This window comes from Chryseobacterium barbadense (assembly GCF_042849955.1).
Lineage (GTDB): Bacteria > Bacteroidota > Bacteroidia > Flavobacteriales > Weeksellaceae > Chryseobacterium.
In genome coordinates this window covers 1-57,671 of the sequence record NZ_BAAFHL010000011.1, presented here as the reverse complement: position 1 = coordinate 57,671, position 57,671 = coordinate 1, and the positions used below count along the sequence as shown (strand labels likewise).

Below are 57,671 nucleotides of genomic sequence, written 5' to 3'. Positions count from 1 at the left end.
AATTTCTTATTGTCAAAAAACATTTGTGTGACAATATAATCTGCTCCTGCATCTACTTTCTCTTTCAGCCATTTCAAATCGTAATTCATGGAAGGTGCTTCTATATGTTTTTCAGGATATCCGGCAACTCCAATACAGAATTTATTGTGCTCATCACAGACCTGGTCCTCATCATGAAGATATTTTCCTCGCCCCAGATTATTGATCTGATGGACTAAATCCATCGCACTAGCATGGCCTCCCGGAGTAGGTTCGAAATATTGATGTCCTTTCATGGCGTCCCCTCTTAAAGCCATTACATTATCAATCCCCAAATACATACAGTCTACTAAAAGGTATTCGGTTTCTTCTTTGGTAAAACCTCCACAAAGCAGGTGCGGAACCGTATCTACATTATATTTATGCTGAATGGCAGCACAGATCCCTAAAGTTCCTGGCCGCATTCTCGTGATACGGCGCTCCATCAAACCGTTTCCTTTATCTATATAAATGTATTCTTCTCTGGAAGTGGTAACATCAATGAAAGGAGGCTTGAATTCCATGAGCGGGTCGATATTCCGGTACAGATCTTCAATCCCGATTCCCTTTTGTGGCGGAACTACTTCTAAAGAAAACAAAGTTTTTCCATTGGCCTTTTTTATATGTTCAGTTATCTTCATTGTATATTTAATCCTGTTTATTTTTGTTATGCTAAATTAGGCGATAACCATTTTTTAGCTTCTTCAATGCTGCATCCTCTTCTTTGTGCATAATCTACCAATTGATCTTCCGTGATTTTTCCAAGCCCGAAATATTTAGCGTGCGGACTCCCGAAATAATACCCGGAAACAGAAGCGGTTGGAAACATCGCTAAGCTCTCCGTGAGGAAAACACCTGTATTTTCTTCCACTTTCAATAGATCCCAAATGGTTTTTTTTTCTAAATGATCAGGACAAGCAGGATATCCCGGAGCCGGACGGATCCCTTTATATTTCTCTGCGATCAGCTCTTCATTGCTTAAATTTTCCTGGTTGGCGTATCCCCAATATTCCGTTCTCACTTTTTTATGTAAAAATTCGGCATAGGCTTCCGCAAATCTGTCCGCAAGAGCTTTAACCATAATCGCATTGTAATCATCGTTCGCTTTTTCATATTCTTCAGCTAGTTCATCCGTACCAAAACCTGTGGTTACACAGAAAGCTCCCACGTAATCTGTTTTTCCTGAGCTTTGAGGGGCAATAAAATCGCTTAAAGCCAGATAGTCTTTTCCTTTCGAGCGTTGAGCCTGCTGCCTTAATGTTAAAAATTTAGCTTTTTGCTGGTTATTTTCATCGAAGATCAGAATATCATCCGAGTCATTGGAATTGGCCTTAAAAATTCCGAAAATAGCTTTTGCCGTTAATAATTTTTCGTCTAAGATCCTTTTTAAAATAACCTGTGCATCTTTGAAAAGTTCTTTTGCCTGAGCTCCCACAACCTCATCTTCCAGAATATTCGGATATTTCCCGTGCAGATCCCAGCTTCTGAAAAACGGGGACCAGTCGATGAAAGGTAATAATTCCCTCAAATCCTGATTTTCAATAATGGTAACTCCTAATTGATTGGGTTCAAAGATTTCTTCATTTTCCCAGTCAATTTTAAATTTATCTTTTCTTGCCTCTTCAATAGCAATATAATCTTTATCCACCTGCCTGTTCAGAAACTTTTCCCTGAAATCAGAATAGTCGTTCTTTACATCTTCAACATATTCTTTATTTCTATCCCCTAACAATGAGCTAACCACATTTACTGCTCTGGATGCATCATTTACATGAACTACCGCATTTTTATATTTCAAATCGATTTTCACGGCGGTATGAGCTTTTGATGTTGTTGCACCGCCTATCAATAGAGGAAAATCAAGATTTTGTCTTTCTAATTCCGACGCGATGTACACCATTTCATCAAGACTTGGCGTGATCAAACCGCTCAAACCGATAACATCTACTTTTTCTTCGATGGCAGTCTGGATGATTTTTTCCGCAGGAACCATTACTCCAAGATCAACAATTTCATAATTATTACATCCTAAAACAACGCTTACAATATTTTTACCAATATCGTGAACATCACCTTTTACTGTAGCCATTAAAACTTTCCCGTTGGCTGGTTTTGAACCATCTTTTTCGGCTTCAATGAATGGCTGTAAATAAGCAACGGCCTTTTTCATCACTCTCGCCGATTTTACCACCTGTGGCAGGAACATTTTTCCGCTTCCGAATAAATCTCCTACAACGCCCATTCCGGTCATCAGATTCACTTCAATTACATGTAAGGGTTTTTCTGCCTGTTGTCTGGCTTCTTCAACATCTTCTTCAATGAAGCGATCAATGCCTTTTACCAACGCATGTGTGATTCTTTCCTGTAACGGGTGGTTTCTCCATTCTAAATCTTCAACCTTTTCTTTCTTGACGGATTTATGTTTCTCGGAATAATCTAAGAGTCTTTCTGTAGCATCTTCTCTTCTGTCAAGAATAACATCTTCCACAAGCTCAAGAAGCTCCTTATTAATTTCATCATACACCTCCAACATGGCGGGGTTTACAATCCCCATATTCATTCCCGCCTGAATGGCATGATAAAGAAATACCGAGTGCATTGCTTCCCTCACCGTATCATTTCCGCGGAAAGAAAATGAAACATTACTTACCCCACCACTTACTGATGCATAAGGAAGATTTTGGCGAACCCATCTTGTAGCTTCGATAAAATCAACGGCATTTCTTCTATGCTCATCCATTCCCGTTGCAACGGGGAAAATATTTAAATCGAAAATGATATCTTCTGCAGGAAATTTCAGTTGATTGACTAAAATGTCATAAGATCGTTTTGAAATTTCAATTCTACGGTCATAAGTATCGGCCTGTCCGACTTCATCGAAAGCCATAACGATCACAGCTGCCCCATATCTTTTAATGGCTTTTGCCTGTTTGATGAATTCTTCTTCTCCACCTTTCAAACTGATGGAATTCACTACACATTTTCCCTGCACTACCTGCAATCCTGCTTCCAGAATTTCCCATTTGGAAGAATCGACCATGATAGGAATTCTTGCGATATCCGGTTCTGAAGCAATTAAGTTCAGGAATTTGATCATGGAAGCTTTTCCATCAATTAAACCGTCATCAAAATTAACATCGAGAATTTGCGCTCCGCCTTCTACCTGATGACGGGCAATATCTAATGCTTCGGAAAATTTTTCTTCTTTGATTAATCTTAAAAATTTTTTGGAACCGGCCACATTGGTCCTTTCACCAACGTTAATGAAATTACTTTCCGGTGTTATGATAAGAGGCTCAAGCCCCGATAATCTTAAATATCTCATTCAGTTTTTTATTCTTCTAAAATATAATAGGCATTGTTTGCATTTTGCTTCAGCAAATCCACATGTTTGCCTAAAGCCGTTAAAATGGGGAATCTTTTATAAGCCAGATGGTGTTCTTTTGCAAATTTTTCGATCTCATCGGTAATTTCGTTATAGTACAGATAGCTGTAATTCGGGAATAAATGATGGGCTACGTGAAAGTTGAAATTTCCCAGCACATTTCTCACGAACCAATTATTTTCCGTCAGATCGTTCGTTACTTCAAACTGGTGATGAAGCCAGCTGAAAGGCAGTCCGTTTTTCTCATCCAGTTTAGGAAAGGCATTATCCGGAAGCGGATGTAATGGCAATAAAACAAATAATGCGAAAATACTTGCCGCAATCACTTGTAAAAACCAAGCTCCTAACGCCAATCCTAGAGACACTTTAAAAAACAGGACCGGAACTGCAATCTGGTAAAAGAAATAAAATAATTTATAGCTTACCATTTTCACTTTTTCAATAACCGGGATCGATCCCTGAGTTTTTAAGATCACTCTGTTATTATCAAAAAAGTCCCTGAAATCTCTGATAAACATCCAATTGAATAAATAAAGCGGATATACCAGAAAGAAAAATTTATGCTGATACTTTTGAATTCCTTTGGCTTTGATCCATGGAATGATTAACAATAATCCGCTCTGTTCAATGTCGGTATCCCATCCATCCACATTAGGGTACGCATGATGGCTTGCAATATGTCTTTTTTTCCAGATGTAGGAATTAGCTCCCACAAAATCGAAAATCTGCAATACCAAACCGTTCAGTTTTTTGCTTTTGTAAATATTATTATGGGCAGCTTCATGAATGAGATTCAAATAAATCAAAACCAATGAGATCCCCATTAGCACAAAGCTCACAATATACATCCATGGTTTATCGGCATTAAAAATGGCGAAGAAATATAAACCAAAATAGATCAAAGGCAGAATGATTGCTTTGATCTGAATATAAATATCCCTGTTCTCAGGAATTGCTTCTACTCTTTGGTTCACCTTCTTTCTTAGTTCATTAAACAATTTTGCATCATCTGAATCTTTTAAGTAACTCGGCTTTTCCATTATATTAAATTTTGTGGTTTATTTAAAGATAATACTTATAACCTTGTCCCCATAGCTGTTTTAATTAAAAAAATCTATCAAATCAGACAAATTCCTTCAATTTCCTAGGCTGATACTGTTTCACCAGATCTGCAATCGCTTTGATATGATCCGGTGTCGTTCCGCAACAACCGCCAATAATATTGATCAATCCTTTTTCTACATACTCTTTAATCTGTTCTGCCATGAATTCTGGTGTTTCATCATATTTACCGAAAGCATTAGGTAAACCGGCATTCGGATACGCTGAAACATAAAACTCTGAGTTATGAGCTAATGTTTCAAGGTACGGCGTCAACTGGTTTGCTCCCAGTGCACAGTTGAACCCAACACTTAAAAGGTTCAAATGGGAAATAGAAATCAGAAATGCTTCCGCAGTCTGCCCGCTCAACGTTCTTCCTGAAGCATCCGTGATCGTTCCTGAAACCATGATCGGAATTTTGATCCCCCTTTCATCCTGAATTTCATCAATAGCAAACAAAGCTGCTTTTGCATTCAAAGTATCGAAAATAGTTTCGACCAACAGAATATCTGATCCGCCATCCAAAAGTGCTTCCGCCTGCTGCTTATAGGCAATTCTCAATTCATCGAAAGTAATGGCGCGGTAACCGGGATCATTTACATCGGGACTTAAACTTGCTGTTTTGTTGGTAGGGCCGATAGATCCCGCAACAAATCTTGGCTGATTGGGATTTTTAGCGGTGAATTCATCACAGACTTTTCGGGCTATCTTTGCAGATTCATAGTTGAGTTCATATACCAAATCTTCCATGTGATAATCTGCCATTGCAATGGTAGTTCCGGAAAACGTATTGGTTTCAAGAATGTCTGCACCCGCTTCCAGATATTTTCTGTGAACTTCTTCAATCGCCTGAGGCTGGGTTAACGAAAGCAGGTCATTATTTCCTTTTACGGGATGCTCCCAATCTTTAAAACGTTCTCCGCGATAATCTTCCTCTTCAAACTTATAGCGTTGAAGCATGGTTCCCATTGCTCCGTCCAGAACCAGGATCCTTTCATTAAGCGCTTTATAAAGTGATTCTATATTTTTCATTTTTCTATTTACTTTTTTATTTCGAACCGCTATGCTTCAAGAGCTTGTTTTAAATCTGCAATGATGTCATCTATATTTTCCAGACCGGCTGAACAACGAACCAAACCTGCTGTAATTCCCACTTCATTTCTTTCCTCCTCTGTTAATTTGGAATGCGTTGTTGAAGCAGGGTGTGTTACAATTGTTCTTGTATCTCCTAAGTTGGCGGACAGAGAACACATTTTGATGTGATCTAAAAACTTTCTTCCGCCTTCAATTCCGCCCTTGATTTCAAATGCCACAATATTTCCGCCTAATTTCATCTGTTTTTTAGCGATTTCGTAGCTCGGATGAGATTTCAGGAACGGATATTTTACAAATTCCACATTGGGATGGCTCTCCAGAAACTCGGCAACCTTTACTGCATTCTCGCAATGCTTTTCAACACGTATAGCCAATGTTTCCAAACTTTTTGATAAAACCCACGCATTAAAAGGTGACATTGCCGGACCTGTATTTCTTGCAAAAAGATAGATTTCCCTTATCAGATCGGCCTTTCCTACTGCCACACCTCCTAAAACACGCCCTTGTCCGTCAATCAGCTTCGTTGCGGAATGTACAACAATATCTGCACCATACTTAATCGGCTGCTGAAGATAAGGTGTTGCAAAACAGTTATCTACAATGAATATCAGATTATATTTCTTCGCAATCTGTCCGAAAAATTCAAGGTCCAAAATTTCAATGGCCGGATTGGTTGGTGTTTCCAGATATAAGATTTTAGTATTCGGCTGGATATATTGTTCTACTTTTTCTGCATCTTCCGCTTTGAAATAGGTAGTTTCTATATTCCATTTCGGAAAGTATTTGGTGAATAATGTGTGAGTAGATCCGAAAACCGACTGACAGCTTACAATATGATCTCCTGCATTCAATAGGGTGGCGAAAGTTGAATAAATGGCGGCCATTCCCGTTGCAAAAGCATATCCTGCTTCCGCACCTTCCATTTTTGCAATCTTGTCGGTGAACTCGGTCACATTAGGATTGGAAAAACGGCTGTACAAATTCTTAGATTTTTCTTCTGCAAAACTCGCTCTCATATCTTCCGCATCCTGAAAAATAAAACTGGAGGTAAGATACAATGGTGTAGAGTGCTCATCAAACTGGCTTCTTTCAGTTTGTGTTCTTATTGCAAATGTTTCGAAATTTTCCATATAGTTTTAATTAATTTAACAATGTATCAATCTAACAGTTTAATAATGAGATTCTTCGCTCTGCTCAGAATGACAAATTCATTGCTACATTTCTACATTCTTAAATTGTTATATTATTCATATTATTTGGTTTCACTTACTCTTAAAATATCCCCGAAAACTCCTCTTGCAGTTACCTGAGCTCCTGCTCCCGCTCCCATAATAACGATCGGGTTTTCTCCGTAACTTTCCGTATAGATCTCAAAAATAGAGTCTGATCCTTTTAATTGTCCCAAAGCGGAACTTGCAGGAACGGAGATCAGTTTTACATCAAGCTCTCCTTTGTCTTTTTGCAGATCGCCATGCAAATCTCCAACGTATCTCAATACATGACCTTCTTCTTGGCTTTCCTTGATCCTCTGATATTCTTCATCAAGCTCATCCAGTCGGGAAAGGAACTCCTGTTTAGATACAGAAAGCAGGCTTTCAGGGACAAGATTTTGGATGTTGATATCATCAAATTCATTGATCAAATCTAATTCTCTTGCCAGAATCAACAGCTTTCTTGCCACGTCATTTCCTGACAGATCTTCTCTTGGGTCCGGTTCCGTATAGCCTTTTTCCAACGCTTCGTTGATGATGGTTGAAAACTTATCGTCTCTCAATGAAAAATTATTAAAGACATAGCTCAATGTTCCTGAAAATACTCCTTTGATTCTGGTAATATTTTCACCGGAAAGGTGTAATAATTTAATGGTATCGATTAAAGGTAAACCTGCTCCTACATTGGTTTCGTATAAATAGCGCCTGTTGTTTTTGTTCAACGTATATCTTAGTTTACGGTATTCATCAATAGGTAAAGTGTTGAAGATTTTATTGGAAGAAACCAGGTCAAATCCGTTTTCAGCTAAAGTGTGATAGTTTTTAACAAAATCTTTGCTTGCCGTATTATCAACCACGATCAGGTTTTCCAATTGGTTTTCCTTGGAAAAATTAATAAGGGTTTCAACGCTTGAAGGGTTTTCTGCAACCAAAACCTCATCGCTCCAATTATTGTCAAAACCTTTTTTATTGAAGGCAATTTTTCTGGAATTGGCTACAGCAACCACTTTTAGATCTATTTTTTTACGTCTCTTGATCTCATCCGAGGATTCCAGTACCTGATCGATCAGGGTTTTCCCAACATTTCCGTGTCCGATAATTGCCAGATGAACGGTTTTAGGCTTTTTGAAAATCTCAGATTCAATGATATTTTTTGCTTTCTCATCCTGCGAAGACGTCACTACGATATTAACTCTGTTTTCGCTTGCAATCTGGTTTAAAAGCAATGGAAAAACATTGTTTCTGGCCAGTTCAACAAGTACTTTATTATAATCCTCGGAAACAAAGCCCAGTACAGAAACATTATTGATGCTGTAAATCTGGGAAACTTTTCCGGATTTTCTTTCGGCTTCAAATTCTTCAATCAGGCAGCTTACCGCATTTTCGGCATCATTTTCCTGAACAAGGATAGAAATTCCATTTTCAATAGCCTGCTGTGAGATAACCCCTACACTAATTCTTGCCAGTGTAAGTGCTTTAAAAATTCGTCCGTCCACTCCTATTTCTCCAAGGAAATCTTCGCCTTCGAACTTGATGATTGATCTGTTTTTTAAGAATCTTATTTCGTTAGCATTTTTCATTCTACAAAATATTTTTTATGATATTATTTAATTGTTCGTATTCCATTAAGAAGGCATCGTGCCCATGTATTGATTGGATCTCGTGATAGAAAACATTTTCTCTTTTTTCTTTCAGCTTTTCGAAACACATTCGAATTTCCGAAGCAGGAAAGAATAAGTCTGAATCTACAGAGATCAAATGCATTCGTGCCTTTATTTTCTCCAGCATTTTTTCTTCCGTATTAATGTTCATCAGCAGATGGTTCATCAATTTATATGCATTTAAACTAAATCTTTCGTTTAAAGCATTTCCATGGTATATCAACCAGTCTTCTGATTTCAGGCGCTTCTTATCCTGAATATATTGAGTTTGAAATCTATCGTTTAAAGATTGCGGGGTTCTGTAACACAGCATCGCATGGATTCTTGCCTTCTGTAAAGGCTCATCATGACTGTTCAGCAAAAATTTTTGAACAAGACATTGAGCATGAAGCCAGTCGTGCGTTTTAAAATCGCATGCGATCGGAATAAAAATCTCAGCTAATTGTGGACGTTTAGCCAACATCTCCCAACCGATCCCGCCTCCGAGAGAACCTCCTATAATGGCATGTAAATTTTGTATGTTTAGAGTTTCAAGTCCCTTTAAAAAGATATTTGCAATATCCGAAGGAGTGAAGTTTTCATATTCATCAATTAAAAAATCATCATAACCGTTTCCGGGAATATTGAAACACAGAACGGTGTATTTGTTGGTATCGATAACATGATTTTCCCCGATCAGCTGCTTCCACCAGCCTTTCTCTCCGGAAACATTCGAATTTCCGGTTAATGCGTGGTTTATCAAAACGATGGGTGCTGTAAACAGGTCTTTCCCAAAAAGCTGATAGCTTAATGAGATATAATGTTCCCTTCGGGAATTGGTTTGATACGAAAAATGAATATAGGTTAGTTCTGTTTTCAATTCTATTATATTTTATAACACAATTGAAAATGCCATGAGAAATGGCTGAAAGAACTTCAGTAAGTTATCTGTCCAAAATAATTTTGGTAGAACGTAGCACCTTCTTTACTTGCGCAAAGGGTTGCTAAGGTTTCACAGGGTCTATTCCCTCAACCTTTCTTGATAACATTTTCAATATTTGAATGAACGATGGTGCAAAGATAGTTTTTTTCTTTTAAATATTTAAGAAAATTTAATTTATTCTATAAAAACCCCATAAACAAAAGATTTTCAAGGCTATGTTAAGAATTGTTCAGCGATCGAAAATTGGAATTATTTCTCAAAAAAGCTACCTTCGTACTAGAAAATGATGAGATATGATTGCTGAAAAACAAAGACTACAAGATATAAACTGGAAAAACTGGGGACCCTATGTAAGCAACAGGCAATGGGGAAATGTTCGTGAAGATTACAGCCCGAACGGGAATGCATGGGGATATGCGAACCACGACAATGCTGAAAGTTACACATACAGATGGGGAGAGGAAGGTATTGCCGGGATTTCGGATACGAAACAACTTTTGTGTTTTGCTCTTTCTTTCTGGAATAAAAAGGATAAGATCGTTAAGGAACGTTTTTTCGGGTTGAGTAATCCTCAGGGAAATCATGGGGAAGATATTAAAGAACTTTTCTATTATCTGGACAACACGCCTACTCATAGCTATATGAAAATGGTATACAAATATCCCATCAATGCATTTCCTTATGAGGATCTTGTTGCGGAAAACGGAAGACGGAGCAAAAGAGAACCTGAATATGAAATTTTCGACACGGGAATTTTCGACAACGACGAATACTTTGATATTTTTATTGAATACTGCAAAGCAGATGCTGATGATATTTTAGTGAGAGTCAGTATCCATAACAGAAGCCAAAAGGAAGCTCCAATTGTGGTTGCTCCCACGCTATGGTTCAGAAACAACTGGAAATGGGGTTATAATACATATCAACCTTTTTTAAATGCTTCTCGTGAAGATTGCATTGACATTAATCATGATAGTATTTCCATCAAAAAGCTGTATTCGAGAAACACCAATGCCAGAAGTGTGTTTTGTGATAATGAAACAAATAATCCCAAACTGCACGGAACCTTGTATTTCGGGAACACCTATTATAAGGATGGAATTAATGATCATATTGTATACGGAAGTAATACGATAAACCCTGAAAGAAGAGGAACCAAGGCTTCTTTTTTAATTGATGAAACCATTGAAGGCGGACAATTCAAAACATTTGAATTCAGATTATCGCCTCAGGATACAGATGAACCATTCGACCAGTTTGATGAAATTTTCAATGCGAGAATAGCTGAAGCCAATGAATTTTATCAGGAGGTTCAGCATGATGTAACGGATGACGATGAAAGAAATGTGCAAAGACAGGCTTTTGCCGGATTACTCTGGAATAAACAGTTTTATCACTATAATGTAGGAAAATGGCTGAAAGGTGACCCGAATTTTGAAGCGCCGAGAAATTTCAATGAGTACGTAAGAAATACGGAATGGAACCATATGCATAACAAGGACATTATTTCCATGCCGGATAAGTGGGAATATCCCTGGTACGCAACATGGGATCTGGCGTTCCACTGTGTACCATTTGCTATTATTGATGCGGAATTTGCGAAAGGACAGCTTCTTTTGCTAACGAAGGAATGGTATATGCATCCGAACGGACAGCTTCCTGCTTATGAATGGAACCTGAGTGACGTTAATCCTCCTGTTCACGCATGGTCCTGCTTCAGGGTTTTCAAAATTGATGAAAAGCATAACGGAAAACCGGATCTATTATTCCTTGAAAAGGTTTTTCAAAAGCTGCTTCTTAATTTCACCTGGTGGGTGAACCGAAAGGATAAAAACGGTAAGAATATTTTCGGGGGAGGTTTCCTCGGATTGGATAATATCGGTGCTTTTGACCGGAATATGATCCTGAAAGACGGACAGCATCTCGAACAGGCGGATGGAACAAGCTGGATGGCAATGTATGCTTTGAATATGATGAGAATTTCCATGGAGCTTGCCCAATATTATCAGGTGTATGAGGATATGGCAATCAAGTTCTTCGAACATTATCTTTACATTGCTGAAGCGATGGAGAATTTAGGGGAAGGAACAAAAGGCTTATGGAATGAGGAGGATGGCTTCTTCTATGATGTTCTTCAGCTTGGAAACGGCGACAGTGTTTCTTTACGATTAAGGAGTATTGTTGGATTAATCCCGATGTTTGCGGTTGAAATTATTGATCACCATTTATTGGAAAAGATGCCTAATTTCAGGGAAAGAATGGATTGGGTATTGAAGAATAAGCCTGAATTAACAAAATTAGTCTCTCATTGGGAAGAAGAAGGACAGGGAAGAAAGCACTTGATGAGTATTTTACGTAAAACAAGACTTACCAAAGTATTGAAAAGAATGCTTGATGAAAATGAGTTTCTGAGTTCTTACGGAATTCGCGCAATGTCCAAAGTATATGAAGAAAACCCGTTTATTTTTTCTGTTCACGGCAATGAAAATGCGGTGTATTATACGCCTGCGGAAAGTGACAGCAGGATGTTCGGTGGTAACAGTAACTGGAGAGGACCTATCTGGTTCCCTATCAATTTCCTGATTGTTGAAAGTTTACAGCGCTTCCACTTTTATTACGGCAACAGTATGAAAGTGGAGTTTCCAACGGGAAGCGGAGAGAAGAAGAACCTGGATGAAGTAGCCCAAAATATCAGCAACAGGCTTTGTTCTATTTTCTTAAAGGATGAAAACGGAGAAAGGGCATTCAATGGTGGAAACGGAAAGTTCAATTATGACGAGTATTTCAAGGATTATATTACTTTTTATGAATATTTCCATGGAGATAACGGACGGGGTGTGGGAGCCTCGCATCAGACAGGATGGACAGCTACTGTAGCCAAGCTAATGAAACCGAGAATGACATTATAATTAAAGCCTCTTCAAAAAAGAGGCTTTTCGTTTACCTTTATTACAATAATACAATCACTATAATTAACATTATTTTATTAATATTTGATAAAAATGATCGAATAGTATTGAATTTCTTTCAATGCATTATATAAATTGGTCCGATAAACTAATTTTACTGTATGATTATGAAACAAAAACTATTACCTACTTTATGCCTGGTTTTATCAGGCTTATTTACAAACCAAATCAGCGCCCAGGAGTTTCAGCCGATCCCTATTTCAAGCGGGTATTCAGCTGATGTAATTGCTAATGGTGTCGGATCATCCAGCACATCTACCAATAATGATGTTGATGGTGTAAGTTACGCCTTTGTTTCTAAGGATTTCCAGCTGACGACTACCAGCCCAGCACTTTCTTATGGCTTACCTGTCAATGGAATTATTGCTTCAGCAGTAGCTTCTACTTCAGGATTGAATTATCAGCTGGCCTCTTATAGTGGCAATAACTCATTAAGATTGCTGAACACTAATGATAACGGAACGCTTGTGTTTACTACGCCTACTGCTGCTTTAAATTTATACATGCTGGCAACAGGGGGAAGCGGAGCATGTACTGTGGATATAGATGTTAATTTCCTGGATAATACCTCCCAGACCTTTACAGGAATCAGTATTTCCGACTGGTATGGAGGAAGCAATTATGCGATCCAGGGAATTGGAAGAATCAATATTACTAATGATGGTTTGGAATCGGGAGGCGGAACTAATCCCAGATTATATCAAATTCCTTTAGCAATCAGCACCAGCAATCAATCTAAACCTATTAAAAGTGTAACGGTAACCAAAACGGGTACCGGTGGAATTCCAAATATTTTTGCATTTTCTGCAGATGTATATTCTTCGTGCCCGGCTCCTACCAATATCACTTACACTTCCAATGTAGATGGCGCAACATTGAACTGGACTGCTCCTGCCACTGCTCCTTCTGCAGGTTATGATTATTATTACAATGCTTCTCCTACTCCTCCTACCGCAACCACCACCCCTACCGGAAACGTTTCCGGAACTACTGTGACAATCGGTGGTCTACCTACAGGGCAGTCATATTATTTCTGGGTAAGATCAAACTGCGGTTCTTCACAAGGTTTCTGGAAAATGAAAGAATTCACAACGGGACAAGTTTCTGCTACATATACTTCTGGAGATATCAATACCATGTACAGCAGTGGAGCTCCTGATGTAACGTCTACAACGAATTGCCCGGCAACTCTTTCCATAAATGTTCCCGCAGGATATAAAATAAAATCAACAACGGTTTCTTATAATATGAGCACTGTAGCGGACGGATGGATGTCTGAGCAAAACAGCTTACTGATCTGCTCTACTTCCGGTACCAGTGAAAACGCTGTTTCTACAGGCTCCGGAAATACCAGTGGAACTTATTCCTATAACAGATCCGGGCTTACTATTGCCAATACATTATCCGGAACTGTAAATTTTGAATTAAGAGCCTGGAGAACTTACGGAGGCTCTGGCTGTAGTGCGGATTACAACAAGGTAGATAATAATACATGGAAGGTAACTGTGACGCTGGAACCATTAGCCTTGGCTGTTAACGAAGTAAGCAAAGAGAAGGAGAGATTGGCTTATCCAAATCCGTTCCATGAAGCCATCAATATCGAAAACTCCGGCAGTGTAAAACGTATTTCCATTACTGATTTCTCAGGCATCACTGTAAAAACGGTTGATAATCCTACTTCACAGCTTCACCTTGGAGATATCAAATCCGGAATATACATTCTGACTCTGATTCTGAAAGATGGTTCTATGAAGAGCACAAAAATTATTAAAAGATAAACAATATGTAACCATAAAAAAGCCGGATAAATTATCCGGCTTTTTTAGTATTTTATTTTAATCAACTTTTTCTCCGTTTACAAAAACTTCGTAGCCGATCTCTACAGTAGGTTCCAACGTTTTGGAAACCGAACAATATTTTTCAAATGAGAGCTGGGCAGCTTTCAATGCTTTTTTAGGATCTATAGTCCCTTCCAAAAGAAATTTAACGTTAACAGATTTAAATGGTTTGGCATCCTCTACAGGAATTCTTTCCCCTTCTACCTCCGCTTTAAAATCTGTAATTTCCTGTCTCTGCTTTTTTAAAATAGAAACAACGTCTATTCCGCTGCATCCGGCTACTGCCATCAAAACACTTTCCATTGGTGATACTCCCTTTGCTCCGGGTTGTGAAGTGTTATCCAGAAGAATGGAATTTCCCTGGGAATTGGTGCATTCAAATAAAAAATCGTCGTTGATTCTGTTAAGTGTTATTTTCATTGTTGCTTGTTGCTTGTTGCTTGTTGCTTGTTGCAAAATTATAAAATTCCCCTTGCTTTTATCTCTAAATATTTATTGATAACATCGATATTTAAATTTTCCGGAAGCGTATACACAGTATAAATTCCATATTTACGGAGTTCCTGAATGATGAGTTTCTTTTCGAATTCAAATTTCTCTGCGATGATCTCATCATAGATTTCCTGCATACTTTCCGGATTTTTATGAATCAGCGTATGGAGTTCTGCATTTTTGAAAAACACCACGACCAATAAATGGTTTTTGGCAATTCCACGCAGGTATTTCAACTGACGGTTTAATCCGTCCAGTGTCTCAAAATTGGTAAAAAGTAAAATTAAACTTCTTTGATTGATCGAATATTTCACATCCTGATACAAGCGATTAAAATCACTTTCAAAGAAATTGGTTTTGATATTATAAAGAGCTTCTGAAATTTTCTTCAGCTGTCCTGATTTATTTTCAGCCGCAATTTTATTTTCCGTTTTTTTCGAAAAAGTCATCATTCCTGCTCTATCACCTTTTTTCAAAATAATATGAGATAAAGCCATGGTGGCATTGATCGAATAATCGAGAAGGCTTAACCCGTTAAAAGGCATTTTCATGGTTCGTCCCGTGTCAATAAGCATAAAAATGCGCTGGGATCTTTCATCCTGGAACTGATTGACCATTAGACGATTCACTTTCGAAGTTGCTTTCCAGTTGATCGTTCTGATATCATCTCCGGGAACATAATCCTTGATTTGCTCAAATTCCATGGTATGTCCAAGCTTTCTTATTTTTTTAATCCCACCCAATAAAAATTCGCTTTGAAGCGCCATTAGTTCGTATTTTCTGAGATGAATAAAAGACGGATAAGAAGGCAATATGATGTCTTTCTGGAAATTAAATCTCTTCGAAACAAGCCCTATAGGTGATGATACATAGAGATTCAGGCTTCCAAAATGATATTCGCCTCTTTCTTTAGGCTCCAAAATATATTGAAAATAACTGTTCCTCCCAGGTTCAATATGTTTTTTTATAAAAAAATCTCTTTTCTGAAACTGGAAAGGGATTTCATCCATGACTTTCACATCAATGGTAAATTGATAATTGTTTTTGATGTCTATTTTCACCGGATTTTCATCTCCATTGGATAATTTTTCAGGCAAGATTCTTTGTGCTAATATTCCATCTTTTTGGTTAAAAACCAATAGGTAATCTACCATTGTTGCCAGAAAAGCAAGCAACAGAATACCATGAGCCACCCACATCAGAAACGGAAAGAAAAATGCAAAAACATACAAGATCCCTACTCCGATGAGCGTGAAGAAAAAGCGGTTATTAATGTATAGGTTTTTCATTCTTTAAAGGTTGCAGATTTTAGGGGTCAGGTTGCAGCAGGCCACGTAAAGGTAACTATGTGCTACCTAACTACTTACTACTACCTGTTTATCTATCTTGGTATTTCTATTCCTTCTAAAATCTGGCGTATAATTTCATCGGCTGTTAAGCCTTCCATTTCCCTTTCCGGCGAAACGATTACCCTGTGTCTCAACACGGCATAGCTCGCTTCTTTAATATCTTCAGGTGTTACAAAATCTCTTCCTCTTAATGCCGCAAAAGCTTTTGAGGCTGTTAATAATGCTAAGCTTGCTCTTGGAGATGCTCCCAAGTACAAGAACTGGTTTTCTCTGGTATTGATAATAATCTTAGCAATATATTCCATCAGTTGAGACTCAACAATGATTTCTTTAACGAGATGTTGATAATTTTTCAGCTGCTGAGCTGTGACCACACGGTTCACTACTTCTGTTTTATCTTCTACCTTGCTTTCATGTTGATTTTTAATGATCGCTATTTCCTGTTCAAGATTAGGATAGCTGACATTGATCTTAAATAAAAAACGGTCCAGCTGTGCCTCCGGAAGCCTGTAAGTTCCTTCATGCTCAATCGGGTTTTGTGTTGCCACTACCAAAAATGGTTCCTCCATCTGATAGCGGGTACCATCCATGGTGATCTGTCTTTCTTCCATTACCTCAAACAAAGCAGCCTGGGTTTTGGCTGGAGACCGGTTGATCTCATCAATTAAAATAAAATTGGAGAAGATAGGTCCTTTTTTAAATTCAAACTCTGAATTTTTAACACTGAAAACTGAAGTTCCTAAAATATCCGACGGCATCAGATCCGGCGTAAACTGAATCCTGCTGAATCCTACATCAATTGTTTTGGCCAGTAATTTAGCTGTAATGGTTTTGGCAACACCGGGAACTCCTTCAATCAGAACATGCCCGTTCGACAATAAAGCGGCCAAAAGATGTTCCACCATATTTTCCTGTCCTACGATTACTTTGGCAATTTCTGACTTTACTTTTTCCAGGCTTGCCCGAAGTTCAATTAAATCTATTCTGGATTCAAAATCGTTTTCTTTTTTATCAAAAGGTATAGAACTTTGATTTTCTAAATTCTCAAAATTTTCAAGGTTTTCCATCAATTAATAATTTATCAATTTAGTAATATTAAATGTAACAAGATTCTTATTCAGAATGATGATTCATTATCATTCTTTTGCAGATTCATAACAACATTCTTATTCTTTTATTTTAAAATGTCATCCAACAGATGATTCATTCTTATTAGGTCTTCTTTCATAACAGCTGCATACGGATCCTGACCTTTTTTAATCAGATTTACCGCCTCGCTGATCATTTCGACCGGTTTTCCTGTTTTCAGGTGAAGCTTATTGGCAAATTCTTCATTCAGATGCTGAGTATCAATCAGCAGGTCCATTCTTACTTTATTTAAGAAATATTGAGCTTTTTTAGCCATCATATCATGGAAATCCCCTTCCTGGAGATATAAATTCCCAATGCTTTTCACGAAATCTACAGACGTATTCTTCAGCGGTTCAATGACAGGGACAACACGCTGTTTCCTCTTGGCATTAAAAAAAACAAACAGCACCAATCCTCCTAAAAATACCCACCAGGCATATTTTAAAGCCGGTTTTGAGAGGATAAACCTCATAAAAAAGTTTGAAGCTTTAGTATTACTTTCCACAAACCACAATGTTTCCCTGTCCTCAAGATACGAAAAAACATCCTGGGTATATTTTACATTTCCGGTTGTAAGCAGATAGTAATTGGTAAGAAAAAGAGGTTCATTATGTACATATATATTGCCTTTTCCAATTTTTGCTTTAATGAAATTGGCATAAACAACGCTGTCTTTTTCTATTGCTTTCCCAAGGATTTCAACTTCAGGTTTCACAAACTCAAATCCTTTTCCAGAAGGGAATTTATCAAGTCTGATAAAATCGTTCTGATATTTTTTATCTGTCAGTTTTAAAACATTTTGTTCTCCATAGGACACCTGTGCATTAAAAAAGCCTATACTGTCCGAAATGGCTTTGGGGAAATAACTTGTAATCACCATTGCGTCAGAACCTTTGGCCACCTCATTCAGGATTTTATTCCACGATTCTTCATCCATATCACGCTCCACCACTAAAATATTATGCAGGCCTTTCTTATGTTGATTATAATAATCATAAGGGTTCTGATCTATCTTTTTAAGATTGTTTTTAAACAAATATTTTACTTCTTCATTGAAAACAAATAGCCCGAAAGGAGACTTTTCATTGACATCGAAATTTTTCCGCCAATCCACCACCTCTTTCTTGTTAACCTCAAACAATGCCATAATCACCATAATCATGATGAAAATAACAGCATATATTTTGAAATTTTTGTTCATAGTAATTTATGGTTTGAATGACTGGTATTGATTTTTAAATTTCAGATAGGTCTGCTCTTCAATATTGAACTCTCCATACCAAACATAATCGAATATATAAGACAAATTAAAAAATTCATCCTTTAAAGTCCCTTGCTTTAATTCTGCAATATAATCTTTATTGGTTTTTTCAGGATTCCAGTTGATCCGTTTTTTATCGCTCAACTTTTTGAGAATAAAAAGAAACTGATAACGGATTGCCGAACGATAGTCTCCTGACCTCTCGAACCGGGCAATACTTTCCGGAAAATTAATTTCATGAATATTTTCGTGAAGTTCTTCTTCACGGATATCCACTTTTTTATTCTTTCTGCCAAAAATAAAACTGCCGTCTTTTCCGAGGAGATATCTCACAATAAAGTAAAGTAAAAACCCGACAAGAAGAATAGCAAAAATGCGAATAAGGGTTTCTGTTGCTTTTGTTGATTTGGTGAAAACCGTATCTCCAAAAATACGTTCAAGTATTTGAGCTATTTTCCGCCGGAGCTTTTGCCCGAAAGATTCTCTTGGTTTAGAGGTAGAATAGTCAAATTCTTTTGATTTATATCTTGCCGGAAGATTTTCCCTGAATTTTTTAGGATGTACAGTATTTTCTGAAACCGGATTTTGTCTGAGTATAGAATCTGCAGGATACATGTTTTTATAATATCCCTCACTCAGTGAATCCACTATATATTCTTCCACCTCCGGTTCAGGGTCATCTTGAGCGTTTACTGATCCAAAGGAGATTATACACAACGAAAAAGCAAACAACAGTTTATTCATTACTTCCTATAGTTTCTATTTCGGCAAGCTCTACTTTTTGATGAAGATCTGTTCTGCTATCATAATACATCAACCCAGCATTGACATACATTAAATTGTACATGAAAAGACTAACAAGTATTGAAATTCCATACATCACGAAGAAAAATATTCCGGTTGTCCCAGTGAACGGATTTTGCTCAAAATTGCCATCCTGTGGAGTGGTAAGTAAGGAACCATAGACAAAAAACATGGGAATAGAGGTAAAAATACTGGAAATAATATACAGGATGATAAAAATAATGATGGTTGCCCCCCAATATTTCCAAAATGGAGATCTTTCTCTTCCATTGGTATAGGAAAACTGAGCCCTTAAGGAATAGCTCAGGCTTTCGAAAAATCCTCTGCTGGTATTGAAAAAATCATACATCAGGAAGGTAGTAACATTAATGACCACCGGATAAAGGAGAAGGATCAGAAAGAATCCTATAACAATCATCATTAATGCAGCAGAAATTCCAAATATTAAAATGGTCAACGGTGTTACAATAAACATCATTCCCATACAAAGAATGGCAATTCTGCCTATATTACTCTTAAAATCATTGAGGATATCATCTGTTCTTATTTTTTCCTGGCCCTGAGCAAGTCTTTTCAAATAAAAGACCGGGTATAGATAATTAACAATCATCAGAATGATAAAAAGGAAAAAAGTCAGTATTCCGATACCGATAAACATTCCCATATTTTCTTCGAAGTATTGTTCGAAATAACCGCTCTCTCCACTCAGATTGGATCTGAAAACCTGTGAAAAAAGTTCTCTATATCCAAATATACAGACCACTACCATCAGAATAAGCAACAAGCCGTTGATCAATATATAATTCTTAAAATAATTTTTTCCATATAATTTGAAAAAATTAAAGCTGTCACTAATGAAAGTGCCAAAGTCTCTTTTCTTATAAAGCTGCATTGCTGATCTGGTTATTTAGTTTTTTATGCACAATGGAAGGATATATAAAATAATAAAACCCGATAATAGCCAATGAACCAAGGATAATAATCAGGTTCAGAACCAAAGGCATTTTTAAGGCATGTCTTGTTACATATCCTTCAATAATTCCTGCGCAGATTGTAAAAGGAATTGTACTTAAAAATATTTTGAAAGAATCTTTAAATCCATTTTTAAAAGAATTGAGACGAGAAAATGTTTTTGGAAACAGGATGGATGTCCCCAAGATCAATCCGCACATGGCTTCCACCACCATGGAAAAGATTTCAAAAACACCATGAAGCCAGATTCCTCTTGCGCTATCTTTCAGCGCCCCGTAATCATAAAAGAAATATTGAAACGAACCCAGCATCACACTGTTTGAAAGTAAGACGTACAATGTACCCACTCCCGCAAAAATTCCATAGATATACAGTTTCGCTCCGACACCAATGTTATTAAAAATAATTCCGATTGTGCTTCCCCATGTTGACCCTTTCTGATAAACCCCGACAGCATTTCCTTTCTTGATGTTTTCGATGGTTTCATTCACATAGCCCTCACCTAAAATAATAGTAGCAAATTCTTTATCATAGATGGCAGAAAGCACCCCGATCAAAGTAAATAAAATAAAAAACAGAAAAGCATACAGCAAATATCTCCTGTACTGATACACCAGTAAAGGAACTTCAGTTTTGAAGAAATACATGATTCTGTTTTCCTCAACTCTTCTGGTCTTATAAATTTTCTGAAAGATCTGTGATGAAAGGTGATTCAGATAAACTGTCGTATTACTTTTAGGATAGTAAGTCTGGGCAAATGAAAGATCATTGATGAGATTAATATACAGTGAAGACAGGTCATCCGGATTTTTTTTAATTTTCCCTTGAATAACCTGCTCTATTCCCAGCCATTTTTCTTTATTTTGTTTTATGAAATAAACTTCTCTCATAATCTGTAAGGCTAAAATAATAAAAATTATGTCTCAAATTGCGATTAATACTTCACAAAATGTAAATATTAATTTCAACATTGCCAGTGTTGGAGAAAGAATGCTTGCTTTCATCATAGATCTCCTGATTAAGGTGGCTTATGTAATTCTAACGTTTTATCTGTTCTTCAATGTTTTTGACCTCGGCTATATCATATCCGGAATGGATCAGTGGTCTGTTATTGCCATTTATATTGCTATTACATTCCCCGTTTATATTTATCCTGTAGTATTGGAGAGCTTAATGGAAGGGCAGACTCCCGGTAAAAAAGTGATGAAAATCCGTGTTGTAAAAATCGATGGATATCAGGCGAGTTTCGGGGATTATATGATACGTTGGATTTTCAGGATCATTGACACATCTTTTGCCGGACTGATCGGTTTAATTTCCATGATCGTATCCAAGAACAATCAGCGTCTGGGAGATATTGCTTCCGGAACAGCAGTCATCTCATTAAAGAACAGCATCAATATTTCGCATACTATTTTAGAGAATATTCATGAAGATTATATCCCGTCCTTTCCGCAGGTTATTGCTTTAAGCGATAACGACATGAGAATTATTAAAGATAATTATACCAAAGCATTACGAGTGGACGACAGAGAGATCATCAGCAGACTCTCCGATAAGATCAAGGGAATCCTAAAGCTTGAAATAGATCCTACGAAAATGACGGAAAGACAATTCATCAACATCATCATTAAAGATTACAATTACTACACAGGAAAAGATTGAGTTTGAAACGGGGAGCAAGGGTTCGGTGATAGCACTTCCTTTTTTCAAACTTTTTTTGTATCTTTATTCATAATGCTTTGATTATGAAATTTGAAAACAACAAATCCGGAAATGGTGGGGTTCTTACTTTAAACAATGAAATTAAAGAAGTCGGAAGGCTGACTTATACTATTTTTCCGGAGGAAAACAGATTTATTATTTCTTTTGTCCTGGTACATCCGGAGTTTGAAGGAAGAGGAATGGGAAAATTTCTGGTAGAAGAAGCCATCAGGTTTGCCCGGGAAAACAAGTGGAAAGTTTATCCACATTGTTCTTATGCAAGATCTGTGATGATGAGGATGAGTGATGTAGATGACGTTTTTATCAGAAATTAATCATAAAAAAAAGTTCTCTTTACAGAGAACTTTCTATACTATTGTGGGCAAACCACATCCGGACAATAAATTCCCGGACATCTTGGTCTTCCATCCGTAGGACAACATTGTTTTGAACATCCGATAATAATCCCACCCGCAATTTCTTTCAATTCATTTCTGGAAAGTGGTTTTTGAAGCATTTTTAAATTTTTCATATTAAAGATTTTATAGGTTAGTTCTTTAATAACTTAAAGTATGCTTATTTTATTATGTAAGGGGGGCTTTTTATATTTTTAAAACCTCTTCAATAAGAATTTTCTCAATATCATCAGGATAGTCTACCCGTAGATGATGATCAGAAGCCACCCAGCCTTCTATTTCTTTTAATTCCAGTATTTTAGAATTCGGAATTCCTATTTTATCCAATGCACAGGCATTACACTCCTGCTCATACTGGTTGTGTATAGGAATAACAAATAATTTTTTATCCATAAAAAGAGCTTCCGCAGGAGTTTCAAAACCTGCATTGCAAAGAATTCCTTCACAGCTTTCAAAATATTTCAGGTATTGGGTTTCATCTATCGGAAATATTTCTACATTACCTTCTCTGAATTGCAGGTTGCTGTATTTAGAGAACACTTTCCATTCAACAGGGATCTGTTTTAAGATCCTGATGATATTTTCGTCAGAAAAACTGGGCAGATATACCACATAAAACCCTTTTTTATCCGGGGTAAGATTTCTGATTTTCCTCCGGATAACCGGTTTTTTGATCTGCGGATGATAATTTTCAAAATGAAAGCCTATTTTTCTTTCGCTGGGAACATAATATTTTAAAACCATTTCTCCAAAGAAATCTTTTTTTTCCGGCTTTGGAGTTTCTTTAAAGCTCATCGATGCCTGATGGCTCAATTCGATCATGGGTAATTGCTTCAATTTGCAAGCCCAGCCTGTTAGCGGTTCGAAATCATTAATAATCAGATCATAATCAGATAACTTGAGATTTTTAATATCTTTTGCTGCCTCTATGAATTTATTCTCTGTAAATGTTTTTCGGTAGGATAAACCGCCGGTTTTATTATAAAGAAGGGAAATCCCTTTAAATTGAAAATTGATGTCAAAATCAGCCTTTAATTGAGATTGGTGGCCACTAATTAAAGTATCGACGGACACATACTTTTTCAGAAGAGGAATTATTTCCTGAGCCCTTGCTATGTGCCCATTTCCGGTACCTTGAAATGCGTAAAGGATTTTCATTGAGAAAAATTGGTTACTATTTTTAAAAGTTCGGAAGTATCCATCTCCTTAATTTCTTCAGCTTCATCATCTTTAAGCAAGTGCTTATGATCATCATAATAAAAAATCTTCCATTCATTGTTATGATACTCCAAAGCTGACAGGTTCTCAATCCAGTCTCCTGAATTGAGGTAGGTACAGGATCCTTTTTTATTAACCACTTCGCGGATCTGCGGCTGATGAATATGTCCGCAGATGACGTAATCGTAATGATTATCAATAGCAAGCTCGGAAGCCGTCATTTCAAAATCGCCAATATATTTTACGGCTTTTTTTACATTATTTTTGATCTTCTTTGAAAATGAATATTTTTCCTTACCCATTTTTTCTAAAAACCAATTGACGACATTATTGATTATAATCAGCAAATCATATCCTTTGCCCCCTAATTTAGCAATCCATTTTGAATGCTGTACTGAGGCATCAAAAACATCTCCGTGAAAAATCCAGGTCTTTTTGTGATTAATATCCAGACAGATTTTGTTGCATACTTTTAATTTACCCAATTCGAAGTCGGTAAACTTCCGGAACATTTCATCATGGTTTCCGGTAATGTAATAAACGTCTGTATTTTTAGTGGCAAATGAAAGGATTTTTTTAATCACTTTCAGGTGGGGTTTAGGAAAGTAAGACTTTTTGAACTGCCAGATATCAATAATATCCCCATTCAAAACTAAGGTCTTAGGTTGAATTGAATTCAGATATCTCAGTAATTCTTTAGCCTTACATCCATAAGTTCCCAAATGCACATCCGATATAACTACTAATTCAACGTTTCTTTTCATAGTTTTATGCAAAGAAACTAATTGAAAATTAACTATATATGAATGTTATATTAATTTTATAAAGAGTTCATCAACTCTTCTGTAATTTCCATATTATGATACACGTTTTGCACGTCATCGTCTTCTTCGAAACGTTCAAGCATTTTCATATTAGCTTTGAACTGTTCTTCTGTTACTTCTTTTGTATTATTAGGAATTCTTTGAAGCTCAGCACTTTTGGCTTCAATTCCTAATTCATCCAACTTATGGGATAATGAACCAAAATCTTCAAAAGCCGTAGTGATCATTACTTCATCTTCATCTTTATCTATTTCTTCTGCACCTCCATCAATCATCTCCATTTCAAAATCATCCCAATCCATTTTGATCTGTGATAAATCCAGATTGAAAATTCCTTTTCTATCAAAAATAAAAGCTAATTCTCCATTTTTCCCAAGATTTCCGTCAAACTTATTGAAAACAGCTCTTACGTTAGCAACGGTTCTTGTCGTATTATTGGTTGTGCATTCCACAAAAAACGCTACTCCGCCCTGACCGTATCCTTCATAGGTAATTTCTTCATAATTTTCAGCATCTGCTCCGCTTGCCTTTTTAATTGCTCTTTCTACATTGTCTTTTGGCATATTGGCTCCTTTTGCATTTTGGATGCATCTTCTTAATGCCGGATTTGATTCAGGGTCAGGCCCACCTGCTTTTACCGCTAACGCAATATCTTTACCTATTTTAGAGAATGTTTTGGCCATTTTATCCCAACGGGCCATTTTAGAAGCTTTTCTATATTCAAATGCTCTTCCCATTTTATTTTTAAATTTTCAACAAAATTAGTTAAAAGTCGACGAAAAAAAAATACCTCCAAAAACTTGGAGGTATTTATTATTTAGAAAAATTAATTATTTTCTTTTTTTAGTAGTTTTCTTTTTAGCAGGAGCTTTTTTCACTGGAGCATCTTCGTAATCTTTTTTCTTGATTGCGTTCCACTCGTCAGCGTTCTCGATAGCTTTTACAACTACTTTTCTGTCAACTTGTCTTTCAGCGTCAGAAGCTTTTTCAGAAACTGTAGCCTTAGATTCACCAACACCTACAGATTTAAGAGCGTTAGGATCTACACCTCTAGCATCTAAAGCAGCAACTACTGCAGCAGCTCTTTCTCTAGAAAGTTTCAAGTTATAAGCTTCAGAACCTTTAGCATCAGTTCTACCTTCTAATAGATAGTTACCTCCATCTTTCTTAATGATGTCAGCAGCAGCATCTAATGCAGGAGTAGATTCAGGCTTGATAGTAGCTTTGTTAAAGTCGAAATAAACACTTCCTAATTTTGTCTCAACATCAATAGCTGTCTGAGTCTTAGGCTTAGGACATCCGTTGTATTCTGGCAAACCAGGGACTGTAGGACAAGCATCATCTTTATCTAAGATACCGTCTCCGTCTGTATCTGGCCAAGGACAACCGTTGTTTTCAGCAGGACCTGCTACTGTAGGACAAGCATCATCTTTATCGATAACACCATCACCGTCTGTATCTGGCCAAGGACAACCGTTGTTTTCAACTGGACCAGCTACGTCTGGACATTGATCGTCTTTATCTGGAACTCCGTCACCGTCTGTATCAGGACATCCTTGGAATTCAGGTAAACCTGGAGTATCTGGACAAAGATCGTCTTTATCTAGGATTCCATCTTTATCTCTATCTCTGTTACCAAATCTAAAGTTCAAAGATGCAGAAGCTTGCCAGAAGTTAGCTACATTAGCTTTGTCACCAGGAGTTGAAACGTAATCTCCCTGGATACCAAGACCGAAGTTTTTAGTTAACCAGAAGTTTGCTCCAGCACCTGTAGCAACTGTAAAGAAGTTAGCTTTTCCATTTTCATTCCCGTTTTCACCGTTCGAGATTATATCGCCATTAGCGTCAACTCTTGGAAAAGTAAGTGCTGTGTAATCATGTCTTAAGTAGTTAGCACCTACTCTTAAATATGGATCAAACCAAGACTCTTCATTCCATAAAAGACCTGCAGCTTTAGCTTGGAAACCAAGACCTGTCATAAGGAAAAATTCTTTCCCCATGTTAAATCTTTTGTTATCAACGTTTCCTACAGTAGTCTGCCAGTCAATTACTAAACCTTTACCGATATTTCTAGCAACCGTTAGTTTAGACAATGGAGGTGTAATAGAGAAGTTGTTCATATTGAACATTGTCTTCGTCAAATTCTTAGCAGAGAACGTATTACTGAAATTACTTCTCTGTGCCATATGGTTTTCCGCATGAGCACCAACTCCGATCATCCACGGATTATTGGTAGTCTGAGCGAATACAGTAGAAGCAACAGTAAGTGCCAATGCTGAAATTCCTAATTTTAGATTTTTCATAGAATTAAATGATTAAATAATTGATAATGCAAAATAAATATAATTTTTCTTTATATACAAAGTTTTTTAAATGATTTTTAACTTTTCTTTAATATTCTGTCCAGGCTTCGTTTATTTTCTCTATCTTTTATGCTCTCCCTTTTATCGAAAAGCTTTTTTCCTCTTCCTAACGCTATTAAAATCTTAGCCTTTCCCCTATCATTTATATATAACTTTAAAGGTATAATTGTATTTCCTACATCCTTTAGTTTCTTTTCCAGTCTTTGCAATTCTTTTTTGTGCAACAGCAATTTCCGTTCCCTTTTTGTTTTGTGGTTATAAAATGTTCCCAATTTATACTCATCAATCATCATATTAATAATGTATAACTCCCCATCAATAAACTGACAGAAGGATTCTGCAATAGATGCCTTGGAAGACCTTAAAGATTTTATTTCTGTCCCCGTTAAAACCATTCCTGCTTCTACTTCTTCAAGAATTTCATATTCAAAACGGGCTCGTCTATTCAGTATATTTACTGTTTTCTCAATCTTCATCTTTTAAAATTTCGTTATTGAAATATATATAAAATACTTCTTATTTAAAAACTTGACTATTATAATATTACGCAATACCCAAATTCTTTTCGTATTTTTGCGCCAAATTTACAAAACAATATGTTAACAGTATCTAACTTATCTTTACAATTCGGGAAAAGAGTTCTTTTTGACGAGGTAAATATTATGTTTACCAAAGGAAACTGCTACGGAATTATCGGAGCAAATGGAGCAGGAAAGTCTACATTCCTTAAAATATTAACAGGAAAGCAAGATCCAACTACAGGAAATGTATCTTTAGAGCCAGGAAAAAGAATGTCTGTTTTGGAGCAGGATCACTTTGCTTATGATCAATATACTGTTCTTGAAGCTGTTTTGAGAGGAAACAAAAAATTATTCGAGATAAAAGAGGAAATGGATGCATTATATGCAAAAGAAGATTTCTCTGACGAAGATGGTATTAAAGCTGGTGAACTGGGTGTAATCTATGATGAAATGGGAGGATGGACAGCTGAATCTGACGCTCAGACTATGCTTTCCAATGTGGGTATCTCAGACGACATGCACTGGCAAATGATGAGTGAACTTGAGAATAAAGACAAAGTAAAAGTTCTTTTAGCTCAGGCTCTGTTTGGTAATCCGGATGTGCTTATTTTGGATGAGCCTACGAACGATCTTGATATTGAAACCATTTCCTGGTTAGAAGATTTCCTTGCTGATTACGAAAATACGGTAATTGTGGTTTCTCACGACCGTCACTTCCTGGATACGGTTTGTACACATATCGGAGATTTAGATTATGCTAAACTTAACCTTTATACGGGTAATTATTCTTTCTGGTATCAGGCTTCTCAGCTAGCAACAAGACAAAGAGCCCAAGCTAACAAGAAAGCGGAAGAAAAGAAGAAAGAACTTCAGGACTTCATTGCAAGATTTAGTTCAAACGTTGCAAAGGCAAAACAAGCCACTGCAAGAAAGAAAATGATCGACAAATTGAATATTGATGATATTAAACCGTCTTCCAGAAGGTATCCAGCCATTATTTTCGAAATGGAAAGAGAAGCCGGAGATCAGATTTTAGATGTAAAAGGTCTTGAAAAAACTAAAGACGGAGAATTGCTTTTCTCTAATATCGATCTTAATCTTAAAAAAGGCGATAAGGTTGCCGTACTTTCTAAAAACTCTTTGGCAATCACAGAATTTTTCGAAATTTTAGCAGGAAATGCTAAAGCTGATAAAGGAACATTTGCCTGGGGGGTTACTACCAACCAGTCTCACATGCCATTAGATAATACAAGTTTCTTCCAGGAAGATATCAATCTTGTTGACTGGTTAAGACAATTCACGAAAAATGATGAAGAACGTCACGAAGAATTTGTAAGAGGATTCTTAGGTAGAATGCTTTTCTCCGGAGACGAAGCACTGAAATCTTGTAAAGTTCTTTCAGGAGGTGAAAAAATGAGATGTATGTTCAGCAGAATGATGCTTCAGAAAGCTAATGTTCTTTTATTAGATGAACCTACGAATCACTTGGATCTTGAAAGTATCACTACTTTAAACAACTCTTTATCCAATTTCAAAGGAAACATCTTATTGGCATCTCATGACCACGAAATGCTTCAGACTGTCTGTAACAGAATCATTGAGTTAACTCCTAACGGAATTATCGACAGAGAGATGACTTATGATGAGTACCTTGCTGATAAGAAGGTAAAAGAATTGAGAGAGAAAATGTATTCTTAAATAAACAGACCGTTCAAAATTTGAACGGTTTTTTTATTTAATACTTACTTACTTTTTAAAATATAATTCCCTATTTTTGTGAAATGAGTCAAAAATGGATTTATAAGCCCGAACCTGATGAGGAAATTGTGGACAGATTAAGTTCGTCACTTGGTTTTGGAACTTTCGAATCTAAACTTCTCGTTCTTAGAGGAATTGACAATTATCAGAAAGCCCGGGAGTTTTTCAAGCCAAACCTCAACGATATACATAGCCCTTTTTTAATGGCCGATATGCAAAAGGCTGTTGAACGTATTGCCACTGCCATTGAAAACGGAGAAAAAATATTAGTATATGGTGATTATGACGTAGATGGGACTACCGCAGTTGCCTTAATGTATCTCTACCTCAGCAAAATTGTTGAGAAAAAATATCTGGATTATTATATCCCGGACAGGAATTCCGAAGGATACGGGATTTCAACTGAAGGAATTGATTTTGCCAAAGATCATGGTTTTTCTTTAATCATTGCCCTGGACTGTGGAATTAAAGCGATTGATATGGTTAATTATGCAGAAAATCTGGGTATTGACTTTATTATTTGTGATCATCACCTTCCCGGGGAGGAAATTCCTAATGCAGCAGCTGTGCTGGATCCAAAAAGAAGCGATTGCAGATATCCCTTTAAAGAATTATCCGGATGTGGAGTCGGATTCAAATTGTGTCAGGGATTGAACACCATTTATAAAATTCCGGAAGCTGAATTATTTGAATTAACAGATCTTCTAGCTATCTCTATTGCTGCCGATATCGTATCCATGACCGGAGAAAACAGGGTATTAGCAAAAATGGGGCTTAAAACCTTGAGAAAAACAAGAAATTTAGGATTAAGATTATTAATCCCTGAAGATAAGCTCTCACATTTTGAGATTTCAAATATTGTTTTTGAAATTGCTCCTAAAATTAATGCTGCAGGAAGAATTTCCCATGGAAAAGCCGCTGTGGAATTAATGGTTTCTGACAATTTGAAGCATGCTCACCAGATTGTTGACGATATTATGAATCTCAATGATGAAAGACGTGAGCTGGACATGAACTCTACTCTTTCTGCACTGAACCAGATCATTGAGTCCCAACAGGAAACCAAACATACTACTATTGTTTATCATCCTGAATGGAATAAAGGTGTTATTGGGATTGTAGCCTCAAGGCTTATTGAAACCTATTATAAACCTACCTTGGTTTTTACAGACGGGAATAATGGTGAAATGGTAGCTTCTGCAAGATCAGTTTCCGATTTTGACGTTCATGAGGCATTAGATCTTTGTTCAGAATATTTTCTGAAATTCGGGGGTCACCATGCCGCTGCAGGACTTTCCATGGAAAAAGATAAGTTTGAAGCTTTCAAAGAGAAATTTGAAAGAATTGTTTCTGAAAAAATCAAAGAACATCAGAAAGAACCTTCTATAACGATAGATTCTGAAATTCAGATTGATGAAATCAACAGGGAATTTATTAATTTCCACAGGAAGCTGGCGCCTTTCGGACCTCATAATATGAAGCCTATTCTTACTTTAACGAACCAGAAAGTTTCTGGATACGTAAAAACAATGGGCAAAGACAACAATCACTTAAAGTTTTTCATTAAGCAGGAGTCTACCGGAAGAAATATAGAATGTGTAGGCTTTAAACTGGGCCAGTTTGCCGAAGATTTTAAGAATAAGAACTTTGACATTGCTTTTACCTTAGAGGAAAATCATTGGAAAGGAAACGTAACGCATTATTTGAATATTAAGGACGTAAAATTCAGGAATTGAGCATTCCTAATTCCTAAGCCCTAATTTCTACTTCATGAAAAAAATCGGTTTATTTTTCGGCTCTTTTAATCCTATTCACATTGGTCATTTGATTTTAGCCAATTATATCCTTGAAAATACGGATATGGATGAGTTATGGTTTGTCGTGAGTCCGCAGAATCCGTTTAAGGATAAAAAATCCTTATTAAAAGATCATAACAGACTGGATATGGTACAACTTGCCGTAAAAAACTATCCTAAAATGAGGGTCTCCAATGTAGAGTTTTCTCTTCCGAAACCTAGTTATACGATTGATACTCTTACCTATCTTCATGAAAAATATCCAGATTATTCTTTCAGCCTGATTATGGGAGAAGATAATCTCGGAAACCTTCATAAATGGAAAAATGCAGACAGGCTCATCAGAAATCATCACATCATTGTATATCCGAGAGTTTTCGATGGTGAAAAAAAAGATTCGGAATACTTGCAGCATGAAAATATCTCTTTAATAAAAGCTCCTGTTATTGAGCTTTCTGCTACGGAAATCCGCAGTATGATCAAACAAGGTAAAAATGTACGTCCCATGCTTCCTCCCGAAGTTTTCGACTATTTAGACGGAAGTAGTTTTTATAAATAACTTCAGATGCTAAAAATTAGACTATAGAAGTTGCACTCCATTCAACTTATCATTCATCACTTATAAATGCACAATGAATTTCATCGATAAATTTTTCTCAAAATACTCACAGGAAAAGATCATCAAATGGTTTAAGCAAATTTGTATTGCTGAAGCGATTTCCTGCTTCCTCTTATACGGTATTGCCATGGTCTGGAAAAGGTATGATGAGGAAGGACTTCTTGCCACTATTTTTATTATTATCGTGGGAAACATACACGGGCTATTCTTTACCCTTTACCTTTTGCTTTGTCTGCCGGCAAGAAAAATCTACAAGTGGGATGATGAAGATTTTGTATTCGCTTTGCTTGCTGCCTTTTTCCCTTTTGCAACGATCTGGGTAGATAAAAAATTAGCCCGATTCGATAGAGAGTAAAAAGTGGCTTGAAAAACCCTTAGATAATTATCCTCTTTTATACAAAAACCATTAATTCAAAAATGTACGATTATCAACTGTATTAGTTTAATGCAGTTGGTTATTGCTCCTACATTTCTCAAGTACTAGTTTTCATTTACCATAAATGATTAATGGTAATACTATATCTTTTTGTTAATTTTTTTAAAATTTCAATTTTGCATGTAACAAATTAAACATTGAAATTGTCTAATTAAGTAAGAAGTTCAACTGTAGTAAAATTTTAATCAAATTTTTATAAACTGAAAATCAACACATTAAGGTGAGTATAAAATTATTTTTACTACTTTGTATTGCAAGATACTAAAATTATTATATATCTTTGCAATGTTAAATAATAACAAATACAAGCTATTAATAAAATTAAAAAGTCATGAAAACGCCAATTCTCATCGCAGCCTTATTTTTCAGTGGATTAGCATCTGCCCAGCAAAAAAAATCGGATTCTGTAAAAACACAGAATATTGAAGGAGTAACACTAACCAAGCAGGTTTTCAAAAAACAAAGCGACCGTTTTGTTTATGATGTTGCCGCATCACCAGTAACAAAAGGGAATACTACTTTTGATTTATTAAAGCAAACTCCCCTTCTTTCCACAACCGATGATAAAACGTTGAAAATTGCAGGAAAGAATAATGCGCTAATTTATATCAACGGAAGAAAAACCAATATGGATGCAGAATCTTTGGTACAATTCCTGAAAAATACACCTGCAGAGAATATTCAGAAAATTGAAGTGATTACGGTTCCGGGAAGTGAATATCAGGTGGAATCTTCTGACGGGATCATCAATATCGTTTTGAAGAAAAAGATGAGTGACGGAACCAGCGGTAACATGAGAATGTCTAACAGCCAGAATAAATACAACTCAAGTTCAGCAAGTTTCTCCCTTAATTATAGAAAAGATAAATTAGGGATCAGCGCAAGCTTGAATGGTGGTGAAAATATCCAGCCGCAGACATATATTTTGAGAAACGGAACCAATATGGTAAGAAATGAGTCAACGGGTGATATTGATGATCCGAACAAAAACCTTGGGGGCTATCTTAATATTGATTATCAGTTGACTGATAAAAGTAATTTAGCCCTGTCATGGAATTCCTGGGCTAACAGAAGTTACAACTCTACAATTGATCTTCTTAATGCTATCACCAAATATGATAATGAAGGAAACCTGATTTCCACTGATTATACCCGAACAAAAAATAAAGAAAATGCCCGCAGTTATAACAATTCTGTGAATCTGAACTATGAATTGAAGCTTGATTCTCTGGGAAGTAAATTGAATATGAATGCTGCTTACTTAAATTATAAGAGATTCCAGTATTCCAACAATAATACTATGCTTCCGGGAATCGCAGGTGATTTTTCACAAACCGGAAAGAAAATCATTCAGGATATTCCTCAGATCATCAATAATTTTTCAGGGACTGTAGATTATATTCAAAAGCTTAAGAACGATTTTACCATTTCCGCAGGAGGAAATTTCAATAAAACAAAAACTGATAATGATACCAAAAATTATACATATCCTTATGACAGCAACGGAAATGCGTTACAAGTAAAAGAAGATTTCAATCACTTCATTTATGATGAGAAGATCTATGGCCTGTATGTCACCTTTGAGAAGAAGTTTTCTGATAAGTTTTCAGGAAAAGTAGGAACCCGATATGAGATCACTAATAGTCTGGGTACTGCAGATAATCCTCAAAACGAAAATCCGGCGCAACAACATCAAAGAATTGAAAGAAACTATAATAATTTACTCCCTTATTTAAGTTTCAATTATGCAATCAATGACAAGAATAATATTTCTTATTCATTTTCAAGCAGAATGAGAAGGCCAAGCTTCTGGGAGCTGAACCCTGTAAAAAATATCATTACCGAGGACAATTACACTCAGAATAATCCTTTTGTAAAAGCTTCATCTACCTATAATCAGGAATTAACCTATATGTATAAAAATTCTTATTTCCTGATTCTGAACCATTCATTATTTAAAGATGTAATCACACAGGTTCCTTTGCAGAGAAAATATATTGATGATAAAGGACTGGAAAGGATACAGCTTGCTTATATCAGAACAAACTTCGGAACAAAGCAGGAAATGTCTGCTATGGTGGGAATTCAGAAGTCATTCTTTAAGCAATATCTTACTACCAATTTTAACATCGGTGTGCAACATAACATCAATGATGGTACTTTGAATACAGACCCTACAACAGGACAGGTTTTTGACATGTATACAAATAATACCAAATCAACAAGCTTAGTGATTCAATCGAATAATACCATCCGATTGGATAAAAAGAAAACCTGGTTCCTTGGTGTAAATTATTTCTTCGTAGACAAGCAACAAATAGAACTTGGATTGTTAAAAAACCTGATGAGCCTTGATTTAAGCTTAAAGAAAAACTGGAACGACTGGACCTTTGCTATTAACGTAAATGATGTTTTAAGAACCAATTTAGTTGAGATAGAGGATTATCAAAGCTCAGGAAATTACAACTATATCAGAAACGACCAATACAGAAGAAATATGACCGTGAGCATTACTTATAACTTCGGAAACCAGAAAGTGAAAAAAGTAAGAGACATTGAGAGTGCTTCTGATGATATTAAAAACAGAACAAGATAAAAACAATCATTTCTTCATATTTATATTTTTGTACGAAAACTCGCTGAGCAATCAGTGAGTTTTTTTATCTTTATGATGATGGGAAAGGTAAGAATCATATTCGGTTTTCTTTTTATAATTACAATAATGATCAGTTGTAAAAAGAAAACGATTGAGATTGATAAGGGGGTCCATTTTAAAAATCTGGTTAATATCAGCTATGGAAAAGATCCGGAACAAAATATGGACTTATACATTCCCAGCGGAAGGGAAATAAAAAATGTTTTTATCATCATTCATGGTGGTGGATGGCGTGGCGGGGACAAATCTATCCTGTCTTCGTTTATATTTTCATTGATGAAAACTTTTCCGGACTGTGCTTTTGCCAATATCAATTACAGGCTGGCTTCCAATTCCCGTTATGCGTTACCTAATCAGACTGAAGATATTCATGAGGCGATCCTGTTTTTAGAAAGGAAATTACAATATAAATTTGATGTTATTTTGCTTGGGAATAGTGCGGGAGGACATTTATCTTTGTTATATGCATATCAATATGATCAAGATAAAAGGATAAATGCAGTGATTAATATTGTAGGGCCTTCCGATTTATCAGATCCCAATTTCAAAAATTATGAGGATTATTCTTTTGTGGAAAATCATTTGGTAGATCCTGAAATTCTTTCTGATACTATTTCTATGAATGGATTAGCAAGTCCTGTACACTGGATCAGAAAAACCTCAGCTCCTACTCTTTCTTTTTATGGTACGAAAGATACCGTGATTCCTATTTCACAAAAAGCCATTTTAGATTCTGCTTTACTTCAACACCATGTACCTCATCAATCTTTTGAGTTTAATGGAAATCATGTTGAATGGCTTAAAGAGCCCCATTCCTCTTTTTTAATTAACCGCATATCCGAATTTATAACCCATTTTGTTCAAAAATAAAACGCTTTGAAAAATTTCAAAGCGTTCTTTCATTATTCTGATTTTACAACTTCTGTTTTTTCCGAAACCCCGTTCGCATTGAAGGCTTCGATCTGGAAATAATAAGCATCTGTCCTGTCGGCTCCCGTAAAGAAATATTCATTTTTTCCGTACACCATAATGCTTCCATACATTTTATCCGGAGATTTGCCCCAATAAATTACGTAGCCATCAGCATCGGAATTTTGTTGCCACTTCATCCATATGCTTCTTCTTTCCCCATATTTTTTAGGATCAGCTCTTAAAGGAACAAAATTCTGAACTTTAGCCGGTTTATTTCCAGCTCCTTTCCCAAATACTCTGAAACCGCTTAACGCAAATTTTCCGGTAGGCATTTTCAGGTTTTCCATTTTCAGAAACCTTGCTTTTACCGGTTTTTCCAGCTCTATATAATCGTGTGGAACATCTTTGGTATTTTTACTTTTATCTACGATTACATTCCACTTCTTACCATCATTGGAGGCATAGATCTTATATTGGTGCATTTTCCCCATCGTTTTTCCTAAAAATTCTACATCCTGATCTGCATAGTTCACCTGAATGGCATTGATTGTAGAAACTTCCCCTAAATCCGTCTGGAACCATTCTCCTGAATTTCCTGTCTTAGCACTCCAGTACGTTTTGATATCTTCATCCACCGCATAATTAGAATGATAGCCTCCTAAAGTCGAAGATACCTGAACAGGCTTATTATAGTTCAACAGCATCCAGCCTGAAAAAAGTCCTTTGGTAAAGTCTTTTCCCTGAGCATATTGCGGAAGGTAGGTTGGATAATCTCCGTAAGCTGTATTGCAATACATGACATCATCCTTGTCAAAACCGGCCGGCCAGATACCTATTCTTCTTTCGAAATTATTTTTTGTTGAAATAAAAATAGTTGAAACATGCCACCAGTTTTTATAATTGTCCTCAAAGGTTGCCCCATGTCCTGCCCCTCTGGCAAAACCGCCTGGCTTGTAAGAAAACGGGTTGTGCTGCTGGTATTCAAATCCTTCCAATGGATTCTTACTCACATACACACCATCCGAATATCCGCTGAATTCTGTTGCAGGAGCTCCGTACTGCATATAGTATTTACCATTATGCTTGGTCATCCAGGCACCTTCTACGAAAGGCTGGAGAAAAACATTGTCATTGTATTCCCCAAATCTTTCCCAACCGTGATCTTCGGGCTTCAATTTAATAATGGGTTTCACGAAGCCTTCCGATTGTAAGTTTTTCACTTTTACTTCGGTTCCTAAAAGCGGCCATTCATTGCTTGACCCCCAATATAAATAAAGCTTGTTTTTATCTTCATCATAATGAAAAGCAGGATCCCAAGCTCCTACTTTTAAAGTATCCACGGCTATTTTCCAGTCGTCTTTTGTAGGATTCGTACTTTTCCAGATCGGGAAATCCTGCTCCCATGTTGACCCGAAAACATACAACGTATCCTTCATGGCCCAAACTGCGGGTGCGTTCAGATCATGGATATATTTATTATCCCTAAGGAATTTTCTTTTCACGAATTTCCAGTCCAGCATATCATCACTGTACCAATATCCTTCCTGATTGGTTGAAAAAAGAAACAGCTTATTTTTAAAATTTACGATTACCGGGTCTGCCGTAGCCCGGTGCTTCCCCTGTTTAGAAAACGATTCAAAAGGAGTATAACCGTAATCTATATTCACAGGGTTACAAAATGTTTTTTGCTGGGCATTAAGCCCTATTCCTAATAAAAAGGCTAATAAAAAAAGATACTTTTGCTTCTTCATATTTTTACTTTACGAACAAATTTAGTTAACTTTTTTGGGTTTACGCCAAATAAAGCCATCCAATAAATAATGTGTCAGTTGTGGAACAATTAATAATGGAACTAAAAACCGGATCCATTTTGATGAAACTTTAAAATCCAGTGAAAAATGTTCTCTCCATATCAAAACTTCCCATAAAAATTCTTCAAAAAAAGCAAAAATTAAAATTACTCCGATAAACAAGACAATACCAAAAGTTGATTTGAAAACGGCAAGTGTTCTTAATTGCTGAGATTCTTTTTGCTTAATTTCTCTAATGTAAATCAAGGCGATATATGGAAAACCATGTGAAACCACATTCAGAAAGGTAAAAACCAGATCATTATTAAAATAAACAATACCAAAATACCAAGAGGCATAGGTACCTATAATTAAAGCTAGTTTAGGTATATTAAATTGTCTCGTTTTAAAAATTTCAAAAACTGTTTTAAAGATCCAAACTGCTAAAATACTAAAGTATATAACCGTAATGAAATAGGTATAATCCGGAAGATTTTTCAGCCAGGTAAATTCATTTTCTACAAACCAAGTAAAAGCTCTAGGTGTTTTAAACCAATATAACATGGGATAGATTGTTGCGAAATATACAGCAACTTCATCTATTCTTTTGCTCCAGTTATTGGATTCAAAACGGGAATATATCCGCAAGAATCCGTATTGCTGCCTGATAAAGTGATATACTGCGATCAAAGCTAATACTGACCAGAATATTAAACTGCCGAACTGATATAAAACCAATCCCAACATCCAGCTAAAAGCAGGAACTCCCCAATACAAGAGCTTTTTATTTTGAACTTCTTCTCTAACAAAATAGGTTTTAAATAAGGTGGAATATACATGTCCCACATCCACAAAAACAATAAGAAATAGCCATGTGTAAAAGGAACGCCAAGTATCAAGTTCCTGAATCTGCTTTTGAAAAAAGAATATGATCAGTAAAACCCAAAATGGTGGTGAAAGTATGAACCACCAGTCTGTTTTTGCATTATGTATCCAGGGTTGTCTCATGTGGATATTTCTAATTTTATGTCATATATTATCCAAATGATTTTATATCATTTGAGCTGCGGTTCTGTATCCCTGATAAAATGCCTCTTCAAAAATAGAAATTCCCGAAAGATCAGTGTGCGCGAAAAATATTTTCCCATCAAGAGGTTGTTTCGCTTGTTGAGATCTTTCCCCTATTTGATTGGGTACCGGGGCAATCATGGCATGCCCTATTTTATGAAACTGCATTTCCAGAATGTATTCTTCTATTAATGGGTGAGCCTTCTTCAAATCTTCCAGAACCAGACTTTTAAGCTGGTCTTCTTTCATGGAATATAATTTCTTTCTCGCTTTTCTACAATCTCCTGTTGAAAAACTTCTATAATACGTGATCACTTTTTCACCTATGATCTGATCAACATTCTGATGTTGATCATAAATATATCCTAATCCTTCCGATCCGTAGATTACATTATCCCAGGCTAATTCTTCATCACCTCCAAATTCATTTTTTAATGTAATAGTAGCTAAAAGCCATGGAACATAATTAAATGAATCTGTCTTCCTATTTTTAAGGATTCTTTCATTAACAAACTGAGGTGTTGCCATTAAAACTTTTCCGGCAATGATTTTTTTTGTCTTTTTCTGAACATTATCAAAGCTTAAAACTTCAACTTTGTCATCTTTAATCTGAACATCAAAAACCAAATGATCAGGTAAATGTTTCCCTTCCGTATATTTTGAAAAGTGCTTTGTCAGTCTTGCATTTCCCTCCGGCCAGGTAAAAACCTGATCTTTATATTTTCTGCTCCAATTATTTTTTCTTCCTGCAAAATAATGGATCCCGGCCCAGGCGGAAACATAATCTATACCTAATCCATAGTCATCTTTGCAAGAATAATCCAATAACCAGAGTAATTCTTCTGATTTAAAATTTTCAGTGTCCAAAAAGTCTTTAAATAACATTTTTTCCATCCGAACTATATCAGGGTTTTCTTTACTTGAATCCTCAACAGGGATGGCAAACCAATATTTTCCCTTGGAATCTTTTCCTTCCCGGAATTCATCCATTCTTTTAAAAAACCTCTCCAGTTCATTGTGGGTTTCCGGAGAAATCCCTTTTTGCGGAACAATATCATTTTGCCAGGAATTTTTGTAGAATAACCGTTCCTGTTGTGGAAATGTCATTTGGTATTCATCTAAGATAGGCTCCTCATTTTTATCGTCGCCTGAATAAATTCCACATTCTTTCAAAAATTCTATGATCTCTGTATTTTCTTTGTTGGGCAATGGCAGATAATGTGCTCCTAAAGGGAATTTTGAAAATTGATTTTGTCCGTTCGAAGAATTTCCACCTAAATGGTTCTCCATTTCCAACAGCAGATAATCATTTTGATTACTTTGATTAAAAAACCTGCAAGCAGAAAGTCCGGAAATACCACCTCCAACTATTAAATATTCAATGTGTAATTCTTCTGTTGCCTTGGGAAAGTCTTTTGCCCAAAGCTGGTGTCCCAATATGTGATTAGTGCCGGTAATTTTCAAAAGCAGGGATTTTCCTTTCTTTTCACAATATTGCAAAAAAGGAAGCATAAGACTACCTAAAAACATCGTCTTAATGAAGTCTTTTCTACTGTACTTTACTCCACTCTTCATCAAAATAGCGAACTAATATCTGGTTATCCAATCGGTTAACTTCTATGGTATTTGTTTTCATGTCTTTATTAAAGTAAGCCATTTGCGAGAAGTTGAAATCATAAAATTTCAAGCCGGGAATTCGCCTATACAACCTATTGTTGCTAACTGGCTCAAAAGACGCCAAAGAAAATCCCCATTCTCCGAAAGACGGAACATAAGTATGATAGGCCGAAGTAAACGGGAATATCTGGTTAATGGTTTTTTCAATACACCAGAATGATTTTGGTGCAAAATATGGTGAGGTGGTCTGAACAACAATTTTTGTCTCAGGTGTTGCCAGCCTTTCCAACTCTTTATAAAATTGTAAGGAATATAATTTGCCTAAACTATAATTGGAGGGGTCTGGAAAATCTATAATAATAACATTAAACTTTTGTTTGCTTGCCTTTACCCATATATAAGCATCTTTATTAATTATTTTTATTTTGGGATCAGATAAAGCACTCTTGTTCAGCTGACGCATGGTTTCATTGTTTTTAAAGAAATTGGTCATTTCTCCGTCCAGATCAACTAAAGTAATATTCTTAACATCTTTATACTTCAACACTTCTCTCGCTGCGAAGCCATCTCCTCCACCTAAGATTAAAACATGATCGACCTTCTTTGCCATGGACATAACAGGATGTACTAAAGCTTCGTGATAGCGATATTCATCAGTAGAAGAAAACTGTAGATTATTATTTAAATAAAGGCGGAACTCACGGCTGTTCCTAGTTAAAACAATCCTTTGATAGGGTGAGCTCTTGGTATAGACTACATTTTCACCGTATAATTTCTCTTCAGAATAGGATAAGATCTTATCTGAAAAAATAAAAAGTCCTAAGAGGAGTACAAATGCCCCTATTGATTTTGTTCTTAAAGAAAATGGTTTTGTCAGCTCTTTTCTCAGGTAAAAACATAGAAATATGGCAATTGAGATATTGATCAAGCCAAAAAAAAGCGGTGTTTTTACAATTCCAAGATTTGGAATCAAAACCAATGGAAAAAGTATTGAAGCCAAAAGTGCTCCGATATAATCAAAAGCAAAAACATTTGAAACTAAATCTTTAAATCCTATCCTGTCTTTAAGGATATTCATTAAAAGTGGAATTTCCACCCCAACTAAACATCCTGTAAAAAATACAAACAGATATAACACAGTTTCAAAATGAGCTAAGGTATTGAACAAAATAAATAAAACCACAGAGCTTATTCCGCCAACAATTCCGACAAGGATCTCAATTTCTATGAATTTATCGATGAGATTTCCTTTGATGAATTTCGCCAGGTAAGAACCTACTCCCATTGAGAAAAGGTAAACTCCAATAATGAAGGAAAACTGCTTTACAGAATCGCCCAGCAGATAGCTTGCCAATGCTCCTGCCACCAATTCGTAAATAAGCCCGCAGGTTGCAATAACAAATACCGAAAATAGCAAAAGCAGCTCAAGAGGAATCCTCTTTTTATCCATGAATCGCTGCGCTTATAATAATTGATATCCCGATAATGAATGCTCCAAAAATAATTGCCAGGGCAATATTCTGATTTTTAACAATTTCCTGCCATGTTTTCTCCGGCGTTATTTTCTCAATGATTAAATAACAAATTAATAAAATGGCAAAGCCCAGAAATGCATAAATAATTGAATTCAATACTGGAAATAAATTGATCTTGTCCATAGTTTATTTTTTATTTGTGATAATATCTGTAGAATCCTCTCCCCGAGGTATGGCTCCTTGTTGTGCCGTCACGGTAGGTTTCTGTTTTAGCACAGTCGCAAAATTGATTTCCTGCATAAGTAAGATAAACAAACCCACTTAGAAACATTCCTCCGATCAGGCATAAAATCCAGTTTTCTTTTATATAAGTGAAAATTCTTGTCATAGCTTAGTTTAAGAATAAGGTGAATTGGAACTGTTGTTCCATTTTACAATGTTAAACTGACGTCTTCCAAAATAACAAACGACAACGAATATCACCATAAGAAGGAGAATAATTCCAAAGTTCCAGAATGAAACGGGGAACCACGTCGCTTTTATTTTAACAGAGCTGTTTTCAGGATTTGTGCTGGTTACTCCAGATAATAAACTGGCCGTTAAAAGTGAATCGACATCTTTATTTCCAAGAGTCTGGCGAACCAATTGTCCTATTGCGGTTGAATCTTTTTTTAAAATTTTCGCATCACCAAAAGCTACAGTTTCCATAGTCTTATTATTAGTAACATTAATGGTCCCATAAGAATCTCTGGATAATAATATAGCATTATCATCAGAAACATAACTTGCAGGTAAAGAGACTTCTAAAGGTTGTTGTTTTTCAGCTGAAATAATAAAATGATATTTTCCCGGTGCAACTCCACAAAAATTGAATTCTTCAGTCTGGCTGCCTTCACTCCAGCTTTCTCCGTCTTCAAATCCGGAATATCTTTCAATATCTTTTGAAGTATACACCACCTCATTAGTATTTTCATTGACCAGACCAATTCCTACATTAGCCCACGAATTATCAACATTAGAATAAACCTGAACTTCCAAAGGAGCTGATCCTCCTGAAAGCTCAAAGCTTTTACTTACCAATTCTCTATCCTTAACTTCTGTAAAATAGACCTCCTGTTCAAAAATGGTCTTATTTGTTCTGGATGAAAAAACATATAGCTGAAGCAGACAAATGAAAATGGCTGCTATACCAATAATATTAATGGCCTGCTGTACATTTAAATAAAATGGCTGTACAATCCCAATCCCGCTATAATTAGGCAGATTAGTAATGTTAAAGGCTTTTTTTATGGTGTATTTTGAAATATGGTGGCCGAAAAAATACTGAATTCCATCTGTTGATTTTTCTTCAGAGATCATTTGCGTTCCGTTTACATATTCTTTGTACGTTGAAATTCCCATATTCAGTTTTTCTTCAAAAAAACCTGCTGCTGCATGAATGTGACATTCTGTAGTCTCATATCTACGGTAGTTTATGGAATTGAACTCTAAAAGAATACTATTCCAAGACTTTCTTTTTATATCTTCCTTGTTAATTGAATGAAGGAAAACCCAATGCCCGTCACTTTCACTTAAAAAAGCATCCTTCCCTTTCTGGTCTTTTAAATAATATTCTCTCCAATATGTGTTGGAACCATATTTTCGAACGATGATCGCTACAACAGTATATTCAATAGTATTCAGAGTTCCTTTTTGTCCGACTTCGAGAACTACATTTTCAATAGGTTTTTTAAGAACTTTGGAGGGGGAGTTTTTATTAACATCTATAAGATTCGAGCATGATTTACATGCGTACTCTTCTATGGGAAAAGTAATATCATGCTTATTCTCGGTTTTACAAACAGGGCAAACGTAATACATTTTTTATCGATAAATCTTGTGTTTTTGAATGATATTTGCTTTAAAATACTGAATAACTTCTTCCGCAATTTGTTCTACTTTCGTTGTATTATCCTGAAGGTAATTACAAAGAAAAACATCAAATGTCAGTTGTTTAAATTCCGGCCATGTGTGAACACAAAGATGCGATTCTTTAAGGCATACTGCAGAAGTAAAGCTCTGGTTTTCAAAAATATGATTAGTTACTCCTACAATTTCCACCTCTTTATGTTCTAGAATCTTCTCTACATATTGCAAAAAACCTTCACTATCTAATAACAAATCTTCTGACCCTGTTTCCAAAGTCAGAAGTATATGCAAACCTTTACTGGTTAGTGATTCCAATGATTAAATATTTTGAAACAAATATATTTATTTTTTCGGTAAAAAAACTTCCGCCAACATACAACGGGCACTTCCGCCTCCGTTTACTTCGATCGTATTAAGATCAGAGTAAATAATCTCGCAGTATTTTTCAATATTGGAAACCTGTGCGGGTGTTAAAGACTGATAAGCTGTTTGGCTCATTACCAAAAACTTTTGTCCATCCTTATTCTGAACCTGTAGCATATTTCCTGCAAATTGCTGCATCTGCTCTTCTGAGATTTCAATAATTTCCTTCCCTGAGTTCTTGATGGTTTCAACTACCTTACTTCTTTCCAGCTCATCATCAATGCAATCTAAACAGATCACCACAAACTGATCTGCAACACACATCATTACATTGGTATGATAAATCGGTAATCTTTCCGAACCTACTGTTTGGAAGGAATGAAAAACAATGGGAGTGAAACCATATTTTTCACAGAATTTTTTGAACAACTCTTCATCTAACCTTAAAGAAACTGAGCCATAAGCAATCTTATTATCGTGATCGAAAATCATGCTTCCCGTTCCTTCCAGAAACTTCCCTTGTATTTCCGGGAAAGACCAGTCATCAATTTCTTTTACTTCAAAACCCTGGCTTTTTATATTTTCAATAATATCGTCCCTTCTTTCCACTCTCCTATTAGCTGCGAACATCGGATATAAAACCACTTTTCCGTCTTTGTGAAAGCTCACCCAGTTATTCGGGAAAATAGAATCCGGAGTATGAGGGTCCAATGTATCTTTTACTGTAATTACATTGATTCTTTTATTTCTTAGTTTCTCCACGAAATGATTGAATTCCTGCAACGCTTTTTCCTGAATATCGGAACCTTTCTGTTCCACCTGGAAATAATTATTTTCTGCTGTTTCAGCATTATAACCGAATGCAATCGGTTCTATCATTAAAACTGTATCTGTTGTTTGCATTGTTTTTAGATTAAAAATTAAAAGATTGAAAGATTAAATAATTCTCTCAAACCTAAAGCTCTCCGACAAAAAATTATTCTCTGACAAGAGGCATTGTAGAACATCTCAACAATCCCCCCATCTTGGAAATTTCACGGTAAGGGATTTCTTCCACTGTCATACCCCATTCATTTCTTAAGTGGTTGTTCATTCTGGTAAATGCTTTGTCTGAAACCACTACTTCCGGAGAAATAGAGAAAATATTCGGGAACATTTCAAACATTTCTTCTGCTGTAACATGGAAGCAGTTTTCTTCCCCAAAAATATCAATGATCAGGCGGTAATCGCTTTCGTCTACAAATCCGTCCTTATAAATAATACACTTATCTTTTCCTATAGGATTGAAAGTACAGTCCAGGTGAAGGATTCCTTCATAAGGTATTTTGTCATTTTTCTTTAATTCAAGATCAATGATCCTTTTTTTAGGAAAATATTCTTTAAGAATTTCTATAGCGTATTCGTTGGTTCTTGCCGTTTTATAGTTCCTGTAATCTTCACTGAAACATGTTCCGATGAAAAGGAAATCATCCCATACAATAACATCACCACCTTCAATATGTGCAGTTTCCGGAAGATTGATAATCTTTCTCCAGGCCACTTTTTCAAATACCCTCTTATACGCATCCTGTTCGTCTGCCCTGTCTGCAATCACATTGGAAATGATCATCTTGTCATCGATCACGAAAGCTACATCTCTGGCAAAAACCTGATTGTAATCTTTAATAATACTCGGGCGGAGTACTTCTACATCATATTTTTTAAGCACCGCTTCAAAAGCATCCATTTCATTAATAATATCTTCCTCTTTAGGATACATATTATGTTCTATGGAGTAATATGATTTGGCATCATAACTTTCCTCAAGAGTAGGCACCGGTCCCATGGAATTCGGTTGGCCAAGGACAACTGACTTTAATTTTCCTGTTTCGTTTTTAATGTTTAGTTTCATAAAGGTTTATGCATTGTACAAATATAAGTAAAGGTCTCTACTTGAAAAACTTTTGAAATATTTTATGTCCGGATTTATTTTTCAGATAAGCAGCTACAGTTGTTTTTGCCCTATTAATCCTTTAATGATCAATTATCCTTAAAAAAAGATCTATAAACTACTGTTAATTATCTATTTATAATTAAAAATAACATAAAATATCTGAAAATAAATTCATACATTAGTGATATAATTTTCATGAAAATTTAAAACTTAACTATTAACATCAAAAACATCAACATCATGAACAAGAAAAATCCGGTGCTAAAAAATGCACAAAAATTAGGAAGAGAACAACAAAAATCTATTTCAGGCGGTGTCATCCCTACAAACAGACGTTGCTGTGAATGGGACTTTGAAACCGGTGCATGTACACTTTGGACATGTGACAGATGTCAATGCCCATAACTAAAAGATAAAAAGCCTGCTTAGATTAAGCAGGTTTTTCTTTTATCTTGTTCTGTTTTCTTCTTCCGTTCTTTGTATTTCTTTTGTCTGATATTTTGAGCTTCCGAAGTTATAGCTTAAAGAAAAAATAAGCTTCCGGTTATCCCACCAGTGGGTAAAACGGTTATCCATAATTTCTTTATGTCTGAACTCCAATCGCTGATCATAGGTATCAAAAATATTATTAAAGCTGATTTTGGTATTCAAAGTATTATCTAACCATGATTTCTGAACCGAAATATCTACAGAATACCTGGGCTTTATAATGTATAAGCTGTTTCCAGTTTTGGATTCATAAACAGAATAGAGATTAACTGTATAGCCTTTCGGAAGAATAAAAACCTGATTGATGCGAATATCATAGTTGTAAATTTTCAGTGCAAAAACATCGTCAAGATAGGGCCTGAATTCATCATTATAATATGCGGCAATCTGGTTATTGGTATTCCACCATTTGGTAATTTTCACCGGAAAACTTGTTTCCAGTGTTGCAAATTTGCGGTAAGGAAGATTGGTACCCAAATATTCCAGAACATTGGTCTCAGGATTATAGATGGGATAACGAGTCATCACATTCTTTTCTTTTCCAATCGTAAAGCTTGTCACCCAATTTTTATATCGGTAAGTGGCTTTTACCTGACTGGTAAATGACGGCTGCAGATACGGATTCCCGATCCAGTAGTTCAATGGGCTGAAGTAATATCTGAAAGGATTGAGCTGAGAAAAGGCTGGTCTTGTTATTTTCCTGCTGTAAGAAAGAGATAATTCATGAGATGTATTGAATGTATATTGAGTACTAAAAGACGGCAACCATTCGAGATAATTTCTGCCAACAACAGAATCTACGGTTATTGCATCAGAGATACTTCTGGTATTTTCAAAACGTAATCCGGCATTAATCTGAAGCTTATCAAACTTTTGATTGTAAGCAATATATCCTGCAAAAATTTTCTCTCTGTACGAAAATTTGTTACTCCGGGTAGGGTCAAAAGTAAATTTATTACTTATGGCGAGGGTATCATATCTTATATTATTGTTGGTATGTGACCTGCTGAATTTAATCCCGGCTTCCAGATTAGCATTACCTAATTTTTGCGAAGCATCTAACTGGGCCGTATAAATATTAATTTTATTAATCAAATCCGATTTCCAATAAGACAGCAATTGTGAAGTAGGTGCATCTCTATTGATGAAGTCATCTTTCTGCTTGTTTTCCACCAAAAGATAATTTGCTAAAACACTCAGTTTGAATTTCTTGTTTTGATAAGAATAATCTGTAGCTACTCCATAATTATTCTGTGTATAGTCAATCGGGTTTTCACTTCCCGTATTGAAAATCATCTGGGTTTGATCACTATTTGTAGTGTATAACATTCCTGAGCGGCTTCTGTCATGTTCCCGGAAATTGCTTCTTATATTCAAACCCAATCTGTTTTTATTAATTCTGTAATCGATTCCCGCCTGAATATTTCCTATTTTAGCTTCATCCTTTTGATAGGTGCTCGTACGCATTACATTGGTATTGGCTAATCTCTGCAAAGCATTATACCGATAGGTTGAAACCCCATTATTATACCCTAACTGTAAACTATAGGCTACTTTTTCCGTATTGTAAGAAACATTCACAGAGTTTTCCCTGTAATTGAATTTATTAACGGACATGTTTCCATTATAACTTCCTTTTAATCCCAGATTCCCGTTTCGTTTTAATCTGATATCTATAATCCCTTTAAATTCCGCATCATATTTTGATGACGGGTTGGTATTTATTTCAAGGGATTCTACCATTTCGGGGGATAAAGATCGCAAATAAGCCTGCAATTCCTGAATGCTCATGACAACAGGTTTTCCATCGATAAAAACTGCCGGAGCAACTCTTCTTCCCATTAATATTCCATCTTCCTGATCCACTGTAACACCGGGAGTTTTCTTTAAAACCTCAAGAATATTGACAGATGTTTTAAAGTCTTTATTTCCCGACACATTAACAACCATGTTCCCATCATTTAATTTCACATTCCTCGAGGTAGACTGTATCACTACTCCGGAAATGGTTTGTATAGAATCTTTTGGCCGTAAAGAATCGGTTTGTTGTGATTTCGCAAAAAAGAATAAAAATAGTAGCAGGATAAAAATCCATAATCTGATTATCATAAATTTAAATTTTATGATATCAAAATTATCAGGCGCTACTAAAAATCAGGTTTTGAAATATAAATTCCGAAGTACAGAATTATAAATTAGAACCCTGAAACCTAGTTTCAGAAGGAGTTTGCGATTGTTTATACAACAGAGGTGTCGTATTTTTAATTTTCTTGAACGTTGAAAAAAAAGTAGACTTTGAATTGAATCCCACTTCATATCCGATTTCTTCAATCTTTAAATAAGAATTGGCTTCCATCAATGCACAAGCTTCACTGATCCTGTATTCATTGATATATGTGGAGAAGCTTTTTCCTAAATTATCATTTAATAATTGTGAAAGCTGGTGTGCCGACATATTCATTTTTGATGCCAAATCGTTCAGTTTCAGATTGGGATTTTTATACGGTTCCTCAGTGTACATCAGCTCTTCCAGTTTTGAAACAAAGCTGTCTGCTTTTTCTTCAGAAATCTTTTTATTGGAATATTTATTAACATCTTTAGACGTTATAGGCTGATATTTTTTGTTAAACAAAATCAAAAAATTAGCATACAGCACAAATGAAAAAACAAGGCTGCCTCCCGCACAATAAATCTGAACCCAACCTGTAGAAATAAGCTGATACGCCAGAAAAATGATCACATTACTGAGTAAAACAGGAAGAATAAATTTATTCGGGTTCTTTGATTGCTTTTTTGAAAGAACATAATACTGGTACACTGAAGCAAAAACAAAACCTGACCAAACCGTATAAACGAATGTTGCAAAATACCTGTCCCAGGTAATAGGAAAAAGCAGGTATAAAACTCCTACAATGGCTAAAATACCTGTCAGAATCCCGAAGGATTTCCGGCAGTCTCTTAAAATAAACTGTTCTTGTAAAAAAGATGACCGGACATAATAAAATAGAGCCGGTCCGGTAAAAAATAAGGCCGCCAAACCGAAATTGGGAATTATTCTTGGCCAATCAGGATAAAAATAAATACATACAGAAATCCCTACCCTTAAACTTAGAGTCAATAAAATCAATCCCAAAAAGAAATCCGGAATGTTTTTCAGCTTTTTAATAAACAACAAATAAATTCCCAGCAAAAGCCCGTTAAAAGCCCCTACTGCACTGAAGAAAAATAACATTTGTTGTCCAAAACTCATTATCGACTGATTTACAAGGTAAAATTAACGAAAAATATATTCCGATTTCAGAGATTGCTTATTTAAATGATATTAAAATTTTAAATTTGAGCTAAAGTTATTAATCATGAAAACGCCTACAAAGAATCAGGAAGTCACTCAGTTTTTAGATGGATTGGGTCATCCTTTAAGAAGTGAAATTGAACTATTAAGGTCTGCTATTTTAGAATCTTTAGAAGATTTGGAGGAAAATATAAAATGGAACGGTCCCAATTACAGCTTTCACAATGAAGACAGAATTACTATGAAAATACAGCCCCCAAAACAGATTCAGCTGATACTCCATCGTGGGGTACAAAAACTAGAGCAACCTGAAAACCGGTTGATTGATGACAATTCCGGCCTCTTAACATGGAAAGAAAATGACAGAGCCATTATCAGTTTTAAAAATATTGCAGAAATTGAAAATTCGAAACCTGATCTCCATATGATTATTCAAAGTTGGATTTCTGCTACCAAATAAAAATCCCAAAGCAAGCTTTGGGATTTTTTATATGTAAGTAAACAAAGATTATCTGTTTGCGATATCGATATAATCTCTTTGCTGAGCTCCTTGGTAAACCTGTCTTGGTCTTCCGATCGGATCTCCTTTTAATCTCATTTCTTTCCATTGAGCGATCCATCCCGGAAGTCTTCCTAATGCGAACATTACGGTAAACATTTCTGTAGGGATTCCTAATGCTCTGTAGATAATTCCTGAATAGAAATCTACGTTCGGATATAGTTTTCTTTCTACGAAATAATCGTCTTCAAGAGCTACTCTTTCTAACTGCATGGCAATATCAAGAGCTTTATCCTGGATACCTAAAGCGTTAAGGATGTCATCTGCTGCTTTCTTAATGATCTTCGCTCTTGGGTCAAAGTTTTTATACACTCTGTGTCCGAATCCCATCAGACGGAAGTTATCGTTTTTATCTTTTGCTTTCGCAACATATTTAGAAACGTCTCCACCATCTTTCTCAATTAATTCAAGCATTTCGATTACTGCCTGGTTTGCACCACCGTGAAGTGGCCCCCAAAGCGCAGAAACCCCTGCAGAAATAGAAGCGAAAAGACCTGTATGAGCAGAACCCACCATTCTTACTGTAGAAGTAGAACAGTTTTGCTCGTGGTCAGCGTGAAGGATCAGTAATTTATCTAATGCATCTACAACTACCGGATCGATTTCGAATTCTTCGTTTGGTAATCTGAATGTCATTTTGTAGAAGTTCTCTACATAGTTTAGGCTGTTATCTCCGTGGTTAAGAGGTAACCCCTGAGTTTTTCTGTAAGTCCAGGCGCAAAGGTGAGAGAATTTAGCAATCATCAATTCAGCAGCGTGGTCCATTTCCTCTTTAGAGTTTACGTTAACAGCTTTAGGATTGAAAGCCGTTAAAGCGGAAGTTAAAGAAGATAAAACTCCCATAGGGTGTGCAGAGCGAGGGAAAGCATCAATGATTTTTTTCATCTCCTCTGCTATGAAGTTATAGTTTTTGATATTGTTTTCGAAAGACGTGTACTGATCCTGAGTAGGTAATTCACCGTGCAATAAAAGGTACATTACTTCTGTGAAGTTAGATTTTTCAGCAATCTGCTCGATTGGATAACCTCTGTAGAATAATTCTCCTTTGTCTCCGTCTAAATAAGTGATTTCGCTAAGGGTTGCTCCGGTGTTCTTGTATCCTAAATCCAGAGTGATTAAACCTGTCTGGTCTCTTAATTTTGAAATATCTATCCCTCTGTCTCCGATAGTACTATCCACGATTGGATATTCATATGAATTACCGTCGTAATTCAATATTACTTTGTTGTCTGACATTTATTTATTTTTTTTCTAAATATACTACTTATTGGAAAATACGGCAAACAAAAATAATCGCTTGCCGTTATTTATAAATTCAATTATCTTTTTACTTTAAATGCGTCTAATCCTGGGAAAATGGCAGTTTCTCCAAGAGCTTCCTCGATTCTCAAAAGCTGGTTATATTTTGCCATTCTGTCTGATCTTGAAGCAGAACCTGTTTTGATCTGCCCGCAATTCATGGCTACTGCCAAATCAGCAATCGTAGCATCTTCAGTTTCTCCTGATCTGTGAGACATTACAGAGGTAAATCTGTTGTTCTGAGCCATTTGTACAGCTGCCATTGTTTCAGAAAGAGAACCGATCTGGTTTACTTTTACAAGGATTGAATTCGCAATTCCTTCTTTAACTCCTCTCGACAATCTTTCAACGTTGGTAACGAATAAATCATCTCCTACTAATTGTACTCTGTCTCCGATTTTATCCGTCAACATTTTCCATCCTTCCCAGTCGTTTTCCTGCATACCGTCTTCGATAGAAATAATCGGATATTTAGCTGCTAATTCTGCCAAATAAGAAACCTGCTCACTGCTGGTAAATTGTGCGGCATCCGGAGTCTGGAATTTTCTGTAGTCATATACTCCGTCTTTATAGAATTCTGAAGCAGCACAGTCTAAAGCTAACATGATATCATCACCTGGCTTATAACCTGCTTTTTCAATTGCCTGAAGCAAAGTATCCAAAGCATCTTCAGTTCCTTTGAAAGTCGGTGCGAAACCTCCTTCATCACCTACCGCAGTTGATAAGCCTCTTGAATGAAGAATAGATTTTAAATTATGGAAGATTTCAGTTCCTTTTCTTAAAGCGTGAGAAAAAGAATCTGCTTTTACCGGCATGATCATGAATTCCTGGAATGCGATCGGAGCATCTGAGTGAGACCCACCATTAATAACATTCATCATCGGAACCGGAAGTGTGTTTGCATTGACACCTCCCACATATTTATAAAGAGGCATTCTCAATTCAGTAGCAGCAGCTTTTGCAGCAGCTAAAGAAACTCCAAGAATAGCGTTTGCTCCTAAATTTCCTTTGTTACTGCTTCCATCAAGGTCAATCATGATCTGATCTAAAAGATTCTGATCAAAAACCGGCAGTCCAACTAATTCCGGAGCAATTACTTCTCTTACATTCTCAACAGCTTTCAGAACACCTTTTCCTAAATATTCGGAACCTCCGTCACGTAACTCCACCGCTTCGTGTTCTCCTGTAGATGCTCCCGAAGGAACAGCAGCACGTCCCATTGCACCACTCTCTGTGAATACATCTACTTCAACAGTAGGATTCCCTCTCGAATCCAGAATTTGTCTTGCTTCTATGTAAGAAATGTAACTCATAATTTTTTCTCTTTTTAATAAGCGACTGGTTTGATCAGCAGCTATTTAATTAATAATTTACTTGAGTCACAAATTTAATGAAAAAAGTAGAGTGATGAAAACGTATACTTTAATATTTCGTAATAAAGAAGCAAAAAATTCTATAAGTTTTTATTAATTTTAATCAAACAAAATTTACATTCAGATAACCCCAGAAAGAATATGAAAAAAGAATTTCTAATAGCGGTTTCACTGATTTCTTTTTCTCTTGTAAGTTGTGGAAAAAGTGAAAGCGGAAACAAGAGCACCATTAAATTGGAAACCTTAGAAACAAAAGTGGTTGATAGCAATGGAACCGTGGATACATTAACTTCCGGTTCATCAACATCAATTGTCAATGGGAATAAGACGGAAACAAAGTCTTCTATCTATAAAGCGGTAGATGGAACACTGGTAAAAGTGATCTTCACGGAGACCCCTAAAGAAAGTACACTTGCTATTACCAGCAATAAGAAAACTTTCACCCTACCTAAAATAAAATCAGATGCCAAAGAAACAATTTACCAAAAGGACGATATGAAAGCAACTGTAAAAGGAGACAGTTTAATTCTGGACCAGAATAACAACATTATTCAGCTGGTGAAAACTAAAATCTAATGAATAAAAAAACCGTTCATTCTGAACGGTTTTTTATATATCTGAAAAAGTCTTATTCTTCAGTTTTCTCTTCAGTAGAATCAGCTGCTTCTGCCTTTGGCTCTTCAACTTTTTCTTCTACTTTTGGAGCTTCAGCAACTACAGTTTCAGCTTTTTTAGCCGTTGTAGATCTTCTGCTTCTTCTTGTCGCTTTTTTCTCTTCAGCATTAGGATTGTAAAGCTCGTTGAAATCCACTAGCTCGATAAGAGCAGTATCAGCAGCATCACCTGGTCTGAAACCTGTTTTGATGATTCTTGTATAACCACCGTTTCTTTCAGCGATTTTAGGAGCTACAGTTCTGAACAATTCAGCAACTGCTTCCTTATTTTGAAGATATGAAAAAACAACTCTTCTATTGTGTGTAGTATCTTCTTTTGCTTTTGTTAATAGAGGCTCAACATATACTCTTAAAGCTTTAGCTTTAGCTACAGTAGTGTTGATTCTTTTATGCTCAATTAGAGAACAAGCCATATTAGAAAGTAAAGCACTTCTGTGAGAAGCTGTTCTTCCTAAGTGATTGAATTTTTTACCGTGTCTCATTATTAATTATTTATCAGCGTCTAACTTATATTTTGCAACGTCGAAACCGAAGTTAAGACCTTTTGAATGCACTAATTCTTCTAGTTCTGTCAAAGATTTTTTACCAAAATTTCTGAATTTCATCAAATCAGACTTACTGTAAGAAACCAATTCTCCAAGAGTTTCTACTTCAGCTGCTTTCAGACAGTTAAGGGCTCTTACGGAAAGATCCATATCTGCTAATTTAGACTTAAGTAGTTGTCTTGTATGAAGAGTTTCCTCGTCATATTGGATAGATGCTTTCACCGCTTCAGTTTCAAGAGTGATTCTCTCATCAGAGAACAACATGAAATGATAAATTAATATCTTAGAAGCTTCTGTTAAAGCGTTCTGAGGACTGATAGATCCATCAGTTTCTATATCTAATACAAGTTTTTCGTAGTCTGTTTTTTGCTCTACACGATAATTTTCAATGCTGTATTGTACTTTCTTAATTGGCGTGAAAATAGAGTCGATCGCAATAGTACCTACCGGTGCATTGTTTGACTTATTTTGTTCTGAAGGAACATATCCTCTACCTTTTTCAATATTGAAAGTAATTTCGAAAGTTACATCACTGTTTAGGTTGCAGATCACCAAATCCGGGTTCAACACCTCAAATCCGTTGATAGACTTCCCTAAATCTCCAGCAGTAATAACCGTCTGACCTGAAACCTTAGCAACTACCTGCTCATTAGCCTGGTTTTCTGCTACAGCTTTTAATCTTACCTGCTTAAGGTTAAGAATAATTTCGGTAACGTCTTCGATTACTCCTGGAATAGTTGAAAATTCGTGCTCTACACCTTCTATTTTGATAGATGAAATAGCATAACCTTCCAGAGAAGAAAGCAACACTCTTCTCAAAGCATTACCGATTGTAAGCCCGAAACCTGGTTCTAGTGGTCTGAATTCAAATTGACCTCTAAATTCATCAGAGTTAAGTAAAATTACTTTATCGGGTTTTATGAATTGTAAAATTGCCATATTATTGGGTTGAGCAAAAATTTGATTAAAAAATTATTTAGAGTAAAGTTCGACGATAAGCTGTTCCTTGATGTCTTCCGGGATTTGGATTCTTTCAGGAGCAGAAACGAAAGTACCTTCTTTCTTCTCATCGTTGAATTGTAACCACTCATAGTTTGCTTTAGAAGCTAATGCATTGGTAACCACTTCAAGAGACTTAGACTTTTCTCTTACAGCGATTACATCACCAGCTTTTAGCAAATAAGATGGAATATTTACTTTCTCTCCGTTCACAGTGATGTGTCTGTGAGAAACCAATTGTCTTGCAGCAGATCTTGTTTTAGCAAAACCTAATCTGTACACTACGTTATCCAATCTAGATTCGCAAAGTTGTAATAGAACTTCACCTGTTACACCTTTGCTTCTGTGTGCTTTGTCGAATAAGTTAGCAAACTGTCTTTCTAAAATACCGTAAGTATATTTAGCTTTTTGCTTTTCAGCTAACTGAACTGCATATTCAGATTTCTTAGCACCTCTTCTTTTGTTAGGACCGTGTTGTCCTGGCGGTTGGTTTTTTCTTTTCTCGAAGTTTTTGTCATCTCCGTAGATTGCAGCACCAAACTTTCTAGCAATCTTAGTTTTAGGTCCAATATATCTTGCCATAATGGGTAAATTCTAAAAATTAAACTCTTCTTCTTTTTGGTGGTCTACATCCATTGTGCGGCATAGGCGTCACATCAATGATTTCACTAACTTCAATTCCTGAGTTGTGGATAGATCTGATGGCAGATTCTCTACCTGCACCAGGTCCTTTTACAAACACCTTTACTCTTCTTAACCCAGCTTCGTGAGCTACAGCAGAGCAATTTTCAGCTGCCATCTGAGCAGCAAATGGAGTATTCTTTTTAGAACCTCTGAAGCCCATTTTACCAGCAGAAGCCCAAGAGATCACCTCTCCGTTTTTATTTGTTAAAGAAATGATGATGTTATTGAAAGAAGCCTGAATATGTGCTTCCCCAATAGCTTCAACTTTTACTTTTCTTTTCTTAACTACTTTAGTTTGTTTTGCCATAATTCCTAACGATTATTTACTAGCTTTTTTCTTGTTAGCAACAGTTTTTCTCTTTCCTTTACGGGTTCTAGAGTTGTTTTTCGTTCTCTGGCCTCTTAAAGGTAATCCTAGTCTGTGACGTATTCCTCGTTGGCATCCTATGTCCATCAATCTCTTGATGTTCAATTGCACTTCAGATCTCAATTCTCCTTCTACTTTGATGTTTTCAGAGATGTATGTTCTGATGGCAGCCAATTCATCGTCATTCCATTCGTTGACTTTCTTATCTTCGCTGATACCGGCAGCTTTAAGGATTTCTGAAGAAGTACTTCTTCCGATTCCGTAGATGTAAGTTAAACCGATAACGCCTCTTTTGTTTTTTGGTAAATCAATACCTGCAATTCTCGCCATAATTTAATGTTAGCCTTGTCTTTGTTTAAATTTTGGGTTCTTTTTGTTGATTACAAACAGTACACCTTTTCTGCGTACAATCTTGCAATCAGCGCTTCTTTTCTTAATTGATGCTCTAACTTTCATTTGAAAATATTTATTTTTTAACAAGAGCCAAATGGAGATCCTGGGATTCCATTTGGCATATGTTTAATATCTAAATGTAATTCTCCCTTTAGTTAAATCGTAAGGAGACATTTCTAGTTTTACCTTATCACCAGGTAAAAGTTTAATATAATGCATTCTCATTTTACCGGAAATATGTGCAATAAGGATATGCCCATTTTCCAGTTCTACACGGAACATGGCGTTCGAAAGTGCTTCCACGATCACGCCATCTTGTTCAATATGTTTTTGTTTCGCCATAAATTAATATCCAGTCGTTCTTGATAATTTAGACTGCATTAAGCCATCATAATGATGGTTCAGCAGATACGTATTAATCTGTTGAACAGTATCTAAAATTACTCCAACCATAATCAATAGTGATGTTCCCCCGAAAAATAGGGCGAACGCATCTGTCTGAACAAAGCTTCCATGTACAATTGCTGGAAGGACTGCAAAGATAGACAAAAATATTGCACCTGGCAAGGTAATTTTTGATAAAATATCATCTAAATAATCAGCAGTGTCTTTTCCTGGTCTTACTTTCGGTACCAAACCTCCGTTTCTCTTCAGATCATCGGCCATTTGGTTCACCGGAATGGTAATTGCAGTATAGAAAAATGAGAAGATAATAATGAGTAGCGCAAACAATACGTTGTATTGCCAGCTAAAAACATTCTTGAAACCTGCAAGAAAAGTATTAGACTCATCGAATTTCGTTAATAAGCCCGGAACGAACATCAATGCCTGAGCAAAGATAATTGGCATTACACCGGCTGCATTAACTTTCAATGGGATCCATTGTCTTGCTCCCTGCATAAGATTTCTGTTTACACCTCCTCTTGCTTGAGCTCTGCTTACATACTGAATAGGAATTTTTCTAACAGCTACCGATAAGATCACTGCTAAAAGAACCACCAACATCCAGAATAATACTTCAATAAGGATCATGATAGATCCCATTCCTCCTTTTCCGTTCTGAACTGCCATTTCCTGTACGAATGCTTCCGGTAATCTTGAAAGGATCCCCACCATAATCAGGATAGAGATACCGTTTCCGATACCTTTGTCGGTGATTTTTTCACCTAACCACATTGCGAATACTGAACCAGCAACCAAGATTACAATACTTGGTAACCAGAACATAATAGAATTTGGTTCTACAAAGTATGCAGATTGGAACTGAGCATACGGTAAGAATAATTGAGTAATAGAAGTTAAATAAGAAGGTGCCTGTACTAAACAAACTCCGATCGTTAACCATCTAGTAATTTGATTCAATGTATTTCTACCTGACTCCCCATCTTTCTGAAGTTTCTGAAGATAAGGA

Annotated in this window: 54 protein-coding genes and 1 riboswitch (1 of these 55 running past the window's edge); of the genes, 12 read left to right on the top strand and 42 right to left on the bottom strand. The window is 36.1% G+C overall.

Annotated features, from left to right (window positions below; genetic code table 11):
• From metF to ACGHIN_RS07015, 7 genes are all read right to left on the bottom strand, one after another.
• Window positions 1-659: the 5' portion of a methylenetetrahydrofolate reductase [NAD(P)H] gene (gene metF, locus ACGHIN_RS07045; protein WP_390452088.1), read on the bottom strand. It extends 301 nt beyond the left edge of the window; only the first 659 of its 960 coding nucleotides appear in the window; it begins with the start codon at window positions 657-659; its stop codon lies off the left edge, out of view.
• 26 nt (window positions 660-685) lie between these two features.
• Window positions 686-3,343 carry a methionine synthase gene (metH, locus tag ACGHIN_RS07040; protein ID WP_390452086.1) on the bottom strand — a complete coding sequence of 886 codons (2,658 nt, stop codon included), beginning with the start codon at window positions 3,341-3,343 and terminating at the stop codon, window positions 686-688.
• Between the two features lie 8 nt (window positions 3,344-3,351).
• A complete protein-coding gene (locus ACGHIN_RS07035; protein WP_390452085.1) occupies window positions 3,352-4,443 on the bottom strand; it encodes a fatty acid desaturase family protein in 1,092 nt (363 codons plus the stop codon).
• Window positions 4,444-4,525: 82 nt separating this feature from the next.
• A complete protein-coding gene (locus ACGHIN_RS07030) occupies window positions 4,526-5,536 on the bottom strand; it encodes a homocysteine S-methyltransferase family protein (protein WP_390452083.1) in 1,011 nt (336 codons plus the stop codon).
• Window positions 5,537-5,565: 29 nt separating this feature from the next.
• Window positions 5,566-6,729, bottom strand: coding sequence for an O-succinylhomoserine sulfhydrylase (locus ACGHIN_RS07025; RefSeq protein ID WP_390452082.1), 1,164 nt, complete (start codon window positions 6,727-6,729; stop codon window positions 5,566-5,568).
• Between the two features lie 122 nt (window positions 6,730-6,851).
• A complete protein-coding gene (locus ACGHIN_RS07020) occupies window positions 6,852-8,390 on the bottom strand; it encodes an ACT domain-containing protein (protein ID WP_390452080.1) in 1,539 nt (512 codons plus the stop codon).
• A 1-nt stretch (window position 8,391) separates the two neighbouring features.
• Window positions 8,392-9,330, bottom strand: a complete 939-nt coding sequence (locus ACGHIN_RS07015; RefSeq protein ID WP_390452078.1) for an alpha/beta fold hydrolase — start codon at window positions 9,328-9,330, stop codon at window positions 8,392-8,394.
• Between the two features lie 61 nt (window positions 9,331-9,391).
• Window positions 9,392-9,499: riboswitch (SAM riboswitch) on the bottom strand.
• Window positions 9,500-9,686: 187 nt separating this feature from the next.
• Between ACGHIN_RS07015 and ACGHIN_RS07010 the strand changes: the two genes are divergently transcribed.
• Together ACGHIN_RS07010 and ACGHIN_RS07005 are read left to right on the top strand one after the other, a co-directional pair.
• Entirely contained in the window at window positions 9,687-12,302 is a 2,616-nt protein-coding gene (locus ACGHIN_RS07010; RefSeq protein WP_390452076.1) for an MGH1-like glycoside hydrolase domain-containing protein, read from the top strand.
• Between the two features lie 167 nt (window positions 12,303-12,469).
• Window positions 12,470-14,140 carry a T9SS type A sorting domain-containing protein gene (locus ACGHIN_RS07005; RefSeq protein ID WP_390452074.1) on the top strand — a complete coding sequence of 557 codons (1,671 nt, stop codon included), beginning with the start codon at window positions 12,470-12,472 and terminating at the stop codon, window positions 14,138-14,140.
• A 57-nt stretch (window positions 14,141-14,197) separates the two neighbouring features.
• Here the strand turns inward: ACGHIN_RS07005 and ACGHIN_RS07000 are convergent, their stop codons facing one another.
• From ACGHIN_RS07000 to ACGHIN_RS06970, 7 genes are all read right to left on the bottom strand, one after another.
• Complete coding sequence (locus tag ACGHIN_RS07000) at window positions 14,198-14,620, bottom strand: OsmC family protein (protein ID WP_390452073.1); 423 nt, start codon at window positions 14,618-14,620, stop codon at window positions 14,198-14,200.
• Window positions 14,621-14,658: 38 nt separating this feature from the next.
• Window positions 14,659-15,981, bottom strand: a complete 1,323-nt coding sequence (locus ACGHIN_RS06995; protein WP_390452071.1) for a DUF58 domain-containing protein — start codon at window positions 15,979-15,981, stop codon at window positions 14,659-14,661.
• 92 nt (window positions 15,982-16,073) lie between these two features.
• The gene (locus ACGHIN_RS06990) at window positions 16,074-17,108 is read right to left on the bottom strand and encodes an AAA family ATPase (protein ID WP_390452069.1); all 1,035 of its coding nucleotides are present in this window, start codon (window positions 17,106-17,108) and stop codon (window positions 16,074-16,076) included.
• 107 nt (window positions 17,109-17,215) lie between these two features.
• Entirely contained in the window at window positions 17,216-18,373 is a 1,158-nt protein-coding gene (locus ACGHIN_RS06985) for a DUF4350 domain-containing protein (protein WP_390452067.1), read from the bottom strand.
• 6 nt (window positions 18,374-18,379) lie between these two features.
• Window positions 18,380-19,177, bottom strand: a complete 798-nt coding sequence (locus ACGHIN_RS06980; protein ID WP_390452065.1) for a DUF4129 domain-containing protein — start codon at window positions 19,175-19,177, stop codon at window positions 18,380-18,382.
• Complete coding sequence (locus tag ACGHIN_RS06975) at window positions 19,170-20,129, bottom strand: DUF4013 domain-containing protein (protein ID WP_390452063.1); 960 nt, start codon at window positions 20,127-20,129, stop codon at window positions 19,170-19,172. The genes ACGHIN_RS06980 and ACGHIN_RS06975 overlap by 8 nt, the downstream gene beginning before the upstream one ends.
• Window positions 20,116-21,099, bottom strand: a complete 984-nt coding sequence (locus tag ACGHIN_RS06970) for a stage II sporulation protein M (protein ID WP_390452061.1) — start codon at window positions 21,097-21,099, stop codon at window positions 20,116-20,118. Before ACGHIN_RS06970 ends, ACGHIN_RS06975 begins: the two co-directional genes overlap by 14 nt.
• A gap of 28 nt (window positions 21,100-21,127) precedes the next feature.
• On the opposite strand from ACGHIN_RS06970, the gene ACGHIN_RS06965 reads away from it, so the two are divergent.
• Window positions 21,128-21,874: an RDD family protein gene (locus tag ACGHIN_RS06965; protein WP_390452059.1), complete on the top strand. Its 747-nt coding sequence runs from the start codon at window positions 21,128-21,130 to the stop codon at window positions 21,872-21,874.
• Between the two features lie 83 nt (window positions 21,875-21,957).
• A complete protein-coding gene (locus ACGHIN_RS06960; RefSeq protein WP_390452058.1) occupies window positions 21,958-22,248 on the top strand; it encodes a GNAT family N-acetyltransferase in 291 nt (96 codons plus the stop codon).
• 38 nt (window positions 22,249-22,286) lie between these two features.
• On the opposite strand, the gene ACGHIN_RS06955 is transcribed toward ACGHIN_RS06960, so the two are convergent.
• The 6 genes from ACGHIN_RS06955 to smpB all read right to left on the bottom strand — a co-directional run bounded on the left by ACGHIN_RS06955 (window position 22,287) and on the right by smpB (window position 27,210).
• Window positions 22,287-22,445, bottom strand: coding sequence for a hypothetical protein (locus tag ACGHIN_RS06955; protein WP_390452056.1), 159 nt, complete (start codon window positions 22,443-22,445; stop codon window positions 22,287-22,289).
• Between the two features lie 70 nt (window positions 22,446-22,515).
• Complete coding sequence (locus ACGHIN_RS06950; RefSeq protein ID WP_390452055.1) at window positions 22,516-23,487, bottom strand: glycosyltransferase family protein; 972 nt, start codon at window positions 23,485-23,487, stop codon at window positions 22,516-22,518.
• Window positions 23,484-24,311, bottom strand: a complete 828-nt coding sequence (locus tag ACGHIN_RS06945; RefSeq protein ID WP_390452054.1) for a UDP-2,3-diacylglucosamine diphosphatase — start codon at window positions 24,309-24,311, stop codon at window positions 23,484-23,486. The genes ACGHIN_RS06950 and ACGHIN_RS06945 overlap by 4 nt, the downstream gene beginning before the upstream one ends.
• Before the next feature lie 56 nt (window positions 24,312-24,367).
• Entirely contained in the window at window positions 24,368-25,108 is a 741-nt protein-coding gene (locus ACGHIN_RS06940) for a YebC/PmpR family DNA-binding transcriptional regulator (protein ID WP_390452052.1), read from the bottom strand.
• 93 nt (window positions 25,109-25,201) lie between these two features.
• A complete protein-coding gene (locus ACGHIN_RS06935; protein WP_390452051.1) occupies window positions 25,202-26,674 on the bottom strand; it encodes an OmpA family protein in 1,473 nt (490 codons plus the stop codon).
• Between the two features lie 77 nt (window positions 26,675-26,751).
• Window positions 26,752-27,210: an SsrA-binding protein SmpB gene (smpB, locus tag ACGHIN_RS06930; RefSeq protein WP_390452050.1), complete on the bottom strand. Its 459-nt coding sequence runs from the start codon at window positions 27,208-27,210 to the stop codon at window positions 26,752-26,754.
• 120 nt (window positions 27,211-27,330) lie between these two features.
• Here smpB and ACGHIN_RS06925 point away from each other — a divergent pair, with 120 nt between their 5' ends.
• The 6 genes from ACGHIN_RS06925 to ACGHIN_RS06900 all read left to right on the top strand — a co-directional run bounded on the left by ACGHIN_RS06925 (window position 27,331) and on the right by ACGHIN_RS06900 (window position 35,390).
• Window positions 27,331-28,953 (top strand): ABC-F family ATP-binding cassette domain-containing protein, encoded by a 1,623-nt coding sequence (locus ACGHIN_RS06925; RefSeq protein ID WP_390452049.1) that lies wholly within the window; start codon window positions 27,331-27,333, stop codon window positions 28,951-28,953.
• 83 nt (window positions 28,954-29,036) lie between these two features.
• Window positions 29,037-30,749, top strand: a complete 1,713-nt coding sequence (gene recJ, locus ACGHIN_RS06920) for a single-stranded-DNA-specific exonuclease RecJ (RefSeq protein WP_390452048.1) — start codon at window positions 29,037-29,039, stop codon at window positions 30,747-30,749.
• Window positions 30,750-30,783: 34 nt separating this feature from the next.
• Entirely contained in the window at window positions 30,784-31,368 is a 585-nt protein-coding gene (gene nadD / locus ACGHIN_RS06915; RefSeq protein WP_390452046.1) for a nicotinate (nicotinamide) nucleotide adenylyltransferase, read from the top strand.
• 73 nt (window positions 31,369-31,441) lie between these two features.
• Complete coding sequence (locus tag ACGHIN_RS06910; protein ID WP_390452045.1) at window positions 31,442-31,783, top strand: DUF3817 domain-containing protein; 342 nt, start codon at window positions 31,442-31,444, stop codon at window positions 31,781-31,783.
• A 412-nt stretch (window positions 31,784-32,195) separates the two neighbouring features.
• Window positions 32,196-34,460, top strand: a complete 2,265-nt coding sequence (locus ACGHIN_RS06905) for a TonB-dependent receptor domain-containing protein (protein WP_390452044.1) — start codon at window positions 32,196-32,198, stop codon at window positions 34,458-34,460.
• Window positions 34,461-34,514: 54 nt separating this feature from the next.
• Window positions 34,515-35,390 (top strand): alpha/beta hydrolase fold domain-containing protein, encoded by an 876-nt coding sequence (locus ACGHIN_RS06900; protein WP_390452042.1) that lies wholly within the window; start codon window positions 34,515-34,517, stop codon window positions 35,388-35,390.
• Between the two features lie 32 nt (window positions 35,391-35,422).
• Here ACGHIN_RS06900 and ACGHIN_RS06895 read toward each other — a convergent pair whose 3' ends face one another.
• From ACGHIN_RS06895 to ACGHIN_RS06840, 12 genes are all read right to left on the bottom strand, one after another.
• Window positions 35,423-37,183, bottom strand: coding sequence for a discoidin domain-containing protein (locus ACGHIN_RS06895; RefSeq protein WP_390452040.1), 1,761 nt, complete (start codon window positions 37,181-37,183; stop codon window positions 35,423-35,425).
• A 21-nt stretch (window positions 37,184-37,204) separates the two neighbouring features.
• A complete protein-coding gene (locus ACGHIN_RS06890) occupies window positions 37,205-38,230 on the bottom strand; it encodes a hypothetical protein (protein ID WP_390452039.1) in 1,026 nt (341 codons plus the stop codon).
• A gap of 42 nt (window positions 38,231-38,272) precedes the next feature.
• Complete coding sequence (locus tag ACGHIN_RS06885) at window positions 38,273-39,865, bottom strand: NAD(P)/FAD-dependent oxidoreductase (RefSeq protein ID WP_390452037.1); 1,593 nt, start codon at window positions 39,863-39,865, stop codon at window positions 38,273-38,275.
• The gene (locus ACGHIN_RS06880) at window positions 39,840-41,357 is read right to left on the bottom strand and encodes a polyamine aminopropyltransferase (protein WP_390452035.1); all 1,518 of its coding nucleotides are present in this window, start codon (window positions 41,355-41,357) and stop codon (window positions 39,840-39,842) included. The genes ACGHIN_RS06885 and ACGHIN_RS06880 overlap by 26 nt, the downstream gene beginning before the upstream one ends.
• Complete coding sequence (locus tag ACGHIN_RS06875; RefSeq protein WP_390452033.1) at window positions 41,350-41,565, bottom strand: DUF350 domain-containing protein; 216 nt, start codon at window positions 41,563-41,565, stop codon at window positions 41,350-41,352. The genes ACGHIN_RS06880 and ACGHIN_RS06875 overlap by 8 nt, the downstream gene beginning before the upstream one ends.
• A gap of 10 nt (window positions 41,566-41,575) precedes the next feature.
• On the bottom strand, window positions 41,576-41,770 hold the full coding sequence (locus ACGHIN_RS06870) for a hypothetical protein (RefSeq protein ID WP_390452032.1): 195 nt from the start codon (window positions 41,768-41,770) through the stop codon (window positions 41,576-41,578).
• An 8-nt stretch (window positions 41,771-41,778) separates the two neighbouring features.
• Window positions 41,779-43,242 carry a DUF4178 domain-containing protein gene (locus tag ACGHIN_RS06865; RefSeq protein WP_390452031.1) on the bottom strand — a complete coding sequence of 488 codons (1,464 nt, stop codon included), beginning with the start codon at window positions 43,240-43,242 and terminating at the stop codon, window positions 41,779-41,781.
• Between the two features lie 3 nt (window positions 43,243-43,245).
• Window positions 43,246-43,605: an S-adenosylmethionine decarboxylase family protein gene (locus tag ACGHIN_RS06860; protein ID WP_390452029.1), complete on the bottom strand. Its 360-nt coding sequence runs from the start codon at window positions 43,603-43,605 to the stop codon at window positions 43,246-43,248.
• A 27-nt stretch (window positions 43,606-43,632) separates the two neighbouring features.
• Window positions 43,633-44,556: a citrulline utilization hydrolase CtlX gene (gene ctlX / locus ACGHIN_RS06855; protein WP_390452027.1), complete on the bottom strand. Its 924-nt coding sequence runs from the start codon at window positions 44,554-44,556 to the stop codon at window positions 43,633-43,635.
• 73 nt (window positions 44,557-44,629) lie between these two features.
• The gene (locus ACGHIN_RS06850) at window positions 44,630-45,544 is read right to left on the bottom strand and encodes a dimethylarginine dimethylaminohydrolase family protein (RefSeq protein ID WP_390452025.1); all 915 of its coding nucleotides are present in this window, start codon (window positions 45,542-45,544) and stop codon (window positions 44,630-44,632) included.
• A gap of 489 nt (window positions 45,545-46,033) precedes the next feature.
• Complete coding sequence (locus ACGHIN_RS06845) at window positions 46,034-48,184, bottom strand: outer membrane beta-barrel protein (RefSeq protein WP_390452023.1); 2,151 nt, start codon at window positions 48,182-48,184, stop codon at window positions 46,034-46,036.
• Window positions 48,185-48,263: 79 nt separating this feature from the next.
• On the bottom strand, window positions 48,264-49,325 hold the full coding sequence (locus ACGHIN_RS06840; protein ID WP_390452021.1) for a helix-turn-helix domain-containing protein: 1,062 nt from the start codon (window positions 49,323-49,325) through the stop codon (window positions 48,264-48,266).
• A gap of 106 nt (window positions 49,326-49,431) precedes the next feature.
• Between ACGHIN_RS06840 and ACGHIN_RS06835 the strand changes: the two genes are divergently transcribed.
• Window positions 49,432-49,827 (top strand): DUF1801 domain-containing protein, encoded by a 396-nt coding sequence (locus ACGHIN_RS06835; protein ID WP_390452020.1) that lies wholly within the window; start codon window positions 49,432-49,434, stop codon window positions 49,825-49,827.
• A 48-nt stretch (window positions 49,828-49,875) separates the two neighbouring features.
• Here the strand turns inward: ACGHIN_RS06835 and ACGHIN_RS06830 are convergent, their stop codons facing one another.
• On the bottom strand, window positions 49,876-51,162 hold the full coding sequence (locus ACGHIN_RS06830; RefSeq protein ID WP_390452019.1) for a citrate synthase: 1,287 nt from the start codon (window positions 51,160-51,162) through the stop codon (window positions 49,876-49,878).
• A gap of 83 nt (window positions 51,163-51,245) precedes the next feature.
• Window positions 51,246-52,538 (bottom strand): phosphopyruvate hydratase, encoded by a 1,293-nt coding sequence (gene eno, locus ACGHIN_RS06825; protein WP_390452017.1) that lies wholly within the window; start codon window positions 52,536-52,538, stop codon window positions 51,246-51,248.
• Window positions 52,539-52,739: 201 nt separating this feature from the next.
• Between eno and ACGHIN_RS06820 the strand changes: the two genes are divergently transcribed.
• Entirely contained in the window at window positions 52,740-53,174 is a 435-nt protein-coding gene (locus ACGHIN_RS06820; RefSeq protein WP_390452016.1) for a hypothetical protein, read from the top strand.
• A 52-nt stretch (window positions 53,175-53,226) separates the two neighbouring features.
• Here ACGHIN_RS06820 and rplQ read toward each other — a convergent pair whose 3' ends face one another.
• From rplQ to secY, 8 genes are all read right to left on the bottom strand, one after another.
• A complete protein-coding gene (rplQ, locus tag ACGHIN_RS06815) occupies window positions 53,227-53,754 on the bottom strand; it encodes a 50S ribosomal protein L17 (protein ID WP_390452015.1) in 528 nt (175 codons plus the stop codon).
• Between the two features lie 6 nt (window positions 53,755-53,760).
• The gene (locus tag ACGHIN_RS06810; RefSeq protein WP_121462203.1) at window positions 53,761-54,756 is read right to left on the bottom strand and encodes a DNA-directed RNA polymerase subunit alpha; all 996 of its coding nucleotides are present in this window, start codon (window positions 54,754-54,756) and stop codon (window positions 53,761-53,763) included.
• Window positions 54,757-54,789: 33 nt separating this feature from the next.
• Complete coding sequence (gene rpsD / locus ACGHIN_RS06805) at window positions 54,790-55,398, bottom strand: 30S ribosomal protein S4 (protein WP_121462204.1); 609 nt, start codon at window positions 55,396-55,398, stop codon at window positions 54,790-54,792.
• Between the two features lie 19 nt (window positions 55,399-55,417).
• A complete protein-coding gene (rpsK, locus tag ACGHIN_RS06800; RefSeq protein WP_002983263.1) occupies window positions 55,418-55,807 on the bottom strand; it encodes a 30S ribosomal protein S11 in 390 nt (129 codons plus the stop codon).
• Between the two features lie 12 nt (window positions 55,808-55,819).
• Window positions 55,820-56,197: a 30S ribosomal protein S13 gene (rpsM, locus tag ACGHIN_RS06795; protein ID WP_050020611.1), complete on the bottom strand. Its 378-nt coding sequence runs from the start codon at window positions 56,195-56,197 to the stop codon at window positions 55,820-55,822.
• A gap of 9 nt (window positions 56,198-56,206) precedes the next feature.
• Entirely contained in the window at window positions 56,207-56,323 is a 117-nt protein-coding gene (gene rpmJ, locus ACGHIN_RS06790; protein ID WP_007839480.1) for a 50S ribosomal protein L36, read from the bottom strand.
• A 63-nt stretch (window positions 56,324-56,386) separates the two neighbouring features.
• On the bottom strand, window positions 56,387-56,602 hold the full coding sequence (gene infA, locus ACGHIN_RS06785; protein ID WP_002983257.1) for a translation initiation factor IF-1: 216 nt from the start codon (window positions 56,600-56,602) through the stop codon (window positions 56,387-56,389).
• A gap of 3 nt (window positions 56,603-56,605) precedes the next feature.
• Window positions 56,606-57,671 (bottom strand): preprotein translocase subunit SecY (gene secY, locus ACGHIN_RS06780; protein WP_390452011.1); only part of this gene is annotated, 1,066 nt, incomplete at its 5' end.

Coding starts and splice junctions, on each gene's coding strand:
- ACGHIN_RS06875 (WP_390452033.1), bottom strand. CDS start 41,565: ATGGACAAGATCAATTTATTTCCAGTATTGAATTCAATTATTTATGCA.
- ACGHIN_RS06965 (WP_390452059.1), top strand. CDS start 21,128: ATGTCTCAAATTGCGATTAATACTTCACAAAATGTAAATATTAATTTC.
- metH (WP_390452086.1), bottom strand. CDS start 3,343: ATGAGATATTTAAGATTATCGGGGCTTGAGCCTCTTATCATAACACCG.
- ACGHIN_RS07010 (WP_390452076.1), top strand. CDS start 9,687: ATGATTGCTGAAAAACAAAGACTACAAGATATAAACTGGAAAAACTGG.
- ACGHIN_RS07030 (WP_390452083.1), bottom strand. CDS start 5,536: ATGAAAAATATAGAATCACTTTATAAAGCGCTTAATGAAAGGATCCTG.
- ACGHIN_RS06970 (WP_390452061.1), bottom strand. CDS start 21,099: ATGAGAGAAGTTTATTTCATAAAACAAAATAAAGAAAAATGGCTGGGA.
- ACGHIN_RS07035 (WP_390452085.1), bottom strand. CDS start 4,443: ATGGAAAAGCCGAGTTACTTAAAAGATTCAGATGATGCAAAATTGTTT.
- recJ (WP_390452048.1), top strand. CDS start 29,037: ATGAGTCAAAAATGGATTTATAAGCCCGAACCTGATGAGGAAATTGTG.
- ACGHIN_RS06830 (WP_390452019.1), bottom strand. CDS start 51,162: ATGTCAGACAACAAAGTAATATTGAATTACGACGGTAATTCATATGAA.
- ACGHIN_RS06890 (WP_390452039.1), bottom strand. CDS start 38,230: ATGAGACAACCCTGGATACATAATGCAAAAACAGACTGGTGGTTCATA.
- ACGHIN_RS06910 (WP_390452045.1), top strand. CDS start 31,442: ATGAATTTCATCGATAAATTTTTCTCAAAATACTCACAGGAAAAGATC.
- ACGHIN_RS06850 (WP_390452025.1), bottom strand. CDS start 45,544: ATGAAACTAAACATTAAAAACGAAACAGGAAAATTAAAGTCAGTTGTC.
- ACGHIN_RS06985 (WP_390452067.1), bottom strand. CDS start 18,373: ATGAACAAAAATTTCAAAATATATGCTGTTATTTTCATCATGATTATG.
- smpB (WP_390452050.1), bottom strand. CDS start 27,210: ATGAAGATTGAGAAAACAGTAAATATACTGAATAGACGAGCCCGTTTT.
- ACGHIN_RS06980 (WP_390452065.1), bottom strand. CDS start 19,177: ATGAATAAACTGTTGTTTGCTTTTTCGTTGTGTATAATCTCCTTTGGA.
- ACGHIN_RS06990 (WP_390452069.1), bottom strand. CDS start 17,108: ATGGAAAACCTTGAAAATTTTGAGAATTTAGAAAATCAAAGTTCTATA.
- nadD (WP_390452046.1), top strand. CDS start 30,784: ATGAAAAAAATCGGTTTATTTTTCGGCTCTTTTAATCCTATTCACATT.
- ACGHIN_RS06895 (WP_390452040.1), bottom strand. CDS start 37,183: ATGAAGAAGCAAAAGTATCTTTTTTTATTAGCCTTTTTATTAGGAATA.
- ACGHIN_RS06845 (WP_390452023.1), bottom strand. CDS start 48,184: ATGATAATCAGATTATGGATTTTTATCCTGCTACTATTTTTATTCTTT.
- rpsD (WP_121462204.1), bottom strand. CDS start 55,398: ATGGCAAGATATATTGGACCTAAAACTAAGATTGCTAGAAAGTTTGGT.
- ACGHIN_RS06835 (WP_390452020.1), top strand. CDS start 49,432: ATGAAAACGCCTACAAAGAATCAGGAAGTCACTCAGTTTTTAGATGGA.
- infA (WP_002983257.1), bottom strand. CDS start 56,602: ATGGCGAAACAAAAACATATTGAACAAGATGGCGTGATCGTGGAAGCA.
- rplQ (WP_390452015.1), bottom strand. CDS start 53,754: ATGAGACACGGTAAAAAATTCAATCACTTAGGAAGAACAGCTTCTCAC.
- ACGHIN_RS06955 (WP_390452056.1), bottom strand. CDS start 22,445: ATGAAAAATTTAAAAATGCTTCAAAAACCACTTTCCAGAAATGAATTG.
- ACGHIN_RS06995 (WP_390452071.1), bottom strand. CDS start 15,981: ATGAAAAACCTATACATTAATAACCGCTTTTTCTTCACGCTCATCGGA.
- ACGHIN_RS06810 (WP_121462203.1), bottom strand. CDS start 54,756: ATGGCAATTTTACAATTCATAAAACCCGATAAAGTAATTTTACTTAAC.
- ctlX (WP_390452027.1), bottom strand. CDS start 44,556: ATGCAAACAACAGATACAGTTTTAATGATAGAACCGATTGCATTCGGT.
- ACGHIN_RS06925 (WP_390452049.1), top strand. CDS start 27,331: ATGTTAACAGTATCTAACTTATCTTTACAATTCGGGAAAAGAGTTCTT.
- ACGHIN_RS06975 (WP_390452063.1), bottom strand. CDS start 20,129: ATGCAGCTTTATAAGAAAAGAGACTTTGGCACTTTCATTAGTGACAGC.
- ACGHIN_RS06885 (WP_390452037.1), bottom strand. CDS start 39,865: ATGAAGAGTGGAGTAAAGTACAGTAGAAAAGACTTCATTAAGACGATG.
- ACGHIN_RS06905 (WP_390452044.1), top strand. CDS start 32,196: ATGAAAACGCCAATTCTCATCGCAGCCTTATTTTTCAGTGGATTAGCA.
- ACGHIN_RS07000 (WP_390452073.1), bottom strand. CDS start 14,620: ATGAAAATAACACTTAACAGAATCAACGACGATTTTTTATTTGAATGC.
- ACGHIN_RS06840 (WP_390452021.1), bottom strand. CDS start 49,325: ATGAGTTTTGGACAACAAATGTTATTTTTCTTCAGTGCAGTAGGGGCT.
- ACGHIN_RS06820 (WP_390452016.1), top strand. CDS start 52,740: ATGAAAAAAGAATTTCTAATAGCGGTTTCACTGATTTCTTTTTCTCTT.
- ACGHIN_RS06945 (WP_390452054.1), bottom strand. CDS start 24,311: ATGAAAAGAAACGTTGAATTAGTAGTTATATCGGATGTGCATTTGGGA.
- ACGHIN_RS06865 (WP_390452031.1), bottom strand. CDS start 43,242: ATGTATTACGTTTGCCCTGTTTGTAAAACCGAGAATAAGCATGATATT.
- eno (WP_390452017.1), bottom strand. CDS start 52,538: ATGAGTTACATTTCTTACATAGAAGCAAGACAAATTCTGGATTCGAGA.
- ACGHIN_RS06935 (WP_390452051.1), bottom strand. CDS start 26,674: ATGAAAAATCTAAAATTAGGAATTTCAGCATTGGCACTTACTGTTGCT.
- ACGHIN_RS06870 (WP_390452032.1), bottom strand. CDS start 41,770: ATGACAAGAATTTTCACTTATATAAAAGAAAACTGGATTTTATGCCTG.
- ACGHIN_RS06880 (WP_390452035.1), bottom strand. CDS start 41,357: ATGGATAAAAAGAGGATTCCTCTTGAGCTGCTTTTGCTATTTTCGGTA.
- ACGHIN_RS06940 (WP_390452052.1), bottom strand. CDS start 25,108: ATGGGAAGAGCATTTGAATATAGAAAAGCTTCTAAAATGGCCCGTTGG.
- ACGHIN_RS06950 (WP_390452055.1), bottom strand. CDS start 23,487: ATGAAAATCCTTTACGCATTTCAAGGTACCGGAAATGGGCACATAGCA.
- rpsM (WP_050020611.1), bottom strand. CDS start 56,197: ATGGCGAGAATTGCAGGTATTGATTTACCAAAAAACAAAAGAGGCGTT.
- ACGHIN_RS06960 (WP_390452058.1), top strand. CDS start 21,958: ATGAAATTTGAAAACAACAAATCCGGAAATGGTGGGGTTCTTACTTTA.
- ACGHIN_RS07020 (WP_390452080.1), bottom strand. CDS start 8,390: ATGAAAAATGCTAACGAAATAAGATTCTTAAAAAACAGATCAATCATC.
- ACGHIN_RS07025 (WP_390452082.1), bottom strand. CDS start 6,729: ATGGAAAATTTCGAAACATTTGCAATAAGAACACAAACTGAAAGAAGC.
- ACGHIN_RS07005 (WP_390452074.1), top strand. CDS start 12,470: ATGAAACAAAAACTATTACCTACTTTATGCCTGGTTTTATCAGGCTTA.
- rpmJ (WP_007839480.1), bottom strand. CDS start 56,323: ATGAAAGTTAGAGCATCAATTAAGAAAAGAAGCGCTGATTGCAAGATT.
- rpsK (WP_002983263.1), bottom strand. CDS start 55,807: ATGGCAAAACAAACTAAAGTAGTTAAGAAAAGAAAAGTAAAAGTTGAA.